Genomic DNA, 57,671 nt, shown 5'->3' on the forward strand with positions numbered 1-57,671 from the left:
CCTTCAGCGCCGGATGCCCGTCGCCGAACGCCCTGCCGGCCTTGGTACGCGCGCCGACGTTGAACGTGATGGAGCCGAACCGGCGGTTCTGGGCCTGGTTGAGCGTGATCCCGGGCTTGTTCCTCAGCGCCTTGTACTGCGCGGGAGTGAGGCCGCTCACCAGGTCGACCTCGCCGGCGAGCAGTGCCTGCACGCCCGCGTCGGGAGTCTTGTAGTAGCGGAAGACGAGTTCGTCGTAGGCGGGCGCACCGTCCCAGTAGCTCCTGTTCGCCTTCAGCCGGATGTACTGGTCGGTCTTGAACTCCACCACCTGGAACGGTCCGGAGCCGACCAGCGGGAAGTCGAAGTTCTTGAAGTCGCCGATGTTCTCGACCTTCGACCAGATGTGCTCGGGCACGATCGCGTTGTCGAGCGCGAGCATCTGGTTGGTCGGCCGCTTGAGCTTGATGACGAGGGTGGTGTCGTCGGGCGCGTCGACGCCGGCGAAGTTCTCCACCAGGTCCGAGGAGGACGCCCGGGCCGCCTTGTCGGTCATCATCAGGCGGTAGGTGAACTCGGCGTCGTGCGCGGTCAGCGGCTTGCCGTCGGAGAACTTCACACCCTTGCGGATCGTGTAGGTCCAGGTCAGGTGGTCCGGCGACTCCTCCCACTTCGTGGCCAGGCCCGGGATCGGCTTGAAGTCCTTCGCACTCCAGTCGATGAGGGAGTCGTAGGTCAGCCCGGCGACGGTGTAGCCGATCGCGAAGAACGACATGAACGGGTTGAACGTGTCCACCGACTGCGACGCGGCCACGACGAGTTGCTTCGGCTGCTTCTGCGCCGGCGCCTCCTCGGCGTGCCCGACGCCGCCGGGGAGTACGAGCGCGACCACGGCGAACAGCGCCGCAAGGACGGCGAGAGCTCTCGTCCGTGATCGGGTGACTGTCCGCATGGGCTCCTCCTGAGGCGACCACGAGGATCCCCGCGCACGGCCGGTGCACAGGGTCCCCGAGGTGGATGTCACGAATGTGATCCCACAAGAAAGTTGCTGCCGAGCGTTGTACCAGGCAAGTAACTGACCAAGATCGCGACGATGTTGACCTCCGGTGGTACGCCGGGTCAAGGGGCTGGGCGGTTCGGACACCGAGCCGTAACGTGAGCGACGTCGTGACGCGGCGGGGCCGCGGGTGGGACGGCCCGATCGCAGGGCAGGATGGCGTGGTAGGACGAAACCACCCCAACGACCACCGAACGACCGGAGGATCCATGGCCACCACGCGTACGGCGAACGCCCACTGGGAGGGCTCCCTGATGGAGGGGGCCGGCCGAGTCTCGCTGGACTCGTCGGGCATCGGCACCTACGACGTCACCTGGGCGTCGCGGGCCGAGAACGCCGCCAGCGGGCGGACCAGCCCGGAGGAGCTCATCGCCGCAGCCCACTCGACCTGCTACTCGATGGCGCTCTCGCACGGGCTCGCCCAGGCGGGCACGCCGCCGGAGAAGGTCGACACCAAGGCGGACGTGACGTTCCAGCCCGGCGAGGGCATCACCGGTATCCACCTGACCGTGCGCGCGAGCGTGCCCGGTCTGGACGCCGACGGGTTCGCCACCGCGGCCGAGACCGCCAAGGAGAACTGCCCGGTGTCGAAGGCGCTCGCCGGCACCAAGATCACCCTCGACGCCGCGCTGGTCTGATCGTCGTACCAGCCCGAACGTCACACCGGAACGTACGTCACACCGGATCGGGCCGGCCGGGGGTCACACCCCGGCGGCCTGGCCCGGCTGCCCGGGCCAGATCGGCGCGGGCACCCGGATGCCCTTGGCGTCGAACAGCGCCTTCAGTCGCAGTCGCAGCTCCCGCTGTACGCCGAAGTGCTCGTTGGGCCGGGTCTTGCCGATCATCCGCAGGGTCAGCGCGGCGCCGTTGACCTCCTCGATCCCGACGACGTGCGGCGCCTCCAGGATCCGGTCGCGCCATTCGTCCTCGTCGCTGAGCGCGCGAGCGGTGTCGTTGATGAGTTCCTCGACCTGGGCGACGTCCTCGTCGTAGGCGACCGAGACGTCGAGGACCAGGCTCGACCAGCCCTGGCTCTTGTTGCCCACGCGTACGATCTCGCCGTTGCGGACGTGCCACAGCACGCCGTCGCCGTCCCGCAGCCGCGTCACCCGCAGGCCGATACCCTCCACGGTGCCGGTGGCCTGGCCCATGTCGATGACGTCGCCGACGCCGTACTGGTCCTCCAGCAGCATGAACACGCCGGAGATGAAGTCCTTGACGAGGTTCTGCGCGCCGAAGCCGATCGCGACGCCCACCACGCCGGCGCTGGCGATGATCGGCGCGAGGTTGTAGCCGAGTTGCTCGAGCACCATGAGGAAGGTGACGCCGAAGATCACGGCGGTGCTGATGCTCTTGAACAGCGAGCCCAGTGCGTGCGCGCGCTGGACCCGGCGCTCGTGGTAGAGCCCACCGGGACTGGACAGCAGCGCGGCCGCCTTCTGGCTGCCGAGGAAGTTCTTCGGCTTCGGCAGCCCGGCTGTCGTGCCGACCACCCGGTCGATCAGCCGGCTGAGGGCGAACCTGACGGCGACTCCCAGCACGATCAGGAACGCGATGTGCGCGGGCACGTCGGCAAGCTCGGTGAATCGTTGCCAGGTGAGCGCTAGATCCATCTGTCGGATTCCAAGGTGGCGCGGGGGCGTCGGACCTCCCCGAGCCTAGGTGGATGCCCTGGACGCGTGGCCACCAGCCCGTGTGATCGCCGTTCGTTCGGCCGTACGAGACGGATGGTTCGCACCGGATGGTCGGTCCGCCCGGTTCGGTTGTGTGCCCGGTGGTGTGCCCGGTGGTGTGCCCCTCGGCGAGCCCGGATGGTTGGGCGGCGGGGCACTCGCGCGAGCGCGGGCCGGGGTGAGTACGGTTGGGGTCCGTGACGAAGGGTAGGGCGATGATCGGTCGGGCTTTGCCGCGTGTTCTCGTCGTGGGTTCCCTGGCGACCGTCGGTGCCGTCGGCTCGGCGAGCGTCGCGCTGGCGGGGACCCCCGACACCTGGACCAAGGAAGCGCCGATGCCGATGCTGGAGGTGCTCGGTATCTACGCCGGCATCCCGCTCGGGTTGTTCGCGCTGATCAGCTTGCTGGTGGTGACGCCGTCGCTGATCCGCAGTTCACGCGTGCAGCCCGGTGCCTCCTGGAGCGGCCAGCCGGAGTGGTTCGGTGACCGGCCGGGCGCGGTGGAGAGCGCGGAGGCCGAGCGCACCGAGCGGTCCACGGGCGGTCCCGAGGGTTCCACCGGCGCCGGACGAGGGGGCGCGGGTGGCCAGTGGTGACACGCTCAGCCCACGCGAGCGCGCCGACATCGAACGCGCGGTACGCGTCGCCGAGCAACTCTCCGGCCTGAGCTTCTCCGTCTACGTCGGCCCGGCCGAGGTTCCCGTGCGGGAGTACGCCGAAAACCTCCACGCCGAGCTGGCCGCCCCCGAACACAGCGTTCTGGTGATGGTCGACCCCGGCCAGCGTCAGCTGGAGATCGTGACCGGGACGGAGGCCCGCCGCTTCCTCCGCGACACCGACTGCCAGCTGGTGGTTCTGGGCATGCGGTCGGCGTTCGCCGACGGTGACCTGGTGGGTGGGCTGGTGTCCGGCGTACAGCAGCTCGGCGACCATGCTCGCCACCCCCGCACGGTGCACACCGACGAGCCGTAGGATCGCCGGCCCCTCACGCGTGTTCGACCCGGCATCACCCCAGCGTTCGGCCCCACCGTCTCCACAGCGAGGAGCCGTCCCCATGGTCGCCTCTGGCATGTCGATTCCCGCAGCACTCGGTCCGCTGCCCGCCGGGTACGCCGGTCTCTACCGGCGGCTGTACCACGTGGTGGACGCCGACGAACGGATCCGGGCCATGTGGCTGTCAGGGTCGCTGGCCCGTGGGGACGCCGACGCCGGGTCGGACCTGGACGTTCTCCTCGCCGTACGCGACGACGACTTCGACGCCTTCGCCGGCTCGTGGCGCGACTGGCTGGCGACCGTCACGCCGGCGCTGATCGCCCGGGCGCTGCCGTTCGCCTCCGGCGCCTTCTACGTCACGACGACGGACTGCCTGCGCCTGGACGTGGTGACCGAACCGGTCTCCAAGCTCGCCGAGACGCCGCACCGCCACCGGCTCGTCGTCCTCGACCGCGACGGGCTGGACGCCACGGTGCCCGCACCAGAGCCCGGCCGGGGCCCCGACACCGAGCAGATGGCCCGGCTGGTGGAGGAGTTCTTCCGGCAGCAGGCCATCTTCCCCGCAATGGTGGCGCGCGGCGACTGGCTGTGCGTGTGTGTCGGCGTGCAGCAGGCCCAGCAGATGCTGTACGAGCTGTTCGTCCAGGCCAACCAGCCGCTGCCCCCGATGGGGATCAAGCGGTGGAGCGCGAAGCTCACCCCCGAACAGCGTGCGGTGCTGGAGAGCCTGCCGGCCCCCACTGCGAAACCGGCCTCGGCGATCACCGCGATGCGGGCGACCGCGCTGGCGTGGCGGTTCGTCGGCCGGCAGACCCTGGCGGCGGCCGGCGTGCCGTGGCCTACGGAGCTGGACCGCGCTGTCGGTGCGTACGTCGACCGCGAGGTTCCCTCCTTCCTCGAGGAGACGTCGGCACCTGACACCTGTCCCTGAGCGCCGTCGCGCTGAACCTCGGTGGTGGCCGGCGTGGGAGATCCGGACCGCACGGAAGTGTGGACACTTACGGGTGTCGTAGCCCCCATAAGGCTCCACACTTCAGCGCCTGCGACGTCTGCGACACGAACGAAGGGCCGGCGCCAGGTCGTCTGGCACCGGCCCTTCCGCTCGCTCAGTGGCCCCCTTCCTCAACTCCGCAAAGGGTCGGGCCTGCCTCGAGGCTGGTCGTCAACTCAGGCTTGCGCGTCGCGCTCCTGCGCCCGAAGCCCGCGCTCGATGTCGGCAACGCCCTCCTCGACCAGCCGGCGCACGGCGGGCACCGGCTGCTTCTCCTCCAGCCAGGCACGCACCCGGTCGACCGTGTCCTGCGTGGCGAGCTGACGCGGGAAGAGGCCGATCAGGACGTACTGCGCCATCTCGTTGGCCTTGCGGTCCCAGACCCAGCCGGCCGCGTCGAGGTAGCGGTCGACGTACTCCGCGAGCAGTTCCTCCTGGGCGGGCTGCCAGAAACCGCGGATGGTGCGGAACTGCGTCTGGTTGGGTACGTCGTCGCGGTCGACGGCCATCTCCCAGGCGCGGGCCTTTGCCTCCGCCGTGGGCAGCGAGGCCCTGGCGTGTGCGGCGGCCTCCTGGCCCTTGATGGTGGCGTCGCGTTCGAGTTCGGCGTCGATCCGCTCGTCCCCGATCGCTCCGAGCCGGGCGAGGTTCTGCACCAGCAGCCAGCGCAGCTCGGCGTCGACGGCCAGGCCGTCCAGGACGACCGCGCCCTCGAGCAGGTCACCGAGGTAACCGGCGTGCTCGGCGATGGCCGCCGAGGCGAACGAGCGCACGAGCGCGAGCTGGTGGTCGCTGCCGGGCTCGGCGTCCTGGGCCAGGGCGAGCACGCCCGCGGCGAACGCCCGGCGCGCCTCCTCCCGCCGTTCGGGCGCGGTGTACATCTCCACGGCGGTGGCGGCGGTGCGCAGCAGCAGCTGGACGACGTTGATGTCCGGCTCCTTGCCCACCCCGCTCAGCACCAGCGCGAGGTAGTCGCGGGCCGCCAGCTCCGCGTCCCGGGTCATGTCCCACGCGGCGGTCCAGCACAGCGACCGGGGCAGTGAGTCGGTCAGGTCGCCGATGTGGTCGACCAGGGTGGAAAGCGACCGGTCGTCCAGCCGGATCTTGGCGTAGGTGAGGTCGTCGTCGTTGAGCAGGATCAGGTCCGGGCGCCGGGCACCCACCAGCTGGGGCACCTCGGTGCGTGCGCCCACGACGTCCAGCTCCACCCGGTCGCGGCGGACCAGGCCCTCGTCGGTGCGGTCGTACAGGCCGACGGCAACCCGGTGCGAGCGCAGCGTGGGCTGCTCGGCGATCGCGGACTGCAGCACCGCGAACGAACCGAACTTCCCCTCGGCGTCCTCGTCGAACTCCGCCCGCAGGGTGTTGACGCCGGCCGTCTCCAGCCACTCCCGGCTCCACGCGTCCAGGTCGCGGCCGCTGGTCTCCTCCAGCGCCTCGCGCAGGTCGGCGAGCGAGGCGTTGCGCCATTCGTACGCCTTGAAGTAGTGGCGCAGGCCGGCGAAGAACTCCTCCCGCCCGACCCAGGCCACCAGCTGCTTCAGGACGCTCGCGCCCTTGGCGTAGGTGATGCCGTCGAAGTTGACCTCGACGTCCTCGAGGTCGCGGATGTCGGCGGAGATCGGGTGGGTCGAGGGGAGCTGGTCCTGGCGGTAGGCCCAGGTCTTGTCGGTGTTGGCGAACGTCGTCCAGGCATGCGTCCACCGGGTCGACTCGGCCTGGCACAGCACGCTGGCGTACGTCGCGAACGACTCGTTCAGCCACAGGTCGTCCCACCAGCGCATGGTGACCAGGTCGCCGAACCACATGTGCGCCAGCTCGTGCAGGATCGTCACCGCCCGGGCCTCGTACGACGCGTCGGTGGTGCGGCTGCGGTAGAGGTACTCGTCCCGGATCGTCACGCAGCCGGCGTTCTCCATCGCGCCCATGTTGTACTCGGGCACGAACAGCTGGTCGTACTTCGCGAACGGGTACGGGTAGTCGAACAGCTCCTCGAAGAACGCGAACCCGCGCTTGGTGACGTCGAAGATCTCCTCGGCGTCGAGGTACTCGGCCAGCGAGGCGCGGCAGTAGACGTCCATCGGGATCTCGGCGTGCGTACCCGCGTAGGTGTCGCGTACCACGTGGTAGGGCCCGGCGACCAGCGCGGTGATGTAGGTCGAGATCCGCGGCGTCGCGTCGAACCGCCACACCGCCACGCCCTCGCCCGCTGCCTCCGGCTCGGGGGTGGGGGAGTTGGACACCACCCGCCAGGAGCTGGGCGCGGTGACCGTCAGCGCGAACGTGCCCTTGAGGTCGGGCTGCTCGAACGTGGCGTACATCCGGCGCGCGTCCGGCACCTCGAACTGCGTGTAGAGGTAGGCCTCGCCGTCCACCGGGTCGAAGAACCGGTGCAGTCCCTCACCGGTGTTCATGTACGCGGCGTCGGCGACCACCCGCAGCTCGTTGTCGGCGGCGAGGTCGGTCAGCGTGATCCGGGACCCGTCGTAGACCTCGGCGGGATCCAGCGAACGGCCGTTGAGGGTCACCTCGCGGACGGTGGGGGCGATCAGGTCGACGAACGTGGTCGCGCCGGGCTCGGTGCTGGTGAACCGGAGCACCGTCGTGGACGAGAACGTCCTTGCCTGCTGGTCGGTGGCGGTGGTCAGGTCGAGGTGTACGTCGTAACCGTCGACCGACAGGAGACGGGCGCGCTCACGGGCCTCGTCGCGGGTGAGGTTCGTGCCTGGCATGTCGGCCATCCTTCCACGCGACTCCCGGAGGCGGCGACCGAGATCGGGCACTCGCCGTCGCGGAGGCAGTGATCGGGAATGCCGCCGCGGTCCGGCCGGTTGCCCTCGTTTGGGGCGATCTTCGCCGTGAGCGGCGCGACGCCGCGACCGGCCGAACGCCGTGAGCGGCGCAACGCCGTGAGCGACAGAACACGAGGAGGAGTACGCATGGCCGAGCAGCGCGAGACCGCTGACTTCTGGTTCGACCCGATCTGTCCGTGGGCGTGGATCACGTCGCGCTGGATGCTGGAGGTCGAGCAGGTACGGCCGGTGCGGACGCGCTGGCACGTCATGAGCCTGGCCGTCCTGAACTCCGGGCGGGACCTGTCGGAGGACTACAAGAAGTCCATGGACACCTCCTGGGGGCCGGTGCGGATCGCGATCGCGGCGGCGCAGCGGGCCGAGCAGGAGGGCAACGAACCCAGCGAGGTGCTCGGCAGGCTCTACACCGAACTCGGCACCCGCTTCCACCACGAGAAGAAGCCGCGCGAGCGCGCGACGTACGAGGAGGCGCTGGCGGCCGCCGGACTTCCGGCCGACCTGGTCGAGGCCGCCGAGTCGACCGACTACGACGAGGCGCTGCGCAAGAGCCACGCCGAGGGCATGGACCAGGTGGGGTACGAGGTCGGTACGCCGGTGATCAGCGTGGCCGGCTCGGCGTTCTTCGGCCCGGTCGTCTCGCCGATTCCGCGCGGTGAGGCCGCCGGCCGGCTCTGGGACGGCGTTCGCCTGGTCGCCGGGACCGACGGGTTCTTCGAGCTGAAGCGCAGCCGCACCCGGGGGCCGGTCTTCGACTGAGCTCCACCGAGCTGGAGTTGGCTCGACCGAATTACGCTGAGTTTGTTGGAGCCTCCCGGGGCCCTGGGCGTCCGAGCGCATGCCAGGGCCCCGGGAGCGTTGTGCCGGGGCAGAAGTTTCACCCTCAGGTCGACCTTCAGGTCCGTGACGGAATCCACACCCGCCGACCGGACAGGGCGTACCGGGCAGGGGGCGTACCGGGCAGGCCGAGGCCGAGGGCGACACTCCGGATCCTCCGGGCGCGCCGGCCCGCCGGGGGCGGTTCCGCGGCGCGACGCGCGCATGGCACTCCTCCTGGTACCAGCCCCTGGGGGTGGTACCGGCTTCGGTAAGCCGGGATGGGGAAGAGATCGACTGCCTACGCCGACGAAGATTTCACGGCTACGTCACTCTACGAGGTCGAAACGCCGAAAAAGATACGCAGCGTGACCGAAATGTGTCCAGGGGTTGGCCTGGGAGCATCAGCCCTGGTTGGCGGGCTCGGCGGGCTCGGCCGCCAGGGGCTCGGCCGAGCCGTCGCCACGGACGCGCAGCGACCGCTGGACCAGTCCGATGACCGCCGCGACCAGGGCCGTCACCGCCACCGTGCTCAACGCCGTCCGTAGGCCCACCTGGTCGGCGAGGAACCCGATCAGCGGCGGCCCGGCCAGCATCCCGGTGTTGCCGATGGTGGAGGCCAGGCCGACGCCGCGGGGGCCGCCGATCGCGCCGGCCCGGGCGATCGCCACCGGGAACATGTTCGCCAGGCCCAGCCCGACCGCCAACAGCCCGGCGAAGGCCACCGCGAGGGTGCCCGCCCATGCGGTGACGAGGACGCCGGCGGCGGCGAGCACCGCTCCGCCGCTGAGTACCCAGGTCTCACCGAGCCGCTCGATCAGCCGGCCGCCGGTCAGCCGCCCGGTCGCGATCGCCACCGAGTAGACGCCGAAGCCGTACGCCGCCACCCCGGCCGCCGCGCCGAGGTCCTCCCGCAGGTGGAGCGCCACCCAGTCGCCGATGGCTCCCTCGCCGTAGGCCGTGCACAACGCGACCACGCCGAGCAGCACGACGGCGAGGCTGATCGGCGTACGCGCGGCCCGTCGTACCGGCTCGTGCTCCTTCGCGGCCGCCGCGGCCGTGCCCTCGGAGCGAACGGGCCGGTCGGCGCCGGTGAGCAGCATCGGCCGGGCGAACCCGACCGCGACCAGGACACCGGCCACCGCGACCACCGCGAAGTGCTCGACGGCGGTGAGGTGCGCGGCGAGCAGGCCGCCGATCACCGCGCCGACCAGCCCGCCGACGCTCCACAGGCCGTGCATCGGCGACATGATCGCCCGGCCGGACGTCGACTCGATCTCCACCGCAGCGCTGTTGAGCGCGACCAGCAGCACGCCGTAGATCGCACCGAACACGAACAGGATGGCGCCGAGGGCGACCACCGAACGCGCCAGCGCGGGCGTGACCAGCCCGGCGCACACCAGCGGAAACGACGCGACGAGCACCGTGCGGGTGCCCAGGCGTTCGCAGAGCCCGCCCGCGAAGTACATCGACGCCGCCGAGCTCACCGTCATGCACAACAGGGCCAGCCCGAGCGCCGTGGCCGACGCCCCGACCTGGTTCTTGATCTCGGGGATGCGGACGATCCAACTGGCGAACAGCACGCCGTCGGCGGCGAAGAACACCGTCAACGGGTACAGCCGGGTGACCGGGTGGCGGCCTCCGGTCAGGAGCTGGCGGGGTGACACGGGTGGGACTCCTCGGGGTGGTGCGATCGGGGCGTACGGGTTGTCCGCGCCCGGGTGGTGCGGTCTGGTCGATCAGGTGGAGGCGGTGCCCACGTCGCCGTGCTCGGAGATCCGCTCGTGCAGCTCGATCTCGGCGCCCATCGTCGAACCGGACTGGCGGCGCCGGTCACCGGTGCCGCCGCCCTGCCACGGGTGCGGGCCGGCCGCCGGGCGGTACTCGACCCCGGCCGCGGCCAGCCGGCCCAGGTGCGCGGCAAGCGCCCCGGTGCCGTCGGCGCCGCCGGAGTCGGCTCCGGCCGCGGTCGACGGCCGGCCGTTCCACGCCACGTCGGCGAGCACGCCAGCCCGCGGGAACATCATGTAGTCCAGGTGCCGCTCGGAGGCGATGTACTCCGTCCACGCCTGGAACTGCAGCCCCAGGACCCGCGAACGCTCCGCGGGCGACCAGGCCGCGGGCACCGGCTCGAACGCCGCCACCTCGGGCAACGTGATCGGCCCGCCCTGCGCCATCGGCTCCTCCGGCAGGTCGGACTGGTCGTAGTTGAGGTACGTCGGGTAGACCGGAGTACGCACCACGTCGTAGCCCGCGCGCGCAGCCCTGCGGGCCACCGAGTCGCCGCGCCAGGCCATCACGATCGAGTCGTCCAGCAGCCCGCCGGTGACGAACGCCTCGTCCCACACCACCATCCGGGCGGCCCGCCGTTTCAGGTGCGAGCCGAGCGCGCGCAGGAAGTGGCCGTGCAGGTCGATCGGCGCGGCCAGGCCGAGTTCCTTCTGGTACGCCGAGATCTCCGGGTCGCTCGCCCAGTCGGTGATCACGCACTCGTCCCCGCCGAGGTGGACGTATGGCGTGGGTACCGCGTCCAGCAGCTCGTCCAGCAGTTCGCCGATGAACTCCACTGTCGCCGGCAGCGGCTTCACCACCCCGGCGGAGATGCCCCAGCCGGTGAGTACGCGGTGTTCGCCGACGCCCAGCTCGGGCCGGGCCGCGAGCAGTGCCGAGGAGTGGCCGGGCAGGTCGATCTCGGGGACCAGCGTGATGCCGCGTTCCTGGGCGTACGCGTGGATCTCGGCGAGGTCGTCGAGGGTGTAGTAGCCGCCGTGCGGCGTACCGTCGTGGCGTCCGGCCTTCCGGTCCCGGCTGAGCTGGGTGGCCGGGCGGTGGCTGCCGACCCGGTGCACCTCGGGATGCCGGCGGCTCTCGATCCGCCACCCCTGGTCGTCGGTCAGGTGAAGATGCAGCCGGTTGTAGCGGTGCATGGCGAGCAGGTCGACGTACCGCAGCAGGGTGCGCTTGGGGAAGAAGTGCCGGGCCACGTCGAGCATCGCGCCGCGCCAGGTCAGCGCGGGCGCGTCGGTCACCTCGCCGCACGCGACCACCCAGTGGGTTCCGGCGCGCGGCGCCGCCCGCCAGGTGTCGTCGGGAAGGAGCTGTCGCAGCGTGTGGATGGCGTTGACCAGCCCGTCGACGGTGGCGACGACGATGTCGACGCCCCGCTCGTGGACGCGCAGCCGGTAGCTCTCCGCGGTGCCCGAGGTGGGCTCCAGGTGGATGGTCACCGCCCCGGCCGGCCCGGCCTGGGCGACGGTGGGCAGCGGCAGCCGCAGCGAGGTGAGAAGCTCGCGGACCACCTGTGACATGCCCTCCGCGCCCGGTGTCTCCACCACCCCGGTGCCGGCGGTGAGCTCGTACGTGCCGTTGACGGCGGTCGCCGAGCCGGGCCGGGGGAGCAGGGTCTGGTAGCGGTCGGTCACGGCTTGCTCCGTTCGTTCGACTCGGCGGACGTGGTGGATGCGGCGGACGTGGTCGGCGTTCTGGGGCGGGTCCAGCCGCGCAGGGCGAACGCCACGCCGGCGGCCAGGACGGCGAGTACGGCGACGGTGGACAGCGCCAGCGGCAGCCCGCGCCGGTCGGCGACGAACCCGATCAGCGGCCCCTGGCTGAGAATTCCGACGCTCGCCGACATCGAGATCCGGCTCACCCCGCGCGGCCCGCCGAGCGCGCCGGCCCGGCTGATGCAGACCGGGTAGACGTTGGCCAGGCCCAGGCCGAGGACGACGTAACCGGCGAACGCCACCGGCAGGCCGCCACCGGGCAGGTGCCCCGCCCAGCTCGCGACGAGGACGCCGACCGCCGCGAGCGCGAACCCGCCGGACAGGACCGCCGTCTCACCGAGCCGCCGGATCAGCCGGGAGCCGAGGAACCGGCCGCCGGCGATGGCGCAGGCGTAGGTGGCGTAGCCGTACCCCGCGACCGCGGCGGTGGCGCCGAGGTCCTGTCGCAGGTGGAGGGCGGCCCAGTTGTTCGAGGCGTACTCGCCGAACGCCGTACAGGCCGCGACCAGCCCGAACGCGAGGACGATCCACCGGACGCGGCGCCAGGCGTTGGCCCGGTCGGCCTCGGCGGCTCTCTCCGCGCCGGCGGTGCCGGCGGCGGTGCCGGCGGCGGAGGTCCCGGCCGCCGCGGTCCTCGCCGTCGCCCGCCCGGACCGCAGCAGGCTGGGACCGGCCAGCCCGGTCACCACCAGGCCGAGGAGCGCGGTCAGGCCGAGGTGCACCACCGGGCTGAGATGGTCGGCGAGCAGGCCGCCGAGCGCGGCGCCGACGAGTCCGCCGACGCTGAAGATTCCGTGCAGGGTGGGCATCAGCGGGTTGCCGCTGGCGGTGGCGATCTCCACCGCGGTGCTGTTGAGCGCGATGTTGAACGTGCTCTGCGCCATGCCGAAGAACGCCAGGGCCGCGCCGAGCGCGCGGACCGAACCGGCCAGGCCGGGCAGTACGAGGATCGCGCACAGGGCGAAACCGGCGATCACCAGGACGCGGCGGGTGCCGAAGCGTTCGCAGAGCCGGGCGGCAACGGTGAGGGCGGCCAGGCTGCCGAGCGAACCACACAGCAGCGCCAGCCCCAGGTCACCGGCCGACGCGCCCACCTGCGCCTTCACGTCCGGGACGCGGACCAGCCAGTTGGCCGGGACGAAGCCGACCAGCGCGAAGAACACCGCCAGCGACACAGGATGACGGGTCCTCGGCGGGGGACCGGAGGACGCGGCGGCCGGGTCCTGCACGGGCAGGGAACCGCCGGCGCCGCGCGGGCGTGCTGACAACGTGGCCTCCGAAGGACGACGCGGCTGGGGAGCGTGCTGGGGGTGAAGGGTCGACCGGGGTGAAGGTTGACCGGGCGCCGGGGCGCGAGCTAGCTTTCACAGAAATTAACAGGCAGGGTTCCTTATGAAAAGGGGTGGAACCATTCCGCGGACGGCCTCCCCGCACACCGCGCGGCTGATCAACGACCGGTTGGCGTTCGACCTGCTGCTGGAACGCGGCCCTCTCACCCGGACCCAGCTGCGTACCCTCACCGGGCTCTCCGGCCCCACTGTCGCCGACCTGGTGCAGCGGCTGGAGTCCGCCGGGCTGGTCGCGCCGGTCGGTGAGGCCGGCGCCGAGCGCCGCGGCCCGAACGCGCGGCTGTACGGCGTGGTCGCCGACCGGGCGCACGTCGCGGGCGTGGAGGTACGGCCGGACCAGGTCCGCGCGGTGGTCACCGACCTCACCGGACAGCCGGTCGGCACCGCCGTGGTGGCCCAGGACGCGCGGGTCACCCCGGACCGGCTGGTCTGCCGGGCGCTCGACGGTGCCCTCGCCGATGCCGGGCGGCCAGCCGACTCGCCCGCGATGGTCGTCGTGGGTACGCCGGGCCTGGTGGATCCGGTGACCGGTGACGTGGCGTTCGTCGTCAGCCTGCCCACCTGGCACGGCAACCTGCTGCCCGGCCTGCGCGAGCGGTTCGGCACGCGGGTGCTGCTGGAGAACGAGGTCAACCTGGTCGGGCTGGCCGAACACCGGCTCGGCGTCGCCCGGGGCCGGGACACCTTCGCGCTGCTCTCCCTGGGCGACGGGATCGGCGTCGCGGTGGTCCTCGGCGGGCGCCTGCATCGGGGCGCCTCCGGCGGCGCGGGCGAGGTGTCGTACGTGCCGGCCGACGGTGGTACGTACCAACGGGTCGCCGGAGGCGCGGCGGTGGTCGAGACCGCCCGGCGGCACGGGCTCGCCGGCTCGGTCGACGACCTGGCGGGGCTGGTCGGCGGCGCGGTGGCCCGCGCGGGCGAGGATCACGACACCGCGGCGGAGGCGTTCCTCGACGACCTCGCCGACCGGATCAGCACCGGCGCGGCAGCCGTGTGCGCCGTCCTCGACCCCGGATACGTCGTGCTCGCCGGCGCGGTCGGCCGGGCCGGCGGGCCCGCGCTCGCCGACCGGGTCGCCCGCCGGCTCGCCGACCGCCTGCCGCTGCCCACCGAGGTCGCCGCCAGCGACGTGTCCGGCAACCCGGTGGTACGCGGCGCCGTCCTCGTCGCGCTGGACCACCTGCACCGCGAGACGTTCGGCCTGACCGGCACCAGGTGACGTGTCGGCCCGGTCCGGCTGCCAGACTCGCAGGCATGCGCGTGCACATCGGCTCGGACCACGCGGGCTTCGAACTCAAACAGCACCTGGTCGGCTGGCTGGGTGAGCAGGGCCACGAGGTCGTCGACCACGGACCCGCGACCTACGATCCCGACGACGACTACCCGCCGTTCTGCCTGCGGGTCGGCCTCGGCGTGGTCGCCGATCCCGACAGTCTGGGGATCGTCCTCGGCGGTTCCGGCAACGGCGAACAGATCGCCGCCAACAAGGTGGCCGGCGTCCGGGCCATACTGGCGTGGAACCTCGACACCGCCCGGCTCGGCCGGGAGCACAACGACGCCAACGTGATCGCCGTCGGTGCCCGGATGCACCCGGTGGACGACGCCACCCGGATGGTCGAGGTGTTCCTGCGGACGGGGTTTTCCGGGCTGGACCGGCACGCCCGCCGGATCGAGATGCTCCGCGAGTACGAGGACACCGAGGTCGTCCCGGAGCCCTAGGCCCGGGCCGCGTCGCTCCGGCCCCCTCAGAAGGGGGTGTCGAGCAGGGGGAGCACCTCGGAGGTGAACGCCCGCGAGGTCGCGGCGAGGCTCCCCGGCGTGCGTTCCTCGACCAGGCCCGCGGCACCGAGCGCAGCCAGCACCGGACGGCCGAAGTACGCCGCACCAAGGTCGGCCACGTCGAGGACGAGGTCGGGCTCGCGGTCGACCCGGCCGCAGGAGGCGCCCGACCCGTCACCGGCGAGGTGCCACCGCCCGGCGTTCCACGGGCACAGGTCGTCGCGTACTTCCAGCACGACGTCGAGCGGCGTGGTGTAGCGCCGCTCCGACAGCGCCCGGCGGACGTCGACGAGCCGGGCCCACATGCCGTCCCGGACGGTGACCATGGCGGCCCGGGGATCCCGCAGCCAGCTCAGGAGCGGGTCGTCGAGGGAAAGCCTGCGGTGGGTGGTCTTGCTCATCAGGTCCTGGTCGGTCAGGAACCGCCACAACGCGGCGTACGACGCGGTGTCGGTCGCGTGCACGCGCTGCACGATGGTGGTGCCGTTCGGCCCGCCCGGCTCCCAGTTGGCCTTGCTGCGGTAGTACGCGAACCCGGTGACCTCGCCGTCGCGTTCGGCCAGGACGCAGCGCAGCGCGCTCGCACCGCCGCGCTCGCTCTCGGGGTCGGCGATCTCCCCGCGTCGCCAGGGTTCGTTGTGCCGGACGTAGCCCGGCCGGGTGGGAACGATCGCGTCCCGTACGCCGGCGCAGACGTCCAGTGACTTCTCCGGATCGGCGTACCTCACGGTGACCTCGTCGGACCCGGGCACCGGGCGCATCGCCCGCTTCGCGCGGTTGACCTCGGCGTACACCCACTGGGTCGCGCAGCCGTAGCCGTAGCGCCCGTAGATCGCCGGCTCGGACGCGGTGAGGACGGCCACCGGCTCCCGGCCCGACTCGTGCAGGTCGTGCAGCTGGTGACGCATCAGCGCGGTGAGCACCCCGCGGCGGCGATGGGTGGGCAGCACGCCCACCAGGCTGACCCCGGCGACGTCGAGCGACCGTGGACCGGGCACGGTCATCGTGAACGAGTAGATCGCGGCGTGCCCGGCCAACGTGTCGCCGACGAAGGCGCCGATGCTGCGGTCCGGTTCGAACCTCGCGCGCTCGACGTCCGCCGCGTCCTGTGGCCAGGTCTCCCCGAACGACAGCTCCATCATGGTGAATGCCTGGTGCCACGCGTCGGCGCCGAGCGGGCGTACCTCGATCGTCATGGGCCACTGCCTACCAGATGGCCGGCACGGTGGGCGAGGCAATTGCCCGTCCGGACCTGCCGGCAGGTGCCGTCCGGACCTGCCGGCAGGTGCCGTCCGGACCTGCCGGCAGGTGCCGTCCGCAGCTGCTGGCAGGCTCGTCCTTCGTGCCCACCACCACCACGGCGATCGCCGCTGCCGTCCTGCTCGCCGCTGTCCTGCACGCCACCTGGAACGCGCTCGCGCACGCGATCGCCGACAAGCTGGTCGCGGTGACGGTGCTGTCAGTGGCGTTCGTGGTCTTCGGTGCGGCGGCCCTGCCGTGGGTGGGCGTACCGCCGCGGGCGAGCTGGCCGTACCTCGGCGCCTCCGTTTGCGTGCACGTGCTCTACAACGTGGCGCTGATGCGGTCGTACCGTCTCGGCGCGTTCAACCAGGTCTACCCGCTGGCGCGCGGCATGTCGCCGTGGGTGGTCGCGATCGTGGCGGCGCTGGTGGTCGGTGAACGGCTGGGCGCGGTCGGGCTGGCCGGTGTCGCGGTGGTCTCGGTGGGACTGGGCTGCCTGGTGTTCGCCCGCGGGCTGCCGCACCGGGACGAGCTCCCCGCGCTGGCCGCGGCCGCCACCACCGGTCTGCTGATCGCGACGTACACGGTGCTGGACGGCCTGGGAGTACGGGCGTCGGAGGCGCCGTTCGCGTACGCCGCCTGGCTTTTCCTCTTGCACGGTGGCGTGTTGGTCGCCTGGGCGGCACACCGTCGTGGCCCCGCCCTGCTGGCGGACCTGCGGGTGAACTGGCGCACCGGGCTGGCCGCGGGCTCCTGCGCGGTGGTGGCGTACGGCATCGTGCTCTGGGCGCAGAGCCGGGGGACCCTCGCCACTGTGGCGGCGCTTCGGGAGACCAGCGTCATCGTCGGCGCGGTGATCGGCGCGGTGGTCTTCCGCGAACCGTTCGGGCGCTGGCGGACCGTGGCGACCGTGGTGGTCGCGGCCGGGATCGCCCTGCTGAACCTCGGCGGATGACGCGCGACATCGACAGCACCCGAGAGCAGTAACACACTCACATCACAGAGCGCAGCGAAACCAGTGAATTCGGCGTAGGAGAAAGCAATGCAGCTTTCGGAAAGAAATCGAGTCTGGCGGAACAGCCGGAACACTTGGTAGCGTGGGCTGTTTCTTTCGCCACTTCGATTCGGCAGGGGAAATGACCGACGATTCAAGGTCCGCCGTGTCCGCCAAGAGGGCGTCCACCGAAGAATTCGAACCAAACGACTCCGCGAATTCTAGCCCGTATTCCACGACCTCGTCAAGTTCGGCCGGGAGTCATGTCGCGGCCGAGATCGCTTACGAACAAGGCTATGTCGGCATGCTGTACGACCGGCTGGACGCGCTCCGGCAGCGTACGCAGGACCGGCTCGGTGTCGTTCACCGCGGCGAACATGTCCAGAACGACCAGGCGATGTCCGAACGCCAGTCGTACCACGAACTCCACACGAAACGGCTTTCCCAACTGCGAGCCGTCGAGCGCGGACTGTGTTTCGGGCGGCTCGACAACGACGACGAGACCCGCCTCTACATCGGCCGGCTCGGTTTGTTCGACGAAGACTACGAGCCACTTCTGATCGACTGGCGGGCACCGGTGGCGCAGGCGTTCTACGGCGCGACCCCGGCCCGTCGGCTCGGTGTCCGACGGCGGCGGCACCTGCGCACCCGGGGCCGCACCGTGGTCGGCATCGAGGACGACGTCCTCGACCTGGCGGCCCTGGACGACACCGAGCGCCGGCAGCTGTCCGGCGAGGCGGCGCTGCTCGCGTCCCTCACCGCCGGGCGCACCGGCCGGATGAACGAGATCGTGGCCACCATCCAGGCCGAGCAGGACAAGGTGATCCGTTCCGACCTCGCCGGGATCCTGGTGGTGGAGGGCGGACCCGGCACCGGCAAGACGGTGGTGGCGCTGCACCGGGCGGCGTACCTCCTCTACACCCACCGGAAACGGCTGGCCAGGCGCGGCGTGCTGATCGTCGGGCCGAACTCCACGTTCACCCGCTACATCGACCAGGTGCTGCCCTCGCTGGGCGAGACCGACGTGGTGCTCGCCACGCTCGGTGAGCTGTATCCGGGAGTGAGCGCGACCGGGCGGGACGAGCCGCTCGCCGCGCGGGTGAAGGGCGACCCGCGGATGGCCGACGTGGTGGCCGCCGCCGTCCGCGACCGCCAGCGAGTCCCCGAGCACGACCTGGCGCTGGTCGTCGACGGCGAGCCGTACGTCCTTTCCCGGGTCACCTGCGAGCGGGCCCGGGAGCGTGCTCGGGCCCGCGCCGGCCGCGACGGCGAACTCGCCAACCGCGCCCGCCGGCACTTCGTCCGCGACGTTCTCGGCTCGCTCACCCGGCAGGCCGTCGACCGGCTCGGTGCCGACCTGCTCGGTGACGCCGACGTGGAGGACGTCCGCGCGGAGCTGGCAAGGTCGCCCGAGGTACGGGCGGCGATCGACAGCCTGTGGCCCGAGCTGACCCCGACCGAACTGCTCGCCGACCTCTACAGCTCGGCCGACCTGCTCGCCTCCGCCGCGCCCGCACTCACCGCGGCCGAGCGGGCGGCGTTGCTGAGACCCGGCCCGCCGGCCACCCAGCGGTGGACCCCGGCCGACGTACCGCTGCTGGACGAGGCCGCCGAACACCTCGGCGAGCTCGACCGCACCGTGCACGCCGCGGCGCAGGCCGAGCGGCGGGAGGCGGGGGAGGTGTCCGAGGAGACCGGCTACGCCCGGGCCGGAGTCGAGCTCCAGCAGGAGTACGAGCAGTTCGCCGACGACTTCACCTCCGACGACGTCGACCCGCTGGCCGAAGGCGTGGTCCGGCGCTACCGCGGAGGCGAGGCCGGCGGGCCGGTGACCGAGGGTGCGCTGGCCGACCGGGCGTGGGTGTACGGCCACGTGATCGTCGACGAGGCGCAGGAGCTGCCGGCGATGGCGTGGCGGCTGCTGATGCGGCGGTGCCCGGCGCGGTCGATGACCCTGGTCGGCGATCTGGCCCAGGCAAGCGCGCCCGGTGCTCCGGATTCCTGGGCGGAGGCGCTCGACCTGTGGGCGCGGGGACGCTGGCGCCGCGAACGCCTGACCGTCAACTACCGCACGCCGGCGTCGATCATGGCGCTCGCCGCCGACGTACTCGCCACCATCGACCCGCAGGCGGCCCCGCCCCGCTCGGTCCGCGACGGAGGCGAGCCCTGGTGGCGGCCCGTCGAGGAGACCGATCTCGGCCCGGCGCTGTCCGCTGCGCTGGACCGTGAGCTCGCAGCGCTGGATGCCGAGGCCAGCACCGCGGCGAGCACCGCGACGAGCACCGAGGCAAGCGCCGGCCGGCTGGCTGTGATCGTGCCGGAGTCCCGGTTCGCCGACCTCGGCCGGCAGCTGCGCCGGGCCCGTACCGACGTCGCGCTCGGCGGCAGCCCGGCGGTCCTCGACGCCCGGGTGGCGCTGCTCAGCGTGGCGCAGGCGAAGGGGCTGGAGTTCGACTCGGTGGTCGTGGTCGACCCGGCGGCGATCCTCGCGGCCGGCGGATCCGTGCGGCCCGGGGGACATGGTGCGGGCGACCTGTACGTCGCGCTCACCCGGGCGACCCTCCGGCTCGGCGTGGTCACGACCGGGCCGCTACCGGACGTGCTGACCCGCCTGGCTGCGCCCGCGGGCGTGATCGGGGGACGTGGGGGCGAGCACGCAACGCGCTGACGACGTACAGTGCCTCCTTGGTCACGGCGTACGTACGTTCGGATGGACGTTCGGATGGACGTTCGGGACGGACGTTCGGTTGGACTTCGGTTGGACATCGGGTGGAGGGGTGCCGGCGGATGAGCGGTGCAGTGTCTGGTGAGGCGGGCCACAACCTGCGGATCGGCCTGCTCGGCGTCGACACCTCCCACGCCGGCGCGTACGCCCGGATCCTGAACGAACAGGCCGCCGTCCCCGGCGCCCGCATCACCTGGGTGTGGGGCGGGCAGGTGCGTGCGGACCAGCCGGACGCCCGCACCCTCGCCGCGACGTACGGCATCGACCGGGTGCTCGGCGAGCCGACCGAACTCCTGCGCCAGACCGACCTGGTGCTCGTCGTCGACGACGCGGGGCACGGCCGGCACCACGTGCCGCAGGCCCGGGCGTTCGTGGCGGCCGGCGTGCCGGCGTTCCTCGACAAGCCGATGACCCAGGACGTCGCCGAGGCGCGGACGTTGTTCCGGCTCGCCGCCGAGCGGGGCGTCCCGGTGACGAGTTCGTCGGCGCTGCGGTACGCCCGGGAGCTCGCCGAGGACGCGGCGTACGTCGCCGACCTCGGCGAGCCTTCATCGGTGGTGAGCGTGGGGCCGGGCGAGTGGTTCCACTACGGCGTGCACGCGGTCGAGCAGGTGTACGCCGTCCTCGGGCCGGGCGTGCAGTGGGTGCAGCGGACCAGTTGGCCGGAGCGGGACGTGGCGGTGCTCGGCTACCGGCCCGGTGGGCCGAGCGCCGTCGTGCAGGTTCTACGCGACGCGACCTGTGGTTTTCATCTCACTCTGCACGCCCGCAAGGGCCGGCACACCATTGCGATCGAGGACGCCGACGCCTACTACACCGGGCAGTTGCGGGCCGTGGTCGAGATGGTGCGTACCGGAGTGCCTCCGGTGCCGCCGACCGAGACGCTGGAGATTCTCGCCGTCCTGCGGGCGGGTGAGCTGTCCGCGGCGGCCGGTGGAGCGAGGGTCCACCTGGCCGACGTACTCGCCTAGCACACTTCGCCGGCCTCTGCTCGCGCCACGGCGTTCGCCATCGGCCAGTCCGCGCATCGGACAACCCTTCCATTCCTGAGGTCGGCCCGATAGGCATATGGTCTGCACCAGATCTGGTGAGATCGGGCTAAGGAAGGGTTTGCTTCAGGTGAAGGTCTCCAGAGTGGGCGTCGTCGGTCTCGGCGGCATCGGGCGGGTGCACATCAGTGGTTGGCGGGAGCTGGGGGCCGAACTCCACGGCTTCGACGAGCTGCCCGAGTCCAGAGCGGTCGCGCAGGAGGACCTCGGCCTGCAGGTGCACCCCGACCTCGCGTCGTTGCTGCGTTCGGTCGACGTCGTGGACGTGTGCACACCGACCGACACGCACGCAGCGCTGGCGCTGGCCGCGCTGCGGGCGGGCAAGCCGGTGATCTGCGAGAAGCCGCTGGCCCGGACGCTCGAGGAGGCGGACGAGCTGATCTCGGCGTCGGAGCAGGCCGGCGTGCCGTTGTTCACAGCGCAGGTGGTGCGGTTCATGCCCGAGTACGCCTCGGCGCAGGCGGCGGTGGCCTCGGGGCGGATCGGCCGGCCCGCCGTCATGCGGTTCACCCGCGAGGGCGGCATGCCCAACCCGCAGGGCTGGTACCACGACATGGCCCGCTCCGCCGGGATCATCGGCGACGTGATGATCCACGACATCGACTTCGCCCGGTGGCTCGCCGGTGACGTCGTACGTGTGTACGCCAAGTTGATGCGGCCCGCAGGACCGCAGAACGGCCCCACCCACGCGTACGCCATCCTCACCCACGTCGGCGGCACGATCTCCCACCTGACCGCCTCGTGGGCCAGGCAGGGCGGCTCGTTCCGGACCAGCTACGAGCTCGCCGGCAGTGACGGGATGATCGACTACGCCTCCGACCAGCGGCCGGTGGTCCAGACCATTCCGGGGACGCTGGCAGCTCCCGCCGGATCCAGCTTCGGCTCCTCGTTCACCCGGGAGCTGGCGGAGTTCCGCGCCGCCATCGAAGGTGGCCCGCAACCTCGGGTGACCGCCCACGACGGGCGCGCCGCCCTGGCCGTCGCGCTCGCCGCGGTCACCTCGGCGCAGACCGGGCAGGCCGTCGAGCTGCCGGTCAGCTCCACCCCGTACGAAGGAAGCGCACCAGTGGCCGCGGAGGTGGCGTCGGCATGACCAACACGACCCCAGTCAAGATCGGGATCCTGTCCTTCGCGCACCTGCACGGCGCGGGCTACGCGTCCGTGCTGGCCGGCATCCCGGGCGTCGAGTTGCGCGCCGCCGACGAGAACGCCGAGCGCGGCAAGCCGCTCGCGGACCGGCTCGGCATTCCGTTCACCACCTCCTACGACGAGCTGCTCGAGTGGGGCCCGGACGGCGTGGTGGTCTGCAGCGAGAACGCCGGGCACCGGGCGCTGGTGGAGAAGGCCGCCGCGGCGGGCGCGCACGTGCTGTGCGAGAAGCCGCTGGCGACCTCGCTGGCCGACGGCAAGGCGATGATCGACGCCTGCGACGCGGCCGGCGTGCACCTGATGACGGCGTTCCCGGTGCGGTTCGCCGAGCCGATCGCCGGGCTGGAGCAGATCGTCCGGTCCGGCGGGCTCGGCCGCATCCACGCGGTGGCCGGCACCAACCCGGGCACGATGCCCGGCGGGTGGTTCGTCGACCCCAAGCTCGCCGGCGGCGGTGCGGTGATGGACCACACCGTTCACGTGGCCGACCTGCTCCGCTGGATGCTCGGCTCCGAGGCCGTCGAGGTCTACGCGCAGCACAACAGGATCCTCTACCCCGACCTGCCGGTGGAGACCGCCGGCACGATCGCGGTGACCTTCGCCGACGGCACCGTCGCCACCATCGACTGCAGCTGGAGCCGGCCGCGGTCCTACCCGACCTGGGGCGCGGTCACCATGCAGCTGGTGGGGGAGGAGGGCGTCGCCTCGGCGGACGCGTTCGCCCAGACCTTCAACTCCTACTACGACGGCCCGGGCCGGGAAGGTCCGCAGAGCGTGTCGTGGACGCCGTGGGGCGGCAACGCCGACGCCGGCCTGGTCGAGGCGTTCGTGTCGGGTATCCGGGAGGGCACCGCTCCGCACCCGAACGGCTGGGACGGCTACCGCGCGACCGAGATCGCGTTCGCGGCGTACAAGTCGGCGGAGACCGGCCAGCCGGTGAAGCTGCCGCTGGAGGTGTAGGGCCTCACGTAGGTACGCGGAACGGCGACCGACCCCTCGCGCAGAGGGGCCGGTCGCCGTGTCACGTGGTGGGCCGTCCCGGACGCCAACCGCGCGGTGGAAGACTGGCGGCGTGCGGGAAGAGGTGTCGCCCAAGGACCGGTTCGTGACCGTGTACGGCTTCCGGCCGGTGCTGGCCGCGCTCGCCGACGAGGCGCTGCAGATCGACAAGGTGCTGGTGGCGGAGGGGTCACGCGGCCCGTCGGTGCGCGAGATCGTCGCCGCCGCCGGCGCCAGGGGAGTGCCGGTACGCCGGGAGCCGGCCCACCGGATCACCCTGCTGTCCGGTAACGGGCGCCACGACAACGGCGTACTTGCCGACGTGGTGGCGCCGCGGATGCGGACCCTCGCCGGCGCGCTCGACGTACGCCACCACGAGCGGCCGCCCACGGTGCTCGTGCTCGACGGGATCACCACGCCGTCGAACGTCGGGATGATCCTGCGCTCGGCCACCGCGGCGGGGCTGTCCGGCGTCGTCGTACCCCACCACGGCGTGGCCGGCATCGACCCGCTGGTGGTGAAGGCCTCCGCAGGCGTGGCGTTCCGGGCGCCGGTACTGCGGGCGGAGACAGCGCAGGACGCGGTCGAGCGGCTGGTGGAGGCGGGATACGCGGTGTTCGGGTTGGCCGCCGACGCGCCGGAGACGGTGTTCGACGCGGAGGTGCCGCCGTTCGCCGCGTTCGTCCTGGGCAGCGAGACCGCGGGGGTGAGCCCGGCGATCCGGCCGTACGTCGGCACCTGGGTGCGGATCCCGATGCCGGGGGACGTGGAGTCGCTGAACGTCGCCAGTGCGGCTGCCGTGGTGTCGTTCGAACTCGTCCGCCGCGGGCTGACCACGCTCCGGCCGACGAAGGGGAGGGCCTGAACCGATGCCCCCCGAATCCAACGGGTCGCGGCCGACGGCGTCCAGGGACTACCTCGGCTCGGCCGACCCGACCGAGCGCGAACGGCGTGCGGAGTCGTTCGGCGCGAGTGCCGCCGCGTACGCGGCCTTCCGGCCGAGCTATCCGGAGGCAGCCGTGCGCTGGGCACTCGAACCCGTCGCCGGGGACGACGTCGTACGCGTCCTGGATCTCGCGGCGGGGACCGGCAAACTGACCGAGGTGATCCGCGGCCTCGGCATGGAGGCGGTCGCGGTCGAGCCCGACGCCGCGATGCTGACCGAGCTGTCCCGGCGGCTGCCGGACGTACCCGCGTTCACCGGGACGGCGGAGGAGATCCCCGCGCCCGACGGCGCGTTCGACGCGGTGGTGGTCGGCCAGGCCTTCCACTGGTTCGACCGGGACCGCGCGCTGGCGGAGATCGCCCGGGTGCTGCGCCCGGGCGGCGTGCTCGCGGCGTTGTGGAACCTGCACGACGACGGTGTCGCCTGGGTGGCCGGGCTGAACGCGGCGGCACAGGCGCTCGGTTCGGTACGCGAGACCCGCGAGTCGCCCATGCGGCAGGAGCTGTTCGAGCACGTGGCGTTCGCCGACCAGGCGAGCGCGGAGTTCGGGTTCCACGAACGCCGGACCAGCGAGCAGGTGGTCGGGATGCTCGGCACGCACTCGCGGATCCTGGTGATGGACGAGGTGGACCGGACGCAGGTGCTGGCCCGCGTCCGCGGCTACCTGCGGGCCCGGCCGGAGACCTCCACCGGCGAGTTCGACGTTCCGCTCGTCACCATCGCCCTCCGCGCGGTCCGGGTCTAGGCGTATTCGTCCCGTCCCACCACTCCGCGGCCGACACGGGGAGCACGCATGAGGAGAAACGCTCCACGTTACGGTCTGATGGTGGTTCTGCTGCTTTCTCTGCTGGGACTGGGCATTCCCCCGTACTCCTCCGGCGACGGCGACGGCTCGTCGGGCCCGTCCGGCCCGTCCGGCCCGCCAGGCTCCTCCGGCCCCTTGGACTCGTTCGACACCCTGCGGCAACGCTGGAAGGACTCTCTGGACGGCGGGCCGGACCTGGACACCGGGGACCAGGACATCGCGCGCCGGCTCAACTCCGTCACCCGGACGGCGCGGGGCTTGTGGAAGACGATGAACACCGCTCCGCAGACCTACGTCTGGAGCGACCTCGCCGACGTCAGTACGAACGGCCGGGCGATCGACGCGACCTACGTCCGGCTCCGTGCGATGACGCTGGCCTACTCCACGAGGGGTTCGCCCCTGCACGGCGACGGCACCCTGCGGGACGACATCGTCACCGCCCTCGACTGGGTGAACGCCCACTGGTACAACGACGCGACCGTGGCGCGCGGCAACTGGTGGGAGTGGTACATCGGAATTCCCAACCGGCTCAAGGACATCACGGTGATGCTCTACGACGACCTGAGCCCGGCTCGGCTCCACAACTACACCGCCGCGCTCGACCACTTCGTACCGTCCGACATCGAGAAGTGGCGAGGAGCAAACGCCACCGACGTACTCGTCCACCAACTGGTGAGCGGCGTCCTGCAGAAGAGCGGCGATCGCATCACCCGCGTACGAAACCTCGTTCCGCCGTTGCTGGACTACACGACCAGCGGGGCCGGTTTCCACGAGGACGGCTCCTACCTCGACCACGTCGCCGTGGCGTACAACCTGTCGTACGGCAAGGAATATCTCAACAGCCTGTCGAACATCGTCCGTCTGCTGAGCGGATCGCCGTGGGACCTCACCGCGCAGGATGCCGGGAAGTTCTACGCCACCATCCGCAACGGTTACGAACCCCTTGTTTACAAGGGCGCCGGGATGGATCTGGTGCGCGGTCGCGCGATCGGACGGGAGATCGAACAGGATCACGTCGCCGGGCACGCCGTCATCGCCAACCTCGCCACGATCGCGACCGTCGCCCCACCCGGGCAGGCCGGGAAGTTGAAGGCGATGATCAAGTCCTGGGTGGGTGCGGACACCTACCGGAACTTCTACGCCTCGGGCGATCCGCGGATCTCGCTGTTCGTGATGGCGACCGTGAAGGAGATCATGGCCGACCCGGCCGTCACGCCGCGACCGGAGCCGATCGGCCACTTCGCGTACAACACCATGGACCGGACCGTCCACCGTGCAAGGGGTTTCGCGTTCGCGATCGCCAAGAGCTCCAAGCGGGTACAGAACTACGAACAGATGAACGACGAGAACGCCAAGGGCTGGTACACCGGCGACGGCATGACGTACCTCTACAACGACGACCTCGGGCAGTACTCCGGAAACTTCTGGCCGACCGTCGACATGACGCGGCTGCCCGGCACCACCACGGAGGTCCGGCCCCGCTTCCGCGGCAACCCCGAGGGGCACCCGCAGAACGGTGACGGCGAAGGGAGGCCGACCAACTCGTGGTCGGGAGGAAGCGTCCTGGGTGACTACGGTGCCTCCGGCCTCCACCTGCGTCCGGTCGGCGGGGCGCTCGGCGGTTCGCTGAGCGCGCGGAAGTCGTGGTTCATGTTCGACGACGAGGTCGTCGCGCTGGGCTCGGACATCAAGACGACCTCCCCGGCCGGCCGTCGGGTCGAGACGGTGGTGGAGAACCGCAAGCTGAACGCGGACGGGACCAACCAGCTGACCGTGGACGGAGAGGCCGAGCCGACCACGCCCGGCTGGTCACGCGAACTCACGGACTTCAGCTGGATCAACCTCGGCGGGAACCACGGCCCCGACTCCATCGGCTACTACTTCCCGGGCGGAGCCACGGTGGACGGCCTGCGGGACACCCGAACCGGCAGTTGGTCGGACCTGTCCGCCAACGGCAGCGGCGGTCCGGCGTACACCAGTCACTTCATGACGCTCACCATGGACCACGGCGTCGATCCCACGGCCGCAACCTACAGCTACGTGCTGTTGCCGAACCGGACTCCGGCACAGACCCGTGAGTACGCGAAGAACCCGGACATCGCCGTGCTCGCGAACTCCGCCGCGGTGCACGCCGTACGCGAGAACACCCTGGGAGTCACCGGCTACAACTTCTGGACCGACAGGGCCACCACGGCGGGCGACATGACCAGCGACAAGCGGGCGTCGGTGATGACGAGGGAGGTGGCCGGCGACACGTTCGAGATCGCGGTCAACGACCCGACCATGGAGAACACCGGGATCATCGACCTCGAGATCGACCGGCAGGCCCTGTCCGTCATGTCCGGCGATCCCCGCATCACGGTGACCCGGCTGAGTCCGACGATCAGGCTGGCGGTGGATGTCGACGCCGCAAGGGGAAAGTCGTTCACCGCGAAGTTCCGCCTGGCGCCGGATCCGCAGCACAGGCCTCAGGACGTGGGCACCGCGGCGAGTTCCCCCTCGCCGTCCTGGCGCGCGAACTGCGTTCGGTACAGCTCGGCGTACAGTCCGCCGGCCGCCAGCAACCGCTCGTGCGTTCCGCGTTCGCGTACCTGACCCTCGTCGAGCACCAGGATCTCGTCGGCGTCCCGGACGGTGGACAGCCGGTGCGCGATCACCAGAGACGTACGCCCGGTCAGGGCGGTGGCCAGCGCGGCCTGCACCGCGGCCTCGGACTCGGAGTCGAGGTGCGCGGTTGCCTCGTCAAGGATGACGATCGACGGTGCCTTCAGCAGCAGCCGGGCGATGGCGAGCCGCTGGCGTTCGCCGCCGGACAGGCGATAGCCCCGGTCACCGACGACGGTGTCCAGCCCGTCGGGCAGACCTGCCACCAGGGGGCCGATCCGGGCGGCGTCGAGGGCCGCCCACAGGTCGGCCTCGGTTGCGTTCGGGCGGGCCAGGAGCAGGTTGGCTCGGATGGTGTCGTGGTACATGTGCGAGTCCTGGGTGACCACGCCGATCACCGACCGGAGCGACTGCTGGGTGACCGAGCGCACGTCGTGGCCTCCGACGCGGACCGCGCCGCCGGTCACGTCGTACAGCCGGGACACCAGCGAGGCGAGCGTCGTCTTGCCCGCGCCGGACGGGCCGACCACGGCGACCATCCGGCCCGGCGCGACCTCGAAGCTCACGTCGCGCAGCACCTCCTCACCGGCCTGCCGGGACAGCGTGGCCACCGACTCCAGCGAGGCGAGGGAGACCTCCGCCGCGGAGGGATAGCGGAACGACACGTGGTCGAACTCCAGCGTGGGTTCGACGTCGACCGGCAGGTCCTTCCCGTCCGGGCGGTCGGCGACCATCGGTGGCAGGTCGAGCACCTCGAGCACCCGCTCGAAGCTGACCAGCGTCGTCATCACGTCGACCTGCAGGTTGGACAGCGAGGTGAGCGGCCCGTACAGCCGGGTGAGGTAGGCGGTGAGCGCGACCACCGTGCCGATGCCGAGCGCGCCCTCGACGGCGAACACACCGCCCAGCCCGTAGACGAGGGCCACCGCGAGGGCGGCGACGAGGGTGAGCGAGACCCGGAAGATTCCGGCGTACGTCGCGGTGGTGACCCCGATGTCGCGGACCCGGGCGGCCTTGCCGGCGAAGTCGCGGGAGGAGTCCTGCGGACGGCCGAACAGCTTGGCCAGCATGGCGCCCGCGACGTTGAACCGCTCGGTCATCGTCTGGGCCATGGTGGCGTTGAGCCGGTAGCTCTCGGCGGTCGCCGCGCGCAGCCTGGGGGCCATCATCCGGGCCGGGAGTACGAACAACGGCAGCAGCACCAGGGCCAGCAGGGTGATCTGCCACGACATCGCGAGCATCGCCGCGAGCACCAGCACCACGCTGAGCAGGTTGCTCACCACGTTGGACAGCGTGGAGGTGAACGCCTGCTGGGCGCCGAGCACGTCGCCGTTGAGACGCTGGATGAGCGCCCCGGTCTGCGTACGGCTGAAGAACGCGACCGGCATGCCCTGCACGTGGTCGAACACCGCGGTGCGCAGGTCGAAGACGAGGCCCTCGCCGATCCGGGCGGAGAACCACCGCTGGGCCAGCGTCGCCGCCGCGGACAGCAGGGCGAGGAGCGCGACCACGCCGGCCAGGGACACCACGACGTCGGTACGGCCCGGAGTGATGCCCCGGTCGATGATCGCGCGGAAGAGCAGGGGAGTGACGGCGCCGACGGTCGCGTCGACGGCGACGAGGAACAGGAAGACCGTCAGCAGGCCGCGGTAGGGGCGGCCGAACGCGAGAATCCGGCCGATCGTGCCGGGAGCGAGCCTGTGCCCGCGTACTGAGGTGTCCTTCATGAAGGACCGCATGGCGGCTCCTCCGCCGCCTCGGTTCATCGACATAGAAGCCCTTCGGGTGGGGGACTCGTGGGGAACTCGGTGGGAAACGCGGTCGGGGCTCGGCCGTTGCTCGGCGGGGAGCCCGAGATTTAGGGAGGTTAACTCACTATGAGGTAATCTCACAAGATGAGGATTCCGGATAGGGTGGCAACCGTGCACGCACCGGACAGCCCGCCGGCCGACCCTGCGGCCCACTCAGCCGATGACCCAGTGGACGCCCCGGCGGACGACACAGCCGAGCAGATCGCGGCGCTGCTCGAGGGGCTGGTACGCCGGCAGCGCCGGGCCGGCCGCGGCTCGCTGGAGGCGCTCGGCGTCGAGGTCACCCAGGGGCAGATGCGGGTGCTGCGGATCCTGGGGCATGCCGGAAAACCGCTGCGGATCAGCGAACTCGCCAACCAGCTGGGCATCGTGCCCCGCTCGGCGACCTCGGTCGTGGACGACCTGGAGGAGGCCGGGCTGGTGGCGAGGAAGCCGGATCCCGACGACCGCCGGGCAACCCTCGTGGGCCTGACCTCCGCTGGCGGGCAAGTTCTGGCCCGCATCCGGCGCAGCCGGCGCGACGCCATGGTCGCGATGGTCGAACGCCTGGACGCCGACGAGCGTGCCGACCTGCTCAGGCTGCTGGCCCGGCTGGCCGAGGGCGACGGCTGTGCCGACCGCCCGGCCACGGCCGGTAACCACTAGGTCCGGCAGCCCTCAGCTACGGCTGTCCGGCTCGTCCTCGGGCGTCGCGTCGTCTTCGGGCGTCGCCTCGACGTCGGCGGTGGCCAGCTTCCACGCCCGCAGGGCCGCGGCGGCCGCGAGCGCCGACAGCGTGCCGGGGTCGATACCCGAGCCCGGCGGTGGCTCCTGGGCGAGCGGCGCCGGCCGGCCGGGCCGGTCCGGCGGGAGCGGAGGCACCGGCGGCTCGGGGCGTTCGGCCGTCTGTTCGGCGTACGCCGAGCGCGCCGGCACGGTCCCGTCGTCGACTGCCCGGCCCTGGCGTACCGACCCGGAGGTGTCGGCTCCGGGCCGTCCGGCCGTGCGGCGGGCACGCAGCGCGGTGAGAACGTCGTCCCGGCTGCGTCCGCGCAGCCGCAGCGCGGTGAACGGATCGGCGTCCAGCAGGTCCGCGACGAGATAGCACACGGCGGCCGCGTGCTTGCACGGCTCGCCCCAGTCGGGGCAGGAACAGGCCGGCCGGATCTCACCGGGTCCCGGCAGCAGGCTCAGCCCGGCCGCGCCGACGTCCTCGACCACCTCCGGGGGCAGTTCGCCGTCCAGCAACGCGGCGGTCCGGCCGATCTGGGTGCCGATCACGTCGAGTACGCGCTCCCACTCGACCCGCCGGAAGGTCGGTACCCGGATGGTCACGGTGTAGGGATCCGGTCGACTGCCCTGTACCGGTGCCATCACCAGTCCGGCGGTGAGCTGGACCCGGCCGACGGCGCCGCGGCGGGCGTAGGAACGACCACGGGCGAGCCGGCCCGGGTCGAGCGCGGCGCGGTGTTCGAGCGCGTCCACCCAGGCTCGCCCCCACCAGGTCAGGCCGAACGGCCTCCGGCTGCCGGCGCCCGTGGCCGCGGGTGGCCGGTGCCCACCGCCGGCCGGCTCGTCGGACCACCAGTCGCCGGACGTCCGGCTGCCGCGCGGGCCGCCCGTGCCGCCCGGGCTCACGGCGTACTCCCCAAGGCGACCAGGTCGGCGAGCTCACTGTCGGACAGGTCGGCGATCCAGCTCTCGCCGGACCCGACCACCGAGTCGGCCAGTTCGCGTTTGGACTCGATCACGGCCGCGATACGGTCCTCCAGCGTTCCTTCGGTCACCAACCGGTGTACCTGCACGGGGTGGTCCTGCCCGATGCGGTAGGCGCGGTCGGTGGCCTGGTTCTCCACGGCGGGGTTCCACCACCGGTCGAAGTGCACGACGTGGGTGGCGCGGGTGAGGGTGAGCCCGACGCCACCGGCCCTGAGGGAGAGCAGGAACACCGGCGCCGCGCCGGACTGGAAGTCTGCCACCATGCGTTCGCGCTTGCGGGCGGTGACTCCCCCGTGCAGGAAGAGGTTTCGTACGCCACGGCTGTCCAGATGGTCCTGCAGGAGCCGGCACATCTCGACGTACTGGCTGAAGATCAGCACCGACTCGCCTTCGGCGAGGATGACGTCGAGCAGGTCGTCGAGCGCGGCGAGCTTGCCCGACCGGCCCGGCAGCGGACCGGACTCGTGGAGGTACTGCGCCGGGTGGTTGCAGACCTGTTTGAGGGCGGTGAGCAGGGCCAGTACGAGGCCACGCCGGGCGACCCCCTCCGACTCCTGGATCTCGGCCATCACCTCGGTGACCACGGCCTTGTAGAGAGTGGCCTGTTCGGTGGTGAGGCCGACCACCACGTCGCTCTCGGTCTTGGGCGGCAGCTCCGGCGCGATCCCGGGGTCGGACTTGCGCCGCCGCAGCAGGAACGGCGCGGTGACCCGGGCCAGACGTTCGGTGGCCGCCGGGTCGCGGTAGCGCTCGATCGGAACGGCCACCTTCTGCCGGAACCGCTCCAGCGGCCCGAGCACGCCGGGCGTCGTCCAGTCCAGGATGGACCACAGCTCGGAGAGGTGGTTCTCCACCGGGGTGCCGGTCAGCGCGATCCTGGCCGGGGCCGGGATCGTACGAAGCGCGCGGGCCGTGCGGGCCAGGGGATTCTTGGCGTGCTGGGCCTCGTCCGCCACGACCAGGCCCCAGCGGGCGTCGGCCAGCTCGGCATGGTCGCGGCGCACGACGCCGTACGTGGTGAGCACCACCTCGTCGGGGGCCAGGTCGTCGAGGTGCCGCGCGCCGCCGTGGTAGCGCCGGACCGGCGTCGACGGCGCGAACCTGCGCAGCTCCCGCTGCCAGGTGCCGAGCAGCGTCGTCGGGCACACCACCAGCGTCGGCCCCAGCCCCAGCGACCGGCGGTGCAGGTGGACCGCGATCAGCTGAACGGTCTTGCCCAGGCCCATGTCGTCGGCCAGGCAGCCGCCGAGGCCCAGGCCGGTGAGCTGGGCGAGCCAGGCCAGCCCGCGTTGTTGGTACGGGCGCAGGGTGGCCGCCAGGCCGGGCGGCGCGGCGACGTCGGTGTCGGCACCCACGCCGGAGAGAAGCTCGGCGAGCTTGCCGATCCGTTCGTCCGGCACGAACTCGACCTGTTCGTCGTCTACGGCGAGCTCACCGCTCAGCGCGCGGCCAGCGCCTCGGCCGCTCCCAGCGTGCGCGGGCCGCGCCGGCGCAGCCGGTCCAGCAACTGCCGGTCGACGCGTACCCACCGCCCGCGCAACCACAGGAACGGCCGCTTCGCCTCCGCGAGCGCGGCGATCTCCTCCTCGGTCAGCTCCGCACCGTCCAGCGTCGGCTGCCAGCGGAACTCCATCATCTGGCGCAGCGAGAACGCGGGTTCGCCGGCGCCGGCCACCCGGGGAGTGGTGGCCCGGGCCTTCAACGACAGCGCGCCACCGCCGAGCTCCCTGGGCCACAACACCTCCGTGCCCACGAGGTCGAGCGCCTCGGCTCCCCGCGCCAGCAGGTCCTCCACGTCGGCGTCGGCCAGGTCGATCGCAGCCGGCGTGGCGGCGGTGAGCGCGGCGCCGAGCGGCGGCCAGGCCCGGGCGCCTCGGCGCAGCGCCAGCAGCAGGTCGGTCTCGGCCCGGTCGCCGAGCCGGGCCAGCACCGCGGCGGGCGCGGCCCACAGGTCGGCGACGTCGACCAGCAGGCTGGGGTCGACGGCACTGCGGAGCTGGAGTACGCCGCGGAACGGGGGAGGGGCCTCAGTGCCTCCTTCGTCCTGTGGCTGGGTCCCGAGCGGCTGGGTCTCGGGCGGCTGGATCCGCAGGACGAGCTTCGCGCCCGGCCGATCGTCGTCGGTCGCGGCCTCGGCCAGCCAGGTGGCCACCGAGTCGGCCAGCGGGGTGGGCGCGAAGGCCGCGAACGGCGTCAGCGCCGGCCCGGCCGGCCGTTCCACCTGATCTTCGGGGTCGCGGGCGAGCGTGTCGGCGATCGCATCCCAGAACGCCTGCACCAGCGTTCTCGCGCCGCTCATCCGCAGTGGCCGGCTGCCTGGCACCGGCAGGGCGTGCGCCGTCGGCGGCATCGCCGCCACCAGCTTCGCCAGCCAGGCCCGGTCGTCGGGATCGAGCGGACCGGCCCGCCATGCGCCGTACCCCTGTGGGCTCGCCGCCGGCCGCAACCGCCCGCGCGCGACGAGACCGCCCCGGCGAGCGCCGCCGAAGCCCAGGCACGGTAGGAGGCGGACGCGTCCGGTGGAGCCGGGCGCCCGCAGAGCAGGGGAAGCGCCTCCGGAACCGGGACGAGACGGGCGGGAACGCGGGCCCGGCGTACGCGGGAACCGGCGGGCAGCACGAGCTCGACACCTTCCGTGCTCTCGTCGCTGCCGCCACCGGCATTGTCGGCTCCGCCCGGCGCCCACAACGCGAGCACGCCGGCGCGCGGCGGGTCGGCCGGGACGAACACCGCCTCCAGCCCGGCCGGATCCGGTTGCTGCGTCACCTCGCGAAGGCTAGCGCCCGCCACCGACACCACCGGCCGGGCCGCGGCCCGGCTGCCGACCGCCGCGGCTCAGCCGGCGACCCAGCTCCACCGGACGGACCGTGATCGCGAACGGTGCGGTCGCCGCAAATGCCTCGTCTTCGACGACGGGCGTGGTGTCGCGGTAACCGTCGGGGCCGAGTTCGAGCGGAAGCAAAAAGGGGAGATCCGGATCGATGATCCAGTACGACGGGCAGCCGGCGCTTTCGTAACGGGGCCGCTTGGAGACCGGGTCACAGCTGCGTCAAGGAACCCATCGTGCCTACATGGGGGCATGCGGTCCAACGGTGCCCGGACGGCAGCGTGCTTCGCGGCGTTCGTCCACAGCCCGGTGGCGTGCTCAGGGCTGCGGCGACTCCGGGCGGCTCGGCTTCCACGATCCGGGCAGAGCGTCGAGCGCCGCGCGCAGGCGTACGGCATCCACGCTCTTCGCGTCTCCTTCGGCAGCGGCTTCGGCCAGCGCGAACGCCAGCGCCGCCAGCACGTCGGCCCGGGCGTACCCCGCGTCGAGCAGCCGCCGCGCGGTCGCCCAAACCTCCGACGGGTCGTCGAACCACAGGTGCCGGACGACCGCTGTCCGTGCGGCGACTTCCCGTGCCGTCGGCTCAGCGTCCTCCAAGCTCTCCGCGTCCTCGGAGTACTCCGCGTCCTCCGAGTCACCCGAGCCTGCACGCAGGTCGTCGGCCACCAGATTTGCCACCGCGTCGTCGTCGGTGACGTCGAACCCCGGGGCGGGTACCCGGTCGAGCGCGAACATCCGGCGTTCGAAAACCTCGTCGGCGTTGTCCTGGTCCGGATCGAGGTCGGCCAGCAAGGACTCCACGGCGGTCCTCGCGGGACCCCATGCCGACGGATCGTCGTAGGTCTCGGCGAACCTCGGCACGAACGCCCGCACCGCGGCCAGCACCCCGTCGACCGAAGTCGTGGAGAGGCCGTTGCGCCGACCGGCGTACCGCACCCAGGCCTGCAGCACCGACGGCACCGCGTCGACGTACCTGCGGTCGAGCAGGCCGGTACGCGGAAGCCAGCCGAGCAGGAAGCCCTCCAGCTTGACCGGGCTGACCCGCAGCGGCTGCCCTCCGTCGTACTCGCAGCCGAAGTCGACGAGTTCCTTGGCGAACGCGCGGGCGCCCGCGGCGTCGGCGGGGCTGAGCTCGGCGGCCTCCGGCGAGGCGGCGAAGTCCTCGACGAGTGCCGCCCGCCGGGCGTCCGGCCACGGCGGCGGCTCGGGGACGGAGCCGCCGTCGGGCAGCGTGCGCAGCCGGGACAGGAGTACGGCACGCAGGTCGCGGAACGACTCGCCGAGCGGGGGCTCGACGGCCTCGTCGGTGGCCGCGAACGCCTCGCCCAGCCTGATCTTCGCGTCGGCGGGGTCGATCTCGGTCAGCGTGAGGTCGGGGTCGGCGGCGACGGTGGACTGCGCCTGCGCCTCCAGGTCGGCAGCCCGGTCGGTCGCCCACAGGTCCTTGGCGATGCCGCCGAGGTTGTGGTCCACCAGCACCACGAGCGCGTGCGGCTCCTCATCGGGATAGGCACACACCAGGATGTACTGCGTGTTGTCGCCGAGGTCCTCGGTGACGGCGAGGCACCGCTCGACCTTGGCGGAGCCCAGGCTCCCGGCCCACGCCGGCGTATCTTGGCCGTCTCCGGAGGTCAGGCCGTCGAGGCCGTCCAGGGCGGCCCGCGCCAGCGCGGCCACCCGGGGTTCGGCCAGGGCGGCGAGCCCGTGCAGCAGCGCGACCGCTCCCGCGTCGCCGGCGCGGCGTGCCTCGGCGACGAGCGTTGGACCGAACGCCTGCGAGGGGAGCTGCCACCAGGTCCCGATCACGCTGGAGACGAATCCTTCCGCCTGCAACGGCGAGGTCAGCGCCGTCAGTTGCGGGGTGGCGGCCAGCACCTCGTCAGCGAACTCGGCCGCCGGGTGGCCCGACGGCCCCTCGCCAGGGCCGCCAGCTGCTCCGGCGCCCGGTCCGCCGACCTGGCCGAAGGCCGCGTCGGCTCCCGGCCCCGGCGTGTGCGGGCCGGTGGGGCGGCCGGCCCGCCCGTCCTCACGGCGGCGGGCTCGGCGCGTGTCGGAGGGGCGACGGCGGTCGCCTCGGCGGCCTCGGCTTCGCGGACTCATGGGCGAAAGCCTTTCACGTCCACCTTCGCGCCCACCGGCCCGGAGCAGGGACCGGGTCGGGAGCGCTGTCCGCGGGCCGTCCGAAGTAGCCGGTGCGCTACCCTGGGCCGCATGCGGACGGCTCTGCTCCTTATCGAGCCACGCTGACCATCAGCGGGTGCTTCGAGCACCGCGTCGGCGTGGCAACCCCTCCTGTGCGAGGGGTTTTCTTCTTTTGGCGGAGCGTCCCACCTCAGTCCCTCCCTCGGAGTCAGGAACGATGAGCGAACCCAGCCGAGACGGCCACGCCGCGGCGGACACCTACGATTTCCACACCATCCAGGGCAAATGGCTGCCGGTGTGGCAGCGGATGGACCCGTTCCGGGCCGACCGGCTCGCGGGTGACGACCCGGCGGCGCAACCCGACACCCGCGAGCGGCGCTACCTGCTCGACATGTTCCCGTACCCCTCCGGCGACCTCCACATGGGCCACGGCGAGGCGTACGCCTTCGGTGACCTGCTGGCCCGCTACTGGTTCCAGCGCGGCTACAACGTCCTGCACCCGATCGGCTGGGACGCGTTCGGGCTGCCGGCGGAGAACGCCGCTATCCGGCGCAACGCCCACCCCGCCGAGTGGACGTACGCCAACATCGACACCCAGGCGGAGTCGTTCAAGCGGTACGCCGTCTCCTTCGACTGGTCCCGGCGGCTGCAGACCTGCGACCCGGCCTACTACCGCTGGACGCAGTGGCTGTTCCTGCGCCTGTACGAACGCGGCCTGGCCTACCGCAAGGCGTCCTACGTCAACTGGTGCCCGACCGACCAGACGGTGCTGGCCAACGAGCAGGTGATCGCCGGCAACTGCGAGCGCTGCGGCTCGCCGGTCACCAAGCGTGAGCTGACGCAGTGGTACTTCAAGATCACCGACTACGCCCAGCGGCTGCTCGACGACATGGAGCCGCTGGAGGGCCACTGGCCCGAGCGCGTGCTGAGCATGCAGCGCAACTGGATCGGCCGGTCCGAGGGCGCCTACGTCGACTTCGCCGTCGAAGGACGCGAGGAGCCGGTCACCGTCTTCACCACCCGGCCGGACACCTTGTTCGGCGCGACGTTCTTCGTGGTGGCGCCGGAGTCGAAGCTGGCGGCCGAGCTGGTGACGGCTGACCAGCGGGAGGCGTTCGAGACCTACCTCGAAGAGGTCAAGCGCACAACCGAGATCGAGCGGCTGTCCACCGAACGCGAGAAGACCGGCGTCTTCCTCGGCGTACACGCGGTCAACCCGGTCAACGGCCAGCGGATCCCGATCTACGCCGCCGACTACGTGCTGGCCGACTACGGCACCGGGGCGATCATGGCGGTCCCGGCGCAGGACCAGCGCGACTGGGACTTCGCCCGGCGGTACGACCTGCCGATCGTTCGCACGGTGCAACCGCCGGCCGACTTCGAGGGGGAGGCCTTCGTCGGTGACGGGCCGGCGGTCAACTCCGCCAACGCCGAGGTGAGCCTGGACGGTCTCGGCGTGGATGAGGCGAAGACGACCATCATCTCCTGGCTGGAGAGCAAGGGCCTCGGGCGTGGTGCGGTGACGTTCCGGCTGCGCGACTGGCTGGTGTCGCGGCAGCGTTACTGGGGTGCACCGATCCCGATCGTGCACTGCTCCACCTGCGGGGAGGTGCCGGTCGCCGACGAGCAGCTGCCGGTGGAACTACCCGACCTGCGTGGTGCCGACCTGTCCCCGAAGGGCACCTCGCCGCTGGCGGCCGCAAGCGACTGGGTCGAGGTGGATTGCCCGAAGTGTGGTGGGACGGCGCGCCGGGACACCGACACGATGGACACCTTCGTCGACTCCTCGTGGTACTACCTGCGTTACTGCTCACCGAACGACGAGGAGCGTCCGTTCGACCCCGACGACGTTCGCCGGTGGATGCCGGTCGACCAGTACGTCGGCGGTGTGGAGCACGCGATCCTGCACCTGCTGTACAGCAGGTTCTTCGTCAAGGTGCTGCACGACCTGGGCGTGCTCGACTTCACCGAACCGTTCAAGGCGCTGCTCAACCAGGGCCAGGTCATCAACCAGGGCAAGGCGATGAGCAAGTCGCTGGGCAACGGTGTCGACCTGGGTGAGCAGCTCGCGATGTACGGCGTGGACGCGATCCGGCTGACGATGGTGTTCGCCGGTCCGCCCGAGGACGACATCGACTGGGCCGACCTGTCGCCGGCGGGTTCGCTGCGCTTCCTGCAGCGCGCCTGGCGGGTGGCCGGCGACGTGACGAGCGAGCTGGGTGCCGACCCGGCCGACGGTGACCGCGCGCTGCGCAAGGTCACCCACGCGGTGATCAAGGAGGTCACCGAGCACGTCGAGTCGTTCAAGTTCAACGTCGCGGTCGCCCGGCTGATGGAGTTGGTCAACGCCGTACGCAAGGCGATCGACTCAGGACCCGGCCCGGCCGACCCCGCGGTGCGGGAGGCGGCGGAGGCGCTCGCGGTGATGCTCAGCCTGGTCGCGCCGTACACCGCCGAGGACATGTGGGAACGCCTCGGTCACGAGCCGACGGTGGCGTTGGTGGGCTGGCCGACCTACGACGCCGACCTTGCTGCGGCGGAGACGCTGACCGCGGTGGCTCAGGTCGCCGGGAAGCTGCGGGACAAGTTCGAGGTGTCTCCGGACATCTCCGAGGACGAGCTGCGTCAACTCGCCCTTGCCTCCGAGCGGGTGCAGAGCGCGCTGGCCGGCCGGGAAATCCGCAAGGTGATCGTGCGGGCACCGCGGCTGGTCAACATCGTCCCGGGCTAGGGCGTCCCAGGGTGTGTGCGCACCGCCCCTGGGAAAGGCGGGCGAGGTCGGCCGCGGAGACGGCCGGCCTCGCCCGCACCTCGCCCGCACCCCGACTGCCCGTGGATCGGCCGATCGCGCGTACGCGGCAAGCGCGCGTCCCGCCGGCAGCCGCGGGCCCTCTCGTGCTCGCCCACCGCTTGCAGCGCGTCGCCCAGGCTGGTGAGGACCCCGGCGGCATCGACTATGCCGCTGGGGGCCTGCCGCAACAGCCTCGGCGCCGGCTCACTACGACCTCGCAGGCGGCGTTCCCCGGCCCGGTCGCCGGGGAACGCCGTCGTTACGCCGATCGGTGGCTCAAGGGGCCCGGGTTCGGACATTCATGCTGCGCCCACGGGGGCCAAAAGGCTATCCTCCTGGCATGTCGGTGGTCCTGCTCCTTACCGGGCCGCGCTGACCTCAGCGGGTGCTCTGCACCGCGTCGGCGCGGCGAACCCCTCTGCGTGAGGGGTTTCTTCATGTCCGGCCACCGGTGATCAGCGACCTTGCGCGATCGCCGCCGACCCTCGGGCGGTGCACCATGACCACAGCCGACCCCACCAAGCCCCACGACGGCGTCGCGTCCGAACCCGCCTACCGCTACGACGGACCGCTGGCCGGTCGGATCGAGGCGCGTTGGCAGGCGTTCTGGACCGAGCACGGGACGTTCCACACCCCTAACCCCGCCGGCGATCTCGGCCCCGGCGCCTACGACGGCAACCGGCAAGCCGGGGTTGACAGGGCGCGGGCGGACGCCCCGAAGTTCTACGTGCTGGACATGTTCGCCGGCCCGTCCGGCTCGCTGCACGTCGGCCATCCGCTCGGCTACGTGGCGACCGACGTCTACGGGCGGTACCTGCGAATGCGCGGACACAACGTGCTGCACGCGTTCGGGTTCGACGCGTTCGGCCTGCCCGCCGAGCAGTACGCGGTCCAGACCGGCCGGCATCCGCGGGATACCACCGAGGCCAACATCGCCACCATCCGCCGGCAGTTGCGGCGGCTGGGCCTGGCCCACGACGATCGCCGCGGCGTGTCGACCACCGACGTGGACTTCTACCGCTGGACGCAGTGGATGTTCCTGCAGATCCATGGGGCGTGGTACGACGACGAGCGCAAGCAGGCCCGGCCGATCGCCGAGCTGGAGAAGGAGTTCGCGACCGGACGGCGAGCCGTGCCCGGGGGGCGTGGCTGGAACACGCTGTCCGTCCACGAACGCCGCGCCGTGCTGGACGCACACCGCCTCGCCTACCTGGCGGACGTTCCGGTCAACTGGTGCCCCGGCCTGGGCACTGTGCTGGCCGACGAGGAGGTCACCGCGGAAGGACGCAGCGAACGCGGGAACTACCCTGTCTTCGCCCGCACGATGCGGCAATGGATGCTGCGCATCACCGCCTACGCCGACCGGCTGGTCGACGACCTGGACCTGCTGGACTGGCCGGAGCCGATCAAGACTCAGCAACGCAACTGGATCGGCCGCACCCGCGAGCAGGGCGAGGTGACGTACCGACTGCACGACTGGTTGTTCAGTCGGCAGCGCTACTGGGGCGAGCCGTTCCCGATGGTGTACGACGAGCACGGCCCGGTCGCGCTGCCGGAGTCGATGCTGCCGGTCGTGTTGCCGCAGACCCCGGACTACGCGCCCACCACCTACGATCCCGACGACGCGTCGTCGGAGCCGGTCGCGCCGCTGGGTCGGCTGACCGACTGGGTGGAGGTCACCTTGGACCTGGGCGACGGTCCGCGCACCTACCGGCGGGAGACCAACACGATGCCGCAGTGGGCCGGCTCGTGTTGGTATGAGTTGCGCTACCTCGATCCGCACAACGCCGAGCGGTTCTGTGATCCGGCGCTGGAACGGCACTGGCTGGGCAGCCGCGGCGGTACCGACCCGGGCGGGGTCGATCTGTACGTGGGCGGGGTCGAGCACGCCGTACTCCACCTGCTGTACGCACGCTTCTGGCACAAGGTGCTGTACGACCTGGGTCACGTGTCGAGCCGGGAGCCGTTTCGCCGGCTGGTCAACAACGGCTACATCCAGGCGTACTCCTACACCGACGAGCGAGGGGTTCACGTGCCCGCCGCCGAGGTGGTCGAACGCGACGGCACCTTCTGGTGGCGGGACCGGCCGGTCACCAGGTCGCTGGGAAAGATGGGCAAGAGCCTGCGCAACATGGTGACCCCCGACGAGTTGTGTGACCGCTACGGCGCGGACACCTTCCGGGTGTACGTCATGGCGTCCGGACCTTTGCAGGCGTCGCGCCCGTGGGACCCGCGCGGCATCGTCGGGGCGCAGCGCCTCCTGCAGCGGGTGTGGCGGAGCCTGGTCGACGAGGAGACCGGCGCGCCGAGGATCACCGACCGGCCCGCTGGCGAGGAAACGCTTCGCCTGCTGCACACGACGATCGGGGGTGTTCGCGACGACCTGGACGCGCTGAGCTTCCACACCGCCGTCGCCCGCCTCACGACACTGTCCCGCCACGTCGCGGGCCTGGGTGGCGAGGTGCCGACGGAGGTGGCCCGCCCCATGGTGTTGATGCTCGCGCCGTTCGCGCCGCACCTGGCCGAGGAACTGTGGCACCGACTGTGCGCTGAGAAGGCCAGGCCAGAAGGAGCCTCGCGAGAGTGGAAGGCCACTTCGGAGGAGAGGGCGCCACGACAGGCAGCGTCGCTGGCGTACGTGCCCTATCCGGAGGCGGATCCGGCCTACCTCGGTGCGGAGGTGGTGACCTGCGTGGTGCAGGTCTCGGGCAAGCTGCGAGGCAGGCTCGAGGTGCCGCCGGACATCACCGCGGACGAGCTGCGTCGACGCGCGCTTGACATCGAGCCGGTGCGCCGGGCGCTGCACGGTCGCGCCGTCGACCGCGTGGTCGTGCGTCCTCCTCGGCTGGTCAACATCGTGCCCGCCGGGTGAGGGCGGTGCGTCCGCCAAGGCGCCGCTGTCAGTCGTCACCTCCGGTCCTCCCGACCACCTTGCCGGGATCGAAGGCGTAGGCGACCATCCAGTGCGGCAGGACTCGCACGTAGACGATGTCCTCACCCCAACTGGTCGGCGAACTGCCGTAGTGATGCACCAGGTGGTCCTCCACCGGCCGCCAGTCCGGGTGGTCGGGTGGTAGGAACTCCGCCACGCCGTGGGTGAACACGCCCAGGTCGTCGCCGCGCAGATGGGCGACGCTGGCGTCGGGACGGGCGCGCAGGTGGCGGGTCTTGACCGCCGTGCCCGAAGTGGTGAAGACCCATCGGCCACGCAGGAAGTGCCCGTCGACCGCGCTGATCCGGGACGCACCGCCTGCGGTCACGGTGGCGACCGACAAGGTGCACATGCCGGTGAGGACACCGCACAGTTGGCGTGCGGTCAGGGTGCGCTCGGGGGTGACGATGGAACGCAGGTGTTCGCTGGAGTGGGGGAGGGAGGAATCAAGCATGCGCTGGAGTTCCTCGACGTCGCTGTCGGTTTCGTCCATGCCGGAACGGTCTCACGGCCCGCCGACAACCGGCACCGGCGTGCGCCAGTAGCGCTGTGGGACTGATGCCAGGCCGAGTACACGTCTTCGTCGGCAGATTCGACCGGCAGTCGAGCACGGCCTTCGGGATTGCTGATCGAACACCGGACGCGCTCGTCCGCCGGCGGTTACATTTCTCTCGTGGCGGGACACGTGGCCCTGGTGACGGACTCGACCGCGCACCTCGATGGCCGAGAGATCGCCGACTACGGAATCTCCGTCGTGCCGACGCAGGTGACGGTCGGGTCCACCACGTATGCCGACGGGGACCCCGAGGTGACCCGCCTGGTCACCGACTCACTACGCCGCGGCGAACACGTCCGCACCGCCCGCCCGTCGCCGATGGAGTTCCTGGCCGGCTACACCGCCGCGGCACGTACCGGCTGCTCGGCGGCGGTCTCGATCCACCTGTCCGGTGACCTGTCCGGCACCCACGACGCCGCCCGGTTGGGCGCTGTCCAGGCGCCGCTGCCGGTCGCCGTGGTCGACTCCCGCCAGGTGGGCATGGGTCTCGGCTTCGCCGTGCTCGCCGCCGCGGACGCCGCCGAACGCGGCGCGGACGCCGCGGAGGTGGTCGACCTGGCGCGGGCGCGTGCCGCCGCCACCGAGACGTACCTCTACGTCGACTCCCTCGACTACCTGCGCCGGGGCGGGCGGATCCGGCTCGCCCAGGCGGTGGTGAGTTCGGCGCTGCCGTCGAGGCCCATCCTGCAGGTACGCGACGGCCGGGTCACACCGTGCGCGAAGGTGCGCACAGGGGGCAGGGCGATGGTCGAACTCGAGCGCCTCGCGCTGGGATGTGCCGGCATCCGCAGCGTCGAGGTCGCGGTGCATCATCTCGGAGCGCCGATCCTCGCGGGTGAGCTGGCCGCGCGGCTGCGGCGCCGCGTACGCCGGCTCGTCCGCATCGTGGTCCGCGAGGCGGCCAGCGGGATCGGCGCGCACGTCGGGCCGGGCATGGTCTCGGTCGTCGTCTCGCCCACCGACGTCGGCTGATCTCGCGCCGGCCTCACGGGTCGTACGCCACTGCCCGCGTGCCCTACCCTGGGCGACCGTGAGCGCAGGTGGGACGTCGCGTCGGGACATGCTGGCCGCGATCGGCGACAGATACCAGATCCCGGTCGAGGACATGGCCGCGGTGCCGGCCCAGGGTGCCGCCAACGACGTGTACTTCCTCGGCGACCACCTGGTCCTCCGGATCCCACGTGGCGGCGGCGCCCGGCTGGCCGAGCTCGCCAAGGAGGCAACGATCATCCCCGCCGTGCGCCGGGTGGGGGTGCGTACGCCGGCAGTGGTGACGTACGACGACAGCTGTTCGGTCGTCAACGTGCCCTACCTCGTGGTCGAACGCGTCCCGGGTCGTGACCTGGCCGCTCTGGGTGCCGAACCCCGGACGGCAGGCGACACCTACCGGGACGTGGGGGTTGGTCTGGCACGTCTGCACCAGCTCACTCGCGCGCGCGTGGGCTCGCTACCGGGTGTGTCGCAACTGCCGGAGGACGACCCGCGGGCGCACGTGCTCCGGCTGGCTGAGAAGGGGTACGTCGACGTCGACACCGCCGGCTGGCTGGTCGGATGGTTCGACCGGTTGGAGCGCTGGCGGCCGGTCGACGTGGTGCCGGTCATCGTGCACGGTGACGTCTCTCCCACCAACGTCGTCGTCGAGAGTGTCGCCCCCGAGCGTGCCACCCTGGTGGACTGGGGCGACGCGGCCTGGGCGGATCCCGCCGTCGACTTCGCGAAGCTGCCGTTGCGCGCGGTGCCGTACGCCCTGCGGGGTTACCTGGACGAGGTGCCGCCGCGGGCGCTGGCGGAGGCCGAGCGCGCCTGGTCGGCGAGGGTGCTCTGGTACCACCTGTCCTGGGCGCTGCACCGCGTCGGCGACGTGCCGGCAGAGCCCGAACGCGTGTGGACCAGGCCGCCCGCGAGCCGCCTGTTGGAGCTGCTGCGGTTCTTCGCCGCCTCGCCGCCCGCGCCGTGGCCCGATCTGGCCTGACGACGCTGACGCTGACAGACACCGTCTGACACCGGCTGACGCCGAGACGCCGATGCCGACCTGACGTCGGCTGACCTGGGGCCGGTCCGATCGACCGGCGATCCGGCCGGATTCTTGTCCACAGGCCGCCGACCGGCCGGCTCGTCCACAGGCCCTTCGCGTTGCCCGCAACGGCATCCGCGTTCTTCGTAGCGTCGTCCGCGTGTTGCGTCGACGGTCTCCTCCCCAGCACCGGGCGAGGCCCGACGAGACCGCCCGTGCGGTCCGCCGGGTCCATTCGCTTCGCCGGTCACCTCCGCGTGCCGAGGGTGTCGCTGGGGGCTGGGTGCCGCAGCTCCCCGCTGAACGGGTTCGTGTCGCCAGGGCTCGAGCCGGTGCGGCACCGGGCGGAACGTCGTCGCGGGTGTGGCCGAAGGAAGGCGAGGAGCACATGCGGCAGCCCGACTACTACGCCGAAGAGGAACGGCCCCACCGGCCGCTCGACGACCTCGCCCAGGACCACTTCGCCCGGGACGACTTCGCCCGGGACGACGAGCTGCCGGCGGACGCGAGCGAACTGTCGCCGACCTGGGCGCTGCGCCGGGGCCATGTCGTGGTGCTGGCCCTCGTCCTGCTGCTGGCGGTCATCGGGGCTGCCGTGATGGTGATCCGGGACCGTCCCGTACGCGAGACGGTCAACGGGTCGGTGGCCCGTCCCACGGTGCTGGCGACGCCGGTGTCGGCGTCGGCACCGGCCGGCTCACCAACTCCGCAGCCGTCGCCGACGCTGGTGGTGCACGTGGCGGGCAAGGTACGCCGGCCGGGAGTGGTGCACCTGCCGGGCGGATCCCGGGTGTTCGACGCGCTCACCGCCTCCGGTGGAGCGTTGCCCGGAACCGACCTCGACACGGTCAACCTCGCCCGCCCCTTGCTCGACGGCGAACAGGTGCTGGTGGGCGTGACGCCACCGCCCGGCGCACCGGCCGCGGCCGGCGGAGGCCCGAGTGCGGGGCCCCCGTCGGCTGGCGCCCCGCTCGACCTCAACTCCGCCACCTCCGCGGAGCTGGAGGAGTTGCCGGGAGTGGGTCCGGTGCTCGCGCAACGGATCGTGGACTTCCGCACCGAGCACGGGCGGTTCGTCGACGTGGAGGACTTGCGAGAGGTCTCCGGGATCGGCGAGCGCACCTTCGCCGAGCTGCGCGACAAAGTGACGGCACGATGACAGGCCCGGTGAGGTGCACGGTGACGGCCCCGCTCCTTGGCGCTGTCACAGGGGGCGCCGACCGGCTCCTCGAGGTGGTGCGGACCTCGATCCGCGCCGGGGACAACGGCACGCCCACGCGCCATGGCGTTCGCGCCCCGGTCGACGCACGGTTGGTGCCGGTCGCGGTGACCGGATGGCTGTGCACGCTCGTGGTCCCGGTCGCGCCGGTCGTTCCCGCCGCAGGTGGCGCGGTCGTCGCGGCCCTGGCTGGGGTGGTTCTGCTCGGCCGCCGGTACCAACGTCGCGGTGCGCTCGGACTGTCCGCCGCGGTGGCCTGCCTGGGTGCCGCCGTCCTGACCGCGGTCACTCTGCTGCACGTGTCGGCGGCCAGGAGTGGGCCCGTCCCCGTGCTCGCCGCCGAGGCCGCGGTCGCCACGACCGAGCTTCTGGTGCGCACCGATCCGCGGGTGCGTTCCTCCCCGGGCCACCGCTCGACCTACGTCGTCCTGGAGGCCGACGTTCTTCGGCTCACCCGCCGCGGTGTGACGACCGCGGTGCGGACCCCGGTCGTGGTCACCGGCCCGGCGACGTGGTCGGAGGTCGAGGTGGGCCAGCGCGTGCGGGCCGTCACTCGCTTCGCGCCGACCGACCAGGGCGAGCGTGCGGCCGCCGTCCTGGCCGCCCGCTCGGCTCCGGCACTCATCGCGCGGGCCGGACCGCTCGACCGGGTGGCCAGCCGGCTGCGTGCCGGACTCCGGGCGGCCGTGGCCGGGCTTCCGGCGAACGAGCGCGGTCTCGTACCCGCGTTGGTCGTAGGTGACGTCTCGCGGATGCCCGAGCAACTGGAGGAGGACTTCCGCACGGCCGGTCTGTCACATCTGACGGCTGTTTCGGGCACGAACCTCACCATCCTGCTCGCGTTCGTGCTCGGTGCGGCCCGATGGGCCGGTGTGCGGTCGTGGGGCCTGCCGCTGATCGGTGCCGGCTGCGCCGTGGGGTTCGTGGTGCTCGCCCGACCCGAACCCAGCGTGCTGAGAGCCGCCGCGATGGGCGTCGTCGGGCTCGCCGGGTTGGCCGTCGGCTCCCGTCGCCACGGTGTGCCGGCGGTTGCCTGTGCGGTGCTGGTCCTGCTCATGGTCGATCCGTGGCTCGGCCGTACGTACGGCTTCGCGTTGTCGGTCCTCGCCACCGCCGGCATCGTCGTCCTCGGCCCGCCGTTCTCCGAGGCACTCGCCCGTTGGCTGCCCCGCTTCGCGGCGACCGCGGTCGGCGTCCCGCTGGCGGCCCAGGTCGCGTGCACGCCGGTGGTGGCGGTGCTCTCCGCGTCCGTCAGCGCGGTCGCGGTGGTCGCCAACATGCTGGTGGCCCCGGCGGTCACACCAGCAACCGTCCTCGGCATCGCCGCGACGCTGGTGTCCCCGGTCAGTCTGACCGGCGCGTGCGTGCCGGGCCACCTTGCCGGCTACGCCGCGCGGTGGATCGTGGAGATCGGCACGCGGGCGGCGCGCATGCCCGGCGCGAGCCTGACCTGGCCGTCGTCGGCTTTGGGAGTAGGCGTACTCACGCTGCTCTGCGTGGCGGCAGTGGTCCTGGCTCCCCGGCTGCTGCGCCGCCGCGGCGTGACGTTGGCGCTCGCCGGCAGCCTGGTGGCCTGGATCGTTCACCCCGTCCAGCCGCCTGCGTCGTTGGGCCTGCTGACCGGTTGGCCCCCGACAGGGTGGGTGGTCGTGGCCTGTGACGTGGGCCAGGGAGACGCCCTGGTGCTCCGCGCCGGGCCTCGGTCGGCGGTGGTGGTGGACACCGGTCCCGACCCCGCCTACGTCGACCGGTGTCTCACCAGCCTCGGCGTACGGCAGGTCCCGTACGTCCTGCTCACCCACTTCCACTCCGACCACACCACCGGACTGCCAGGCGTGGCGCGCGGCCGGGTGGTCGGAGAGGTCGGCATCCGTCCCGGCGCCGCCACCGGTGACGACGCCCGGCGCGTGCATGACTGGGCCGACTCCGCAGGCGTTCCGGTCGCCGCCGTCGCGATCGGTGAGGAACGCCAGGTAGGCGCACTGAGCTGGAAGGTCCTGGGACCGGCAGGTCGGCTGGCCGAACCCGAGAGCCGCGGTGTCGATGCCGGCTCGGGAGACTCGGAGGAGGGCGCGGCGGAGAACGACTCCAGCGTCGTGATCCTGGCGCGGATCCAGGGCATCAGTGTCCTGGTGACCGGAGACGTCGAGCCCACGGGCCAGCGCCGGTTGCTGTCGTCCGGCGCCGACCTGCACGCGACGGTGCTGAAGGTTCCCCATCACGGGTCGCGGTACCAGGATCCGGACTTCCTCCGGGCCGTCGGTGCCCGGATCGCGATGATCAGCGTCGGCGCGGACAACGACTACGGCCACCCGGCGTCGTCGACGATCGCGACCCTGGCGAGCGCCGGCGCCAGGGTCGTCCGCACGGACCAGGGCGGCGCGATGGCCGTGGTGAAGGACGGCACTGGGCTCGGGCTGGTCGCCCGATCTCCACCGAGGTGAGCGGGGAGCGGGGGCGCGTCACCTGTCGGCGGCCCGTGGGATGCTGAACGCGATGCCCAAGAAGTCCACCCAGGCGACCCCCGGCGACGGAGTCCTCGGGACGGTCACCCTTGTCCTGGGACCTGAGGAGTTGCTGGCCGAGCGCGCGGTCGCCGGCACCGTGCGGGCCGTCCGCGCTGCCGACACCGACGCCGACGTCACCGATCTGGAGGCGTCCGCTCTCACCGCCGGCGGCCTGGCCGAGCTCACCAGCCCCTCGCTGTTCGCCTCAGCGCGAGCCGTCGTGGTGCGCAACCTCGACGGTCTCCCCGCCGACTCGGTTGACGCCCTGGTCGGCTATGCGCGCTCACCCCAGCCGGACGTCGCGGCGGTGCTCGTGCACCGCGGCGGGCAGAAGGGCCGCGGAGTGGTCGACAAGCTCCGCAAGGCCGGTGTCCGGGTGGTCGCCTGCGACTCGCCGCGGCCTTCGGAGCTGCCCGCGTTCGTGGCGCGCGAAGTACGGTCAGCCGGTGGGCGGATCGAGGAGGAGGCCGCACAGTTCCTGGTCGAGTCCATCGGCCGGGATCTTCGTTCGCTGGCAGCTGCGACGTCCCAGCTGGTCTCCGACACCGACGGACAACCCATCACCGAGAGCGTCGTCCGGCGCTACTTCGCGGGCCGGGCCGAGGTGACCAGCTTCGCGGTCGCCGATGCCGCGGTCGCCGGCCGCACCGCGCACGCACTGGAGCAGTTGCGGTGGGCCCTGCGGTCCGGAGTCGCACCGGTACTGGTGACGTCGGCTCTGGCGGCGGGAGTTCGCGGCCTGGCGAAGTTGTCGGGGGCACCTCGCGGTCTGCGGGAGGCGGACCTGGCCCGGGAGATCGGTGTGCCACCGTGGAAGGTCAGGACGTTGCGCGGTCAGCTGCGCGGCTGGACCGACGAGGGCCTGGCCGAAGCGCTGCTTGCAGTCGCGCGGGCCGACGCCGACGTCAAGGGCGGCGCGGACGACGCGGAGTACGCGCTCGAACGCGCGGTGCTGGCGGTCGCGTCGGCCCGCACCAGCGCCCACCGCCGCTGAACGCCGCATCGGGTCGAACGCCGGCGGCCACCATTGCCGAACGCCGCACCAGGGCGAAGCCCCGCCACCACCGCAGCTGAGCGCCGCCTCGGGTTCGAACGCCGGCGCCACCGCCGCTGAGCCTCGACGCCTCATCGGGTACGAACGCCGGGCCCACCGCTACTGACGGGCGGGCTCTCGTCACGACAAATCGGAGAGGACTGCAGAAAAAGCTGCTCGGCCGGGACGCCGAGCAGCTTTTTAGCGTTTGCCGGAAGCGAGCCGCCTCCGGAAAGGACCTAAAGGGCGGCGGACCGCTTGAAGATCGCCGACTTCTTGTTGGCGGCCTGGTTCTTGTGCAGAACGCCCTTGGAGGCGGCCCGGTCGAGCATGCGCCCGGCCGCGCGGGCCAGATCCTGTGCCTTCGCCTTGTCGCCGGACTCGGCGGCCTCGCTGAAGTTGCGAATGGCCGTCCGCAGCGAGGAGCGCGTCGACTTGTTGCGGAGCCGACGGGTCTCGTTCTGCTTGATCCGCTTGATCTGGGACTTGATGTTCGCCACTGAGCTGAAGCCTCGATCGCAGGTCGTACGGGAATGGACACGCGGCGGGATCCGCCCGCGCGCGAACAGAGAGCTTACCAGCCGGGCAAACCAGTCCCCAACTGTGGGCGGATCGACCGGAACCCGGCCCGACCGGAACCTGACCCGACCGGAACCTGACCCGACCGGAACCTGACCCGACCGGAACCTGACCCGACCGGAACCTGACCCGACCGGAACCTGACCCGACCGGAACCTGACCCGACCGGAACCTGACCCGACCTCGAAGGACTCCCGGCGCCTACTCGGTCTCGGTGAGCGTGAGTGATCGTAGCCGTTCCCCGGCGAACCACGTCGCAGCCACGGTCGTGACGAGGAGCAGGACGACTCCGGTGCCGAGCCCGACCGCCGCCTCGATGTCGTCCCCGGCGATCAGCCGGTCGGCGACCGCGAGCGCCCACTGCTGGATGCTGAGCACCTGGGCGCCGGGTACGAACCCGCCGACCAGGCTCTCCCAGATCAGCGCGTAGATGAGGCCGAAGACGACGGCGTGCCTGGTGATCACGGCCAGCATCAGGAAGACCGCGCTGTAGGCCAGCCCGGCAACAGCGGCCCCGACCGCGAACCCGACAGCGACACCGTCGTCGAACCCGGACATGATCACCCCGGCCAGGAGCGTCGGGACGGCCGCGAAGGCCACCAGGCAACCCACCGCGACGGCGAGCTTCGTGACGACGATGGTCGGACGCGGCAACGGTTTGGCGAGCACGTAGATGATCGAGCCGTCGTCGATCTCCGGCCCGATCACACCCGTACCCGCGATCAGGCCGAGCAGCGGCACGATCGTGCCGAGGGCGAGGGTCTGCAGCAGAGTCGTGCCGACCTGCAGGCTGGGGCCGGTCACGAGCCGCAGGAGCAGTGCGAGAAGCACGAGCACCGCCGGCAGGACGAAGAGCAGGAGTACGCGTCGTTTCCCGAGCAGGGTGCTGGCGGTGAGCCTGGCGATCGTGGCGTTCATCGGTCTCTCATCGGTGTCTCATCGGGGCGGGCCTCACGCGGTGATGAGGTAGGAGAAGACGCTCTCGAGAGACTCGTCGGAGGGCGAGATCTCGTAGAGCCGGACACCCGCGGCGCGGGCCACCTGCGGGACGAGCCAGGTGAACCGGGCGAAGTCGACCGCCTGCACCCGCAGGCACCGCTCCCGGGCGTCGAGTTCGACACCGGCGGACGACCCGTCCGCGATGAGGGCCGACGCGAGCCTGCGGTCGTCACTGGAGCGGATGACGTACTGGTGCGGCCGGTCGATCATCAGCCGCCGGATCTCCCGGAAGTCCCCGGACGCGGCGTGCCGCCCGGCCACGACGACCTCGATGTGCGACGCGACCTGCTCGACCTCCTCCAGGATGTGCGAGCTGAACAGCACCGTGCGGCCGGCCTGTCCCATCGCCCGCAGCAGGTCCATCAGGTGCAGCCGCTGCCGCGGGTCCATGCCGTTGAACGGCTCGTCCAGCAGCAGAACAGATGGCCGGTGCACCAGCGCGGTCGCCATCTTGATCCGCTGCTTCATCCCCTTGGAGTACGTGCCGACGGCCCGGCTGGCGGCCGGGCCCATCTCGACGGTCTCGATCGCCTCCCGGGCGGCGGACCCGGGATCGGCGAGTCGGTGCAACTTCGCGTTCGCGAGGACGAACTCCCAGCCGGTGAGGCTGTCGTAGAGGGCTTCGCGCTCGGGCACGAGCCCGATGTCGCGGTAGGCGGCCTGGTTGCGCCAGACCTTCTCCCCGTCCAGCGTGACCGTGCCCGCGGACGGGGCGAGGAAGCCACCCATCATGTGGATGATGGTCGACTTGCCCGCGCCGTTGGGCCCGAGCAGACCGGTGACGCCCGGGCCGATGGTCATGGCGACGTCGTTGACCGCGACGACGTTGCCGTACCAGCGGGAGACGTGGTCGAGCCGGATGACACTCACGAGGCCGCCACCTTCCGATAGCGAAGCATCAGCAGGCCGAACGACCCGCCGACGACGAGCACGGTGACGAGTACGTACAGCAGTGCGCCCAACCCGCCGGACGGCGGCGGCACGGGGCTGGCGCTGGTGGCACCGAGCGCGACCACCTGCACGCCGTCCACCACGGTGACGGGGGAGAAGAGGCCGGCATACCCCGCGGCGGTCCGGTGGCCCTGCTCGCCGAGGATCGCCGCCACGAAGCTCGATCCGCCGTAGGTCACCGTCAGCACGGTGATGATGGCGGCCACCCCGAACCCGCGCCGGGTGGTGAGCGCCGAGATCACACCGGAGATTCCGGCGAGTACGAGGGCGAGGACGGCGACCCCGGCCAGCCCGGCGAGGAGCCCCTTCGTCTGTGCGCCGAACGGGTACTTCCCGAGCAGGGCGCCCGCGTACATCAGGACCAGCGGCACGGCCATCAGCAGGAACAGCGAGGCGACCAGCGCGGCGTACTTCGCGACCACGTAGTCGATCCGGACGAGGGGGCGGGAGAAGTACAGCGTGATCGTGCGGAAGCGCAGGTCACGGGAGAAGAGCTGGGGCGCCTGGGCAGCAGCGAAGATGGCGATGACCGCCTGGGTGTAGACGAAGTACCTCGTGTACGCGACGGGCGGGTCGGGCGGCTTGATGGCGACCGTGACGGCGACGAGGATCGCGGCGGGCAACAGCATGACCCCGCCCAGCAGGAACGGCAGGATCTTCGCCCTCGCAGTCCGGCCCAGGCCGTACGTCGCGCGCAGGCTCTGCACGAACAGCGATCGCAGGATGTAGCCGCGGCCGAGCCGGGGACCGTCGTAGCGGCGGTAGCCGATGTCGTGGATCACGCCGGCCGGGGCGGCGTACGACGTGCTCTCGGGAGGCGACGTGCTCTCGGGAGGGGATGTGCTCTCAGGGGGTACCGACACGGTGCGCTCCTCCCTGGTCAGGGCCGCCGACCGGCGGCTCACCGGCGGGGTCACCGGCGGCACCGGCACGGGCTCCGGCCTGCTGGCCGACGGCGCCGTCCCGGAAGATCTCCTCGATGCGGTGCCGGCGCTGCTCCATCCGGACCAGGCCGAGGTCCAGTTCCGCTGCGGTGTCGCGTACGACGTCGAAGATCTCCTCGCGGTCGATGTCGATCATCAGCAGCCGCCCGTCGGGCACCACGCGAAGTCCGTGGCCGGAGAGGGCGTGACCGAGCCGGTCGCGGGCCGCGGTCCAGTCGGGGCCGGAGTCGTACGGCGCGACCTCCACGACCATCACCTGGGTGGCGCGGGTGAACTCGGCCGTCGAGGAGGCCCGCAGCAGCCTCCCGCCGTCGATGATCACCACCTGGTCGCTGATCCGCTCGAGTTCGCCGAGCAGGTGCGACGTCACCAGGACCGAGATCTCGAAGTCGGTTCCGATCCGGTTGACCAGCCCCAGCATCTCGTCGCGGCCGGACGGGTCCAGGCCGTTGGTCGGCTCGTCGAGGAACACCAGCCGGGGATCGTGGACCAGGGCCTGGGCCAGTTTGACCCGCTGCCGCATTCCGGTGGAGTACCCGCCGATCGGGCGGTAGCGCTCCTCGTACAGGCCGACGTGCCGCAGGGTGTCGGCGGTGCGTTCGCGCGCGCTCGCCGCCGGCAGACCTGACATCCGCGCCATGTGGACGACGAACTCGGTCGCCGACATGTCGGGTGGCAGGCAGTCGTGCTCGGGCATGTAGCCCACTCGGTCGCGGATCGCCGGGCCCTGCGTGGCGACGTCGAGGCCGAGGACTGTCGCCTCGCCCGAGGTGGCCGGCTGCAGACCGAGCAGGATCTTGATCAGAGTCGACTTGCCCGCGCCGTTCGCGCCGACGAGCCCCGTCACACCGGGACCGATGTCGACCGTCAACTGGTCGAGCGCGGTGACGCTCGGGAACCTCTTGGTGAGGTCGTGGATCGCGATGACGGACACGGGACGAAAACTAGTGCCCCGGAGCCTGCGGGTGATCCGACTCGCGGACGAACCTTTTCCGTCATTCCCCTACGGGAGTGCCGTAGGCCACCGCCGGGGGTGCACCCGGAGCCGTACCCGGGACGGGTCCAGGACGGGCGTCAGCCGACCCAGCCGCGGCGCAGCGCGAGCCAGGACAGCGTGGCCTGGGCGTACCACGCCTGGTGGGCGCGGAGGTACGGCGAGCCGCTGACCGCCGGTTGCAGCGAGGAGTCGGCGAAGTAGCCGGCCAGGCCGGCGAGTACGGCGTCCACGGCGTCGCCGTCCGCGTTCTCGCCGAGGGGGTGCGCCGACAGCAGCGCGGTCGCGTCGTAGCCGTCACCGCACGCCGAGATCAGCACGGTCACGAGGTCCAGCCAGGCGGGGCCGCGGCTCGGCCAGTTCCAGTCGCAGAACCACACCCGCCCGTCGTCGCCCAGGATCACGTTGTCGTCGCGGAGGTCGCAGTGAACCACGCTGTCGCCGGCGAGGGCGGCCGGCGCGGCCTCCTCGAGCGTGGCGAGCTCGGCGACCTGGGGGTCGACGGTGGAACCATCGGCGCCGGACGCGCGGGCGAGTCGCCGCCAGTAGCCGAAGTCCTCGGCCAGCCAGTCGCCGGCCTGCGGCACCACCAGGCCCTCCGGTGCGGGAGTCATCACCTCGGCAAGGGCGGTCAGGGCGGTGAGGACGTCGGTGAGCTCGTTCGGCTTCCACGGTCGCGCCGGTGGCCGTCCGGGAACGTCGTCGAAGCAGAGCACCACCCAGTCGAACTCCTCCAGCGTCCACCGCAGCGCCGGAACCGGCGCCGCCGACGGGATGCGGGCCGCGATCCGCGCCTCGGCGCGGTAGGAGTCGGCGATCGCGGGGGAGCGGTCGGCGGACACGGCCTTAACGAACGCGCGCCGGGTGCCGCCCGTGCCACTGCCTGTGCCACCGCCGGTGCCGCCGTAGGCCAGCCGGGACGCGAAGCCCGGCGTGAACCCTGAGCCCTGGCTGGCGGTCGCCACGACGTCGCCGCCGAGCCGTTCGGCGATCCGGTCGCGCAGGGGTTCGGGCAGGTCGGCCCACTGGGGGCGGACGGCGGTCTCGCCGTGGGGCACCGAGCCGGCTTGCGAGGCTGTCACCCGCCGATCCTGGCAGCCGCCGCGAAGCTGCGGGGTCGTGGGTCCCGTGGTGGGCACGTGGTTCGCTACGGCCGGGGAGGGCGGCCCGGCTCAGCAGGCGCGCACGGGCAGCCCGGGGACAGCGGGTGCGCCCGGCGCCTCGGGGTCCGCGAGCAGGCGGAACGTCCCCGCGGCCTGCGCGGCCGACGGTGCGATCTCCGCGACCCCGGTCCGCCGGTCCGGCCCGGTGAACGCGAACCGCAGCCCGGTCGGCGTCCACGCGGCGGCGTCGCCGAGGTGGCCGTCGGGCAGCGGCAGCGCCACCGTCCGGTCGGTGTGCCGCTCGTAGACGAGCAGCCGGGAGCTGCCGCCCTGGTCCAGCCGGACCGCGACCTGTTCGCCGGTCACGTCGGCGGCCAGTGGCCAGGGGTTGTGCGGGCCGTTGAGTTCGGCGGGCCACTGCAGCCGGCCTCCGGGCGAGCACGCCCAGCCGATCCGGCCGTTGTCGTCGGCGACGACGAACAACCCCGCGTGGGGTACGGCGAACAGCAGGCGCACCGAGGGATGGTCGGGCCAGAGCTCCTCCACCGTGCCGCTGTGCAGGTCGACCGCGACACAGGTGAGGCGGCCCCGGTACGCCCGGTTGACCGCCAGCTGCCGTCCGACCGGGTCCAGCCAGGTCCCGCCGATCAGCAGTCCGGAAACGGTGAGCACCGGCCGCGGCTCGCCGTCGCGGCTCCTCAGCAGCCACAGCGTCGCGGACGGGTCGGAGCGGGTCGTGATCGCCAGGGCGAGGGCGTCGTGGGCGGGGTGGGGAAGCAGTTGCAGACCCAGCGCGGTGAGCGTGCCCAGGAGCCGGGCGGGCCGGTCCGCCCGGCCGAGGATGATCCCGTGCCGGTCCGGACCGGCGTGGTGCAACAGGACGCCGCCGTCGTCCAGCGGCAGCATCCGCGAGTGCGGGCCGGTGGGAGCCAGCCCGGGAACCGGACTCGGTGGCCGTGCCGGGTCCAGCGGCCAGTGCTCGACGTGCCAGCCGGCGACGCCGTCGGAGGCGAGGCAGGCGGCGTAGGAGCCGCGGGGGGAGAAACGGAAGGCGGTGCGAGTCAGCATGCGCGGGCGAACTCCTGGCCATCGGAACCCGGTCGACCGGCCGACCCCGGGGGTCGTACGCGGTGTGTACGCATATGACTACCAAGCGCACGTGGTCTCCGGTACGCCGCCCCCGTCCCGGTCTGACCGAGGGGCCCTCACCCGCGCCGCCCTGACCGGGTGGCGGTCCGTGGGATGATGAACGTCGTTCCCCCACCGACCGGAATGGATCGTCCGTGCCCGTACCAGCGTCCGCGCCCCAACCCGGCCAGACCGATCCGGCGATGATCCGGAACTTCTGCATCATCGCCCACATCGACCACGGCAAGTCGACGCTCGCCGACCGCATGCTCCAGCTCACCGGAGTGGTCGAGGAGCGGTCGATGCGCGCGCAGTACCTCGACCGGATGGACATCGAGCGAGAGCGCGGCATCACGATCAAGAGCCAGGCGGTCCGGTTGCCCTTCCAGACCAGTGCCGGCGCCGAGGCGGGTTCGACGTACGTCCTCAATCTCATCGACACGCCCGGGCACGTCGACTTCACCTACGAGGTCTCGCGCTCGCTGGCGGCCTGTGAGGGGGCGGTGCTGCTGGTCGACGCGGCGCAGGGGATCGAGGCGCAGACGCTCGCCAACCTCTACCTCGCGCTGGACGCCGACCTGCACATCATCCCGGTGCTGAACAAGATCGACCTGCCGTCCGCGCAGCCGGAGAAGTACGCCGCCGAGCTGGCCCGGATCATCGGCTGCGACGAGAGCGACGTGCTCAAGGTGTCGGCGAAGACCGGCGAGGGCGTGGAGGACCTGCTGCACGCCATCGTCTCGCAGGTGCCGCCGCCCGAGGGCGACCCGGGCGCGCCTGCCCGGGCACTGATCTTCGACTCGGTGTACGACACCTACCGCGGCGTGGTGACCTACATCCGGGTCGTCGACGGCAAGATCGGCCACCGCGAGCGGGTGCTGATGATGTCGACGAAGGCGTCCCACGAAACCCTCGAGGTCGGTGTGATCTCGCCCGACCCCACACCGTCGGCGTCGCTGGGCGTCGGCGAGGTCGGCTACATCATCACCGGCGTGAAGGAGGTCCGGCAGTCCCGCGTCGGTGACACCGTGACCCAGGCCGGCAACCGCGCGGAGAAGGCGCTCGGCGGCTACCGCCACCCCAACCCGATGGTGTACGCCGGGTTGTACCCCCTGGACGGCGACGACTACCCCGACCTGCGCGAGGCGCTGGACAAGCTGCAGTTGAACGACGCCGCGTTGCTGTACGAGCCGGAGACCTCCGGGGCGCTCGGCTTCGGCTTCCGCTGCGGCTTCCTCGGCCTGCTCCACATGGAGATCGTCCGCGAACGCCTCGAACGCGAGTTCAACCTCGACCTGATCTCCACCGCGCCGAACGTCGTCTACCGCGTCACCATGGAAGACGGCTCGGAGGTCGTGGTGACCAACCCGAGCGAGTTCCCGCGCGGCAAGATCGCCGAGGTCCACGAGCCGGTCGTGCGCGCCACCGTCCTCACCCCGGCCGACTTCATCGGCGCGGTGATGGAGTTGTGCCAGTCGCGGCGTGGGCAGTTGCAGGGCATGGACTACCTGTCCGAGGAACGCGTGGAGATGCGCTACACCCTGCCGCTGGCCGAGATCGTGTTCGACTTCTTCGACGCGCTGAAGAGCCGCACCCGCGGCTACGCCTCGCTCGACTACGAGCCCACCGGCGAGCAGGTGGCCGACCTGGTGAAGGTCGACATCCTCCTGCACGGCGATCCGGTCGACGCGTTCAGCGCGATCGTGCACAAGGACAAGGCCTACACCTACGGCGTGGCGATGGCGCAGAAGCTGAAGGACCTCATCCCGCGCCAGCAGTTCGAGGTGCCGATCCAGGCGGCGATCGGTTCCCGGATCATCGCCCGGGAGAGCATCCGCGCCATCCGCAAGGACGTGCTCGCCAAGTGCTACGGCGGCGACATCACCCGCAAGCGGAAGTTGCTGGAGAAGCAGAAGGAAGGCAAGAAGCGGATGAAGATGGTCGGCCGGGTCGAGGTGCCGCAGGAGGCGTTCATCGCGG

The 57,671-nt window shown here is 71.8% G+C and carries 44 protein-coding genes and 1 pseudogene (2 of these 45 cut by a window edge); 24 read left to right on the forward strand and 21 right to left on the reverse strand.

Annotated features, from left to right (window positions below; all coding sequences use genetic code 11):
* Positions 1-931, reverse strand: partial view of an ABC transporter substrate-binding protein gene (locus tag BLU27_RS17340; protein ID WP_092654723.1) — the 5' portion only. 896 nt of this gene lie to the left of the window's left edge; 931 of the gene's 1,827 nt are visible here — the first part of the coding sequence; it begins with the start codon at positions 929-931; its stop codon lies beyond the left edge, outside the window.
* A 314-nt stretch (positions 932-1,245) separates the two neighbouring features.
* Between BLU27_RS17340 and BLU27_RS17345 the strand changes: the two genes are divergently transcribed.
* A complete protein-coding gene (locus BLU27_RS17345; RefSeq protein WP_092654724.1) occupies positions 1,246-1,674 on the forward strand; it encodes an OsmC family protein in 429 nt (142 codons plus the stop codon).
* A gap of 63 nt (positions 1,675-1,737) precedes the next feature.
* Here BLU27_RS17345 and BLU27_RS17350 read toward each other — a convergent pair whose 3' ends face one another.
* Positions 1,738-2,649, reverse strand: coding sequence for a mechanosensitive ion channel family protein (locus tag BLU27_RS17350; RefSeq protein WP_092654725.1), 912 nt, complete (start codon positions 2,647-2,649; stop codon positions 1,738-1,740).
* Between the two features lie 257 nt (positions 2,650-2,906).
* Here BLU27_RS17350 and BLU27_RS17355 point away from each other — a divergent pair, with 257 nt between their 5' ends.
* The 3 genes from BLU27_RS17355 (at position 2,907) to BLU27_RS17365 (ending at position 4,633) form a co-directional block, all read left to right on the forward strand.
* Entirely contained in the window at positions 2,907-3,305 is a 399-nt protein-coding gene (locus tag BLU27_RS17355; protein ID WP_157728616.1) for a hypothetical protein, read from the forward strand.
* Positions 3,292-3,681, forward strand: a complete 390-nt coding sequence (locus BLU27_RS17360) for a DUF5130 family protein (RefSeq protein ID WP_092654727.1) — start codon at positions 3,292-3,294, stop codon at positions 3,679-3,681. The genes BLU27_RS17355 and BLU27_RS17360 overlap by 14 nt, the downstream gene beginning before the upstream one ends.
* A gap of 82 nt (positions 3,682-3,763) precedes the next feature.
* Positions 3,764-4,633: an aminoglycoside 6-adenylyltransferase gene (locus tag BLU27_RS17365; protein WP_092654728.1), complete on the forward strand. Its 870-nt coding sequence runs from the start codon at positions 3,764-3,766 to the stop codon at positions 4,631-4,633.
* A gap of 236 nt (positions 4,634-4,869) precedes the next feature.
* Here BLU27_RS17365 and pepN read toward each other — a convergent pair whose 3' ends face one another.
* On the reverse strand, positions 4,870-7,425 hold the full coding sequence (gene pepN, locus BLU27_RS17370; protein ID WP_092657823.1) for an aminopeptidase N: 2,556 nt from the start codon (positions 7,423-7,425) through the stop codon (positions 4,870-4,872).
* Positions 7,426-7,632: 207 nt separating this feature from the next.
* Between pepN and BLU27_RS17375 the strand changes: the two genes are divergently transcribed.
* Positions 7,633-8,262, forward strand: a complete 630-nt coding sequence (locus tag BLU27_RS17375; RefSeq protein WP_092654729.1) for a mycothiol-dependent nitroreductase Rv2466c family protein — start codon at positions 7,633-7,635, stop codon at positions 8,260-8,262.
* A 461-nt stretch (positions 8,263-8,723) separates the two neighbouring features.
* On the opposite strand, the gene BLU27_RS17380 is transcribed toward BLU27_RS17375, so the two are convergent.
* The 3 genes from BLU27_RS17380 to BLU27_RS17390 form a co-directional block, all read right to left on the reverse strand.
* Positions 8,724-9,986 (reverse strand): MFS transporter, encoded by a 1,263-nt coding sequence (locus BLU27_RS17380; RefSeq protein ID WP_197681474.1) that lies wholly within the window; start codon positions 9,984-9,986, stop codon positions 8,724-8,726.
* Between the two features lie 72 nt (positions 9,987-10,058).
* Positions 10,059-11,741 carry a beta-N-acetylhexosaminidase gene (locus BLU27_RS17385; protein WP_092654730.1) on the reverse strand — a complete coding sequence of 561 codons (1,683 nt, stop codon included), beginning with the start codon at positions 11,739-11,741 and terminating at the stop codon, positions 10,059-10,061.
* Positions 11,738-12,997: an MFS transporter gene (locus tag BLU27_RS17390; RefSeq protein WP_172804977.1), complete on the reverse strand. Its 1,260-nt coding sequence runs from the start codon at positions 12,995-12,997 to the stop codon at positions 11,738-11,740. Before BLU27_RS17390 ends, BLU27_RS17385 begins: the two co-directional genes overlap by 4 nt.
* Positions 12,998-13,214: 217 nt before the next feature.
* On the opposite strand from BLU27_RS17390, the gene BLU27_RS17395 reads away from it, so the two are divergent.
* Both BLU27_RS17395 and BLU27_RS17400 read left to right on the forward strand, forming a co-directional pair.
* Positions 13,215-14,390, forward strand: coding sequence for an ROK family transcriptional regulator (locus BLU27_RS17395; RefSeq protein ID WP_092654732.1), 1,176 nt, complete (start codon positions 13,215-13,217; stop codon positions 14,388-14,390).
* Between the two features lie 35 nt (positions 14,391-14,425).
* Positions 14,426-14,890, forward strand: coding sequence for a ribose-5-phosphate isomerase (locus BLU27_RS17400; RefSeq protein WP_092654733.1), 465 nt, complete (start codon positions 14,426-14,428; stop codon positions 14,888-14,890).
* A gap of 26 nt (positions 14,891-14,916) precedes the next feature.
* On the opposite strand, the gene BLU27_RS17405 is transcribed toward BLU27_RS17400, so the two are convergent.
* Complete coding sequence (locus BLU27_RS17405) at positions 14,917-16,146, reverse strand: GNAT family N-acetyltransferase (RefSeq protein WP_092654734.1); 1,230 nt, start codon at positions 16,144-16,146, stop codon at positions 14,917-14,919.
* 146 nt (positions 16,147-16,292) lie between these two features.
* Here BLU27_RS17405 and BLU27_RS17410 point away from each other — a divergent pair, with 146 nt between their 5' ends.
* From BLU27_RS17410 to BLU27_RS17445, 8 genes and pseudogenes are all read left to right on the forward strand, one after another.
* Positions 16,293-17,147 (forward strand): DMT family transporter, encoded by an 855-nt coding sequence (locus tag BLU27_RS17410; RefSeq protein WP_197681475.1) that lies wholly within the window; start codon positions 16,293-16,295, stop codon positions 17,145-17,147.
* 343 nt (positions 17,148-17,490) lie between these two features.
* Positions 17,491-19,854 carry a HelD family protein gene (locus tag BLU27_RS17415; protein WP_172804978.1) on the forward strand — a complete coding sequence of 788 codons (2,364 nt, stop codon included), beginning with the start codon at positions 17,491-17,493 and terminating at the stop codon, positions 19,852-19,854.
* 119 nt (positions 19,855-19,973) lie between these two features.
* On the forward strand, positions 19,974-20,882 hold the full coding sequence (locus BLU27_RS17420) for a Gfo/Idh/MocA family protein (RefSeq protein WP_092654736.1): 909 nt from the start codon (positions 19,974-19,976) through the stop codon (positions 20,880-20,882).
* 148 nt (positions 20,883-21,030) lie between these two features.
* Entirely contained in the window at positions 21,031-22,053 is a 1,023-nt protein-coding gene (locus BLU27_RS17425) for a Gfo/Idh/MocA family protein (protein WP_172804979.1), read from the forward strand.
* The gene (locus BLU27_RS17430) at positions 22,050-23,069 is read left to right on the forward strand and encodes a Gfo/Idh/MocA family protein (protein ID WP_092654738.1); all 1,020 of its coding nucleotides are present in this window, start codon (positions 22,050-22,052) and stop codon (positions 23,067-23,069) included. Before BLU27_RS17425 ends, BLU27_RS17430 begins: the two co-directional genes overlap by 4 nt.
* A gap of 112 nt (positions 23,070-23,181) precedes the next feature.
* Positions 23,182-23,973: a TrmH family RNA methyltransferase gene (locus tag BLU27_RS17435; protein WP_092654739.1), complete on the forward strand. Its 792-nt coding sequence runs from the start codon at positions 23,182-23,184 to the stop codon at positions 23,971-23,973.
* Positions 23,974-23,977: 4 nt separating this feature from the next.
* Complete coding sequence (locus tag BLU27_RS17440; protein WP_092654740.1) at positions 23,978-24,799, forward strand: class I SAM-dependent methyltransferase; 822 nt, start codon at positions 23,978-23,980, stop codon at positions 24,797-24,799.
* A 78-nt stretch (positions 24,800-24,877) separates the two neighbouring features.
* Positions 24,878-27,148: pseudogene (locus tag BLU27_RS17445) on the forward strand (polysaccharide lyase 8 family protein); the annotation flags it as partial.
* A 179-nt stretch (positions 27,149-27,327) separates the two neighbouring features.
* On the opposite strand, the gene BLU27_RS30540 reads toward BLU27_RS17445, so the two are convergent.
* Positions 27,328-29,202 carry an ABC transporter ATP-binding protein gene (locus BLU27_RS30540; protein WP_241827487.1) on the reverse strand — a complete coding sequence of 625 codons (1,875 nt, stop codon included), beginning with the start codon at positions 29,200-29,202 and terminating at the stop codon, positions 27,328-27,330.
* A 240-nt stretch (positions 29,203-29,442) separates the two neighbouring features.
* Between BLU27_RS30540 and BLU27_RS17455 the strand changes: the two genes are divergently transcribed.
* Positions 29,443-29,919, forward strand: coding sequence for a MarR family winged helix-turn-helix transcriptional regulator (locus BLU27_RS17455; protein ID WP_157728617.1), 477 nt, complete (start codon positions 29,443-29,445; stop codon positions 29,917-29,919).
* A 12-nt stretch (positions 29,920-29,931) separates the two neighbouring features.
* On the opposite strand, the gene BLU27_RS17460 is transcribed toward BLU27_RS17455, so the two are convergent.
* From BLU27_RS17460 to BLU27_RS17475, 5 genes are all read right to left on the reverse strand, one after another.
* Positions 29,932-30,891, reverse strand: a complete 960-nt coding sequence (locus BLU27_RS17460) for an SWIM zinc finger family protein (RefSeq protein ID WP_092654744.1) — start codon at positions 30,889-30,891, stop codon at positions 29,932-29,934.
* A complete protein-coding gene (locus tag BLU27_RS30545) occupies positions 30,888-32,372 on the reverse strand; it encodes a DEAD/DEAH box helicase (protein WP_241827488.1) in 1,485 nt (494 codons plus the stop codon). Before BLU27_RS30545 ends, BLU27_RS17460 begins: the two co-directional genes overlap by 4 nt.
* A gap of 38 nt (positions 32,373-32,410) precedes the next feature.
* Positions 32,411-33,271: an SNF2 helicase-associated domain-containing protein gene (locus BLU27_RS30550; protein WP_241827489.1), complete on the reverse strand. Its 861-nt coding sequence runs from the start codon at positions 33,269-33,271 to the stop codon at positions 32,411-32,413.
* Entirely contained in the window at positions 33,268-33,738 is a 471-nt protein-coding gene (locus BLU27_RS30555; RefSeq protein ID WP_241827490.1) for a hypothetical protein, read from the reverse strand. The genes BLU27_RS30550 and BLU27_RS30555 overlap by 4 nt, the downstream gene beginning before the upstream one ends.
* A gap of 379 nt (positions 33,739-34,117) precedes the next feature.
* On the reverse strand, positions 34,118-35,899 hold the full coding sequence (locus tag BLU27_RS17475) for a hypothetical protein (RefSeq protein WP_157728618.1): 1,782 nt from the start codon (positions 35,897-35,899) through the stop codon (positions 34,118-34,120).
* 259 nt (positions 35,900-36,158) lie between these two features.
* On the opposite strand from BLU27_RS17475, the gene leuS reads away from it, so the two are divergent.
* Both leuS and BLU27_RS30920 read left to right on the forward strand, forming a co-directional pair.
* Entirely contained in the window at positions 36,159-38,672 is a 2,514-nt protein-coding gene (gene leuS / locus BLU27_RS17480; RefSeq protein ID WP_092654747.1) for a leucine--tRNA ligase, read from the forward strand.
* 559 nt (positions 38,673-39,231) lie between these two features.
* Positions 39,232-41,604, forward strand: a complete 2,373-nt coding sequence (locus BLU27_RS30920; RefSeq protein WP_092654748.1) for a class I tRNA ligase family protein — start codon at positions 39,232-39,234, stop codon at positions 41,602-41,604.
* A gap of 28 nt (positions 41,605-41,632) precedes the next feature.
* Here the strand turns inward: BLU27_RS30920 and BLU27_RS17490 are convergent, their stop codons facing one another.
* On the reverse strand, positions 41,633-42,157 hold the full coding sequence (locus BLU27_RS17490; RefSeq protein WP_092654749.1) for a pyridoxamine 5'-phosphate oxidase family protein: 525 nt from the start codon (positions 42,155-42,157) through the stop codon (positions 41,633-41,635).
* 180 nt (positions 42,158-42,337) lie between these two features.
* Here BLU27_RS17490 and BLU27_RS17495 point away from each other — a divergent pair, with 180 nt between their 5' ends.
* From BLU27_RS17495 to holA, 5 genes are all read left to right on the forward strand, one after another.
* On the forward strand, positions 42,338-43,192 hold the full coding sequence (locus tag BLU27_RS17495) for a DegV family protein (RefSeq protein WP_092657829.1): 855 nt from the start codon (positions 42,338-42,340) through the stop codon (positions 43,190-43,192).
* A gap of 58 nt (positions 43,193-43,250) precedes the next feature.
* Positions 43,251-44,192 (forward strand): phosphotransferase family protein, encoded by a 942-nt coding sequence (locus BLU27_RS17500; RefSeq protein WP_157728619.1) that lies wholly within the window; start codon positions 43,251-43,253, stop codon positions 44,190-44,192.
* 430 nt (positions 44,193-44,622) lie between these two features.
* Positions 44,623-45,393 carry a ComEA family DNA-binding protein gene (locus BLU27_RS17505; RefSeq protein WP_172804981.1) on the forward strand — a complete coding sequence of 257 codons (771 nt, stop codon included), beginning with the start codon at positions 44,623-44,625 and terminating at the stop codon, positions 45,391-45,393.
* 20 nt (positions 45,394-45,413) lie between these two features.
* Positions 45,414-47,897, forward strand: coding sequence for a ComEC/Rec2 family competence protein (locus tag BLU27_RS17510; RefSeq protein ID WP_172804982.1), 2,484 nt, complete (start codon positions 45,414-45,416; stop codon positions 47,895-47,897).
* 52 nt (positions 47,898-47,949) lie between these two features.
* Positions 47,950-48,954, forward strand: a complete 1,005-nt coding sequence (holA, locus tag BLU27_RS17515) for a DNA polymerase III subunit delta (protein WP_197681476.1) — start codon at positions 47,950-47,952, stop codon at positions 48,952-48,954.
* Between the two features lie 278 nt (positions 48,955-49,232).
* On the opposite strand, the gene rpsT is transcribed toward holA, so the two are convergent.
* From rpsT to BLU27_RS17550, 7 genes are all read right to left on the reverse strand, one after another.
* Positions 49,233-49,493: a 30S ribosomal protein S20 gene (gene rpsT, locus BLU27_RS17520; protein WP_092654753.1), complete on the reverse strand. Its 261-nt coding sequence runs from the start codon at positions 49,491-49,493 to the stop codon at positions 49,233-49,235.
* Between the two features lie 280 nt (positions 49,494-49,773).
* Positions 49,774-50,490 (reverse strand): ABC transporter permease, encoded by a 717-nt coding sequence (locus BLU27_RS17525; protein WP_092654754.1) that lies wholly within the window; start codon positions 50,488-50,490, stop codon positions 49,774-49,776.
* A 33-nt stretch (positions 50,491-50,523) separates the two neighbouring features.
* Positions 50,524-51,441, reverse strand: coding sequence for an ABC transporter ATP-binding protein (locus tag BLU27_RS17530; protein ID WP_092654755.1), 918 nt, complete (start codon positions 51,439-51,441; stop codon positions 50,524-50,526).
* On the reverse strand, positions 51,438-52,385 hold the full coding sequence (locus tag BLU27_RS17535; protein ID WP_241827491.1) for an ABC transporter permease: 948 nt from the start codon (positions 52,383-52,385) through the stop codon (positions 51,438-51,440). Before BLU27_RS17535 ends, BLU27_RS17530 begins: the two co-directional genes overlap by 4 nt.
* A complete protein-coding gene (locus BLU27_RS17540; protein ID WP_092654756.1) occupies positions 52,369-53,400 on the reverse strand; it encodes an ABC transporter ATP-binding protein in 1,032 nt (343 codons plus the stop codon). Before BLU27_RS17540 ends, BLU27_RS17535 begins: the two co-directional genes overlap by 17 nt.
* Positions 53,401-53,540: 140 nt before the next feature.
* Positions 53,541-54,542 (reverse strand): phosphotransferase family protein, encoded by a 1,002-nt coding sequence (locus BLU27_RS17545; RefSeq protein WP_157728620.1) that lies wholly within the window; start codon positions 54,540-54,542, stop codon positions 53,541-53,543.
* Positions 54,543-54,632: 90 nt separating this feature from the next.
* The gene (locus tag BLU27_RS17550; protein WP_092654758.1) at positions 54,633-55,631 is read right to left on the reverse strand and encodes a hypothetical protein; all 999 of its coding nucleotides are present in this window, start codon (positions 55,629-55,631) and stop codon (positions 54,633-54,635) included.
* 263 nt (positions 55,632-55,894) lie between these two features.
* On the opposite strand from BLU27_RS17550, the gene lepA reads away from it, so the two are divergent.
* Positions 55,895-57,671: the 5' portion of a translation elongation factor 4 gene (gene lepA, locus BLU27_RS17555; protein WP_092654759.1), read on the forward strand. The gene runs 53 nt beyond the window's last position; 1,777 of the gene's 1,830 nt are visible here — the first part of the coding sequence; its start codon is at positions 55,895-55,897; its stop codon lies off the right edge, out of view.

Origin of the sequence: Actinopolymorpha singaporensis (assembly GCF_900104745.1) — a bacterium.
In the GTDB taxonomy this organism is placed as follows: Bacteria; Actinomycetota; Actinomycetes; order Propionibacteriales; family Actinopolymorphaceae; genus Actinopolymorpha; species Actinopolymorpha singaporensis.

Bases quoted from the DNA above. Each gene is read 5' to 3' on its own strand.
- BLU27_RS17345 (WP_092654724.1), top strand. From the start codon at position 1,246: ATGGCCACCACGCGTACGGCGAACGCCCACTGGGAGGGCTCCCTGATG.
- BLU27_RS17350 (WP_092654725.1), bottom strand. From the start codon at position 2,649: ATGGATCTAGCGCTCACCTGGCAACGATTCACCGAGCTTGCCGACGTG.
- BLU27_RS17365 (WP_092654728.1), top strand. From the start codon at position 3,764: ATGGTCGCCTCTGGCATGTCGATTCCCGCAGCACTCGGTCCGCTGCCC.
- pepN (WP_092657823.1), bottom strand. From the start codon at position 7,425: ATGCCAGGCACGAACCTCACCCGCGACGAGGCCCGTGAGCGCGCCCGT.
- BLU27_RS17375 (WP_092654729.1), top strand. From the start codon at position 7,633: ATGGCCGAGCAGCGCGAGACCGCTGACTTCTGGTTCGACCCGATCTGT.
- BLU27_RS17395 (WP_092654732.1), top strand. From the start codon at position 13,215: ATGAAAAGGGGTGGAACCATTCCGCGGACGGCCTCCCCGCACACCGCG.
- BLU27_RS17400 (WP_092654733.1), top strand. From the start codon at position 14,426: ATGCGCGTGCACATCGGCTCGGACCACGCGGGCTTCGAACTCAAACAG.
- BLU27_RS17405 (WP_092654734.1), bottom strand. From the start codon at position 16,146: ATGACGATCGAGGTACGCCCGCTCGGCGCCGACGCGTGGCACCAGGCA.
- BLU27_RS17415 (WP_172804978.1), top strand. From the start codon at position 17,491: ATGCTGTACGACCGGCTGGACGCGCTCCGGCAGCGTACGCAGGACCGG.
- BLU27_RS17420 (WP_092654736.1), top strand. From the start codon at position 19,974: ATGAGCGGTGCAGTGTCTGGTGAGGCGGGCCACAACCTGCGGATCGGC.
- BLU27_RS17430 (WP_092654738.1), top strand. From the start codon at position 22,050: ATGACCAACACGACCCCAGTCAAGATCGGGATCCTGTCCTTCGCGCAC.
- BLU27_RS17440 (WP_092654740.1), top strand. From the start codon at position 23,978: ATGCCCCCCGAATCCAACGGGTCGCGGCCGACGGCGTCCAGGGACTAC.
- BLU27_RS30540 (WP_241827487.1), bottom strand. From the start codon at position 29,202: ATGCGGTCCTTCATGAAGGACACCTCAGTACGCGGGCACAGGCTCGCT.
- BLU27_RS30550 (WP_241827489.1), bottom strand. From the start codon at position 33,271: ATGAGCGGCGCGAGAACGCTGGTGCAGGCGTTCTGGGATGCGATCGCC.
- BLU27_RS17475 (WP_157728618.1), bottom strand. From the start codon at position 35,899: ATGAGTCCGCGAAGCCGAGGCCGCCGAGGCGACCGCCGTCGCCCCTCC.
- leuS (WP_092654747.1), top strand. From the start codon at position 36,159: ATGAGCGAACCCAGCCGAGACGGCCACGCCGCGGCGGACACCTACGAT.
- BLU27_RS30920 (WP_092654748.1), top strand. From the start codon at position 39,232: ATGACCACAGCCGACCCCACCAAGCCCCACGACGGCGTCGCGTCCGAA.
- BLU27_RS17490 (WP_092654749.1), bottom strand. From the start codon at position 42,157: ATGGACGAAACCGACAGCGACGTCGAGGAACTCCAGCGCATGCTTGAT.
- BLU27_RS17505 (WP_172804981.1), top strand. From the start codon at position 44,623: ATGCGGCAGCCCGACTACTACGCCGAAGAGGAACGGCCCCACCGGCCG.
- holA (WP_197681476.1), top strand. From the start codon at position 47,950: ATGCCCAAGAAGTCCACCCAGGCGACCCCCGGCGACGGAGTCCTCGGG.
- BLU27_RS17525 (WP_092654754.1), bottom strand. From the start codon at position 50,490: ATGAACGCCACGATCGCCAGGCTCACCGCCAGCACCCTGCTCGGGAAA.
- BLU27_RS17550 (WP_092654758.1), bottom strand. From the start codon at position 55,631: ATGCTGACTCGCACCGCCTTCCGTTTCTCCCCCCGCGGCTCCTACGCC.